A 57671-nucleotide genomic window follows, 5' to 3' on the forward strand; every position below is an offset into this window, starting at 1 on the left:
CAGCGACTTATAGTCAATATTTTGGCCATACAGTTTTTGTAAAATTGGTAAAATGATTGTATGCGTAAATATAGGTCCTAATGTCTCTAAGCAATAGTAATAAATAAGTGGGTTCGTAGACAAATCAGCTAAGCCTACCAGTTCTCCACATGCTGTAGCATAATGTGCTGGATCAATTTTTCTGCCGTCAGGAAATGGACTTTCAAGGTCCCATGAGCCAAAGAAGTAGTTTCCTGATTTCAATTCAGGTATCACATTCCAATTTTTTTCTATTTCATTTTTAGGAAATAAAAGCGAATCTATATCATCAATACCAGTGCTGTTAGGTATATGCGAACCCATATCGTAACGCACACCTTCACTATCTGAAACTGATCGAAATAAGCCTCCCACTTCTGTCGATTGCTCTATAATCGTTACTTCTTTATAGTTTTTTTAAGTAATAGTGCTGCAACTAACCCACAAATTCCACCACCAGCAACTACTGCACTTTCTTGATTCATACATCACCTCAACACCTTAGTACTACTATCAAACCATACCTAGTAATTCGTTATTTTCTAACTTGGTGATCGCTGATGCATAATCAGAAACACACTGTCCGTGCTTGTTAGCAATATCAATAGTGTTATTCTCTCCATCACTGTAGCACAACAACATTTTTATCCGATCTAATTCGTCCACCTGACTTGCCCGCTCCTCACTAAAAAAGCTAAGTGTCGGGTAAAGACCACGGCTACCTAAATTAGGTTCGCCAAATGGCTTCAAATTATTGAATGTCGCAGACTGCTCAAATGCCAGAAATAGCTTTTCTAACTTATCTATACTATCTAATAATGGTTTTATACCCATATATGCTTTATTATCTAAAGAAGTATGATATTCGCTATAGCCATCATGAAAGCTTCGGCTAACACAACACACCGGCAACTGAAAGCCAGGAGAGTTATATTGACGTTCATCAGAGCCACTTAAAGGGCTAAAAGGGATATTGTGATGATGGTGACCATAGTCGTTCAAATGGTAAAGGAGTGCATCGAGTAAACCATTATCATTGCGACTATGCTTAAAAGTTAGCTCCGATTGCGAGCCCCCCATACAATTAATAACAAGCCCAGCTTCCAAATTATTTCGGAGCTCATCTCCAATAAAATGGAGAATACCTAAACTACCAATCGTTTCTGGGTTCAATATAAAACGATAAGAGTAACGTCTACGCGGCCAATTTTTAATTCTTTTATATAAGCCTAATAAAACAAGCGGGCCACTCAGTTCATTATTCGCCATTGAAGGATGACATAAATAGGAGCTAAGAAGGACTTCTTTTTTTGACTCCCCTGATAACATTGTTTGCGCAATATCCAAGCTACCATCTTCGAAACTACTTTTAATCACAGCTCGATATTTTCCTGGCTTTAAGTTTTCTCTAGCACTATGCGCTAAACAAAAGCCCCAGCGTTTTTTATAATAACTCGTTACATAAGGGATTGCATCTGGCTGTTCAGGTAAGCTATACAAATGCTCTTGTAGTTGCGCCAAGTCCAGCTCTTTATCTACTGGTTCAGAATAATTCACAACTTCAATATTTAAACGGCTCATATCGGCAATTTTATTACCATCTGGATCTATCAAGTAAGCTTCAGAACAATGCCACTCTTGTGGAACAGTCCAATCAAATATAGTTTCTCCTGTCTTTATTGATAAGGTATCTAATGGCATATACCTAGCGAATATATCATAACTATGCCTTAGCCCAGGGCCCGTAATCGACCTCATTATAGGGAATAACTCATCAAATAATGTACTATAAAAGCACTCAGACTCTTGATACTTCAACATTAAATTTCCTTGCCTAAATCACATGTTCTATCATAATTCATAGCGTAATCATCTCTTATCTCTTCAACATACTGTTGCCAAAGCAGATTAAGTTCACTGTACTTTTCCAAGCAAAAAGCCTCATCATCGTACTGATATAAAAGCGTTATCATTGGACAATGGTAGTATAAGAGCGCCCCCTTAATTATGTGGAACAGATGCGCAAGACTCGTATCTCGTAACGAATAAATAAACCGAGCCTGTCTTCGCAATTGTTCTGATGCTACTTTCCGTGAATCGACATCTTCCCTAGAAATTGCAAGAACGTGTTCGCATACATCTTGTAACTTATCAACCGCTATAAACTTCTCTTCCACATCATCTAGTGGTAATTCTTCAAAAAAGCCTTGCTTTATGCTCTCAATCACACTGACCTTATCTAACGGCTTTTTTAAGTCTATTAAATTGTCTGTCGGGGTCGCTATTGCCCCTTGAATTTTTGCACCATGCCCAACGTTCATACAACTTGTTGCATTATAATGGCTAATTAATCTTTCAAGCTGTGCATGTGCAACAATATACAAGTCATTAGATATAACATAACTTCCTAAATTACCTTCAAGGGCTTTTCCATCAAATTTCAAGCTCAAATATCCCTCACTACCATCCTCCTCTGACTGGCTATAAATGCTGTCTTTACTATGATGGGTACCACATGGTTGAGAACCATTATCAATCCCGAATAAATACACATTCCGAAATCCCATAAATAACATAAACGACAGGGCAGCATTCGCAACGACGGGATTACAATATGGAATTAAAGGTAATCCTTGAGAAAGATGAATTTGAGATAAAAGATTTAATAAACAAGTACCTGATTCACTACCTTTAGCAGCTATCCCCGCCCATTTATATCGCTTAGTTGTATCCGGGTATAAAGTATTTAAGCCTAATAAATTTACTTTTTGATATTCTTCACTTGGGAGAATATCACCAAATATTTTGTAGTTCGAATACGGCCTCTCAACCAGAACGTGAAAGTCTGTTTGGATACCTTTGTTATGTAAAGATGCAATTGAAGTTCCTATTGCAATAATAATCGCGTTTTGTTGATTATTTTTCAAAAACTCTTCGGCACTATCGAGGGAAGGGCCATTACCGACAATAAATATTGGTGTGTCAAAATCTAACCCTGTCGGCGACTTACTCAGTATAGCCGCATTATTTCGTAAATGATGAATGCTATGTGCTAATCCCGTAACTGCATCGTTATAAAACCCATGCCCAAATTGGAAACGAAAGTAATCAGAGCACCATTTTTGAATCAATGTATTTAAAGTTTGACCTGGAGTGTGCTGATAACAGAAACTGCGGACCAATGAAAAAGCACCAACATCTTCTGATATTTTCTCTATATCATCCATAAATGATTTATGATCAATTCCTAGATGAAAAAACAGACACCCTCCTTGTTCATCAACAGTCTCTATGATTTCAAACCAATCCGTACAAAATAGACTAGCGAAGAATTGTTCAAATTCAGGTTCTATTAAATACACATAATCAAAATGGGTCCGCTTAAGTAATAAGGGCACATGATAACCAAGGCCAATACCAAAAATAATTGCCGTAGGAAATGAATCAGGTAATACTTTTATAGAACTCTTATTCTCAGTCCGCACATCACACATATGTCTTGTAAGGGCTGTCATGTAACGGCTATGTATCCTTGTATCCATATCATCTTGTGGATACCCAGTATAATCCGTCAAGCTATATACAGCATGAGTTGTTTGAACTTCAATTTGTTCTTGAGTCTGTGCAATCGGGTCGTCTGAATATATTGGTGCATCTATATTTTTTGGAAAAAAATTACCATGGCCGGTAGATGTCACGTGAATACAAAAGTCATCTCTTGTTTGATAGTCTTTTATTGCTTGGGCAATTTCTTGGTAGTATTTTTCAAAGCAAGCTAAATTTTTTGAAAACCGTTCATTTGCTTCGATAGCAAATTTATCTTCTCTTTGCTTATGTTCTAAGGTTTCTGATAGCTTTGAGCTGAGGTTACTAATTTGCTGCTCTAAGGAAGGCGTTGTCATTTTTCTACCTTAAATACCTCTGTAGGCACTTATTTTTTTACGGTTACTAACTTGCTCTAAAAGAGCTTTGGCTGTTTTTTTCTTAGCAGTTTCTAATTGAAGAATAAAATTAGAAAATCTCTCATTTAACTTTACTGCTGAGTCATATGTAAGTACTGAGTTTTGCACTAAGTCTGTAGTACAAAAAATCTTTAATTCTTTGTCTAAATCAAGCAACTGCTGTTGCGCGCTATCTAGTTTATTTTCTTTAACAAGTGCTTCCGCTTTATTAAGCATCAAGTTTATAGACGTATAACTATCCAACGCTTGCATCCGAACCATTATCGTTTAAAGTTTTTTGCCTTACATCAAATGGAATAGCATCCCACGCTGATTTAATTTCTTTAAGTAAGAGCGAAACTTCATCAATAATAGACGCTTCATTCTGCATGCTCGCGTCAAGTAACCTATCGATCATATATGAATATAACGCATATAGGTTATCAGTGACCTCTCCACCAACTTCAAAATCTAAACACCCTCTAAGCGCTTCCAAAATAGCTGACGCTTTTGAAATATGCTCTGCTTTCGCCTCAAGGTTGCGTTTTTCAATTGCAACTTTCGCAAAGACCATCTTCTCGATAGCTCCCGACATTAACATTTGAATGATTTCATAACGATCAGCACCTGCTACTTGTGTTTTAAGTGCTTCTTTTTGATAATTTTTTACTCTTGCATTGTACATATATGCACCCTAAGTTTATTTTGCTTTAACAAAGCCCGGTAAATTCGCAAGCTGCGCACCTAAGTATGTTTGCGTTTGCTTCATATTAGCCAACAATACGTCCAAACCCGCATACTGCTGTCGTAAGCCAGCTTCAAAAGATACCATTCTTTCATTATGACTAACGATATCACCTTCCAAATCTTTAAGCTGGCCGTTAAGCGTCGTTTCACGCTGCTTCATTAAACCACTAGAATCTACATAGTTGCCGAGTAATGTTTCCAGCCCCTTTGCAACACCATTATCTCCTGCAAAAGCCTTGCCAATATTATCAAAATTTTCATCCATCGCGTCATTGAGGCTCCGAACTAACGACGACTTTTGTAAATATCCCTCTTTATCGATTGTTAACCCTATATCAAAAATTGACTCAAATGGTCCAGCATCTGTTAACGCTTTACTTAAAGTATTAACGAGTTGATCGCTTAACCCCCTCATTGCCGAGTCCCCATTAAGCGGTTTACCAATTCTTGTTTGAAACCCAATATTTCCTACTAAGTTATTATAATTGGCAATTAATTCGTCAACCAAAGTGGAAATTGACTCTTTATCATAGTCAATATTCAAACGCGCAGTTTCATCATTACCCTCAGTATCTTTTTCACTCGTTTTCAACGCTTTAATCGTCATATCTTGTACAGCGTTTTTGAAGGTATTAGTATCGCTTGTTACAGCTAAGCCATCGATAGTAATTTTCGCATTCTGAGCTTGGTCATCTGCACCTATAGTCATTCCACCAGACGCATTCGTTGATGCATCATAAGTTTCAATTGCATCAAGTTCAGATCCATCACTGGTGATAACCAAATTATTGCCATCCCCACTCACATTAGAAGTAAGTACAAGCTTAGATCCAATACTCGGGTCACCTGTGTTTACAATATTTGCGGTCACACCAAAATTTTGCTCAGATGCATTTATCGCATCTCGCAGCTCTGCAAGGGTTGCACCTGCGCTCAAGGTAAGATCAAATGTTTTATCCGCGCCAGCTTTGAAGGTCAGAGTCCCTCCTGAAGCTGTAACAACATCATCGACAGATGAAAATGCATTATCAGCTGTTACTGCTCTGCTTCCCTGCGCTAATTGATTAACCGCAATATCAAAATTACCAACAGAAATATCTTTTGTTGGTGTAACGCTAATCAAATCTCCCGAGGTTGGCTGTGCAACAGTAGCCTTACGTTTACCAAAGTTTTCTGGGTCTGCAAGCTTTTCAATCGTATCATTTAATTTTGAGGCAGCCGACTTTACTTCACCAATAGCGGAAAGCTCTACTTTTAATGACTCTTGCTTTCTTCCAAACGCAGCTAGCTTTGGTGTACTTTCCGCATCCACAGACGCTCTTATAATACTTTCTAAGTCTAATCCAGACCCTACACCTGCTGAAGTAATAAGTGGCATACGTTACCTCCTAAAAATTAACAACGTTTATACTGTTTCATTCAGTAAAACGCCTTTGCTTACTAACTTATCGGCAAACTCATCTAAAGCCTTAGCTACTTCTCGAAATTCTTCTGACGGGATTTCACGGATCACCTCATCGTTATCTTTGTCAATTACTCTAATAAAAGGTGGATCCCCGTTCTCTCCGAATTCGAATGACAAATTTGTAGAGGTGACTGGTAAAAACTCATTCACTTTGTCTAAATTCTTTTGAACTGTATCGATTAACGTTTGCCGCTCTTGAGGGGTGTCAGTTTTCAGCTCCCCCTGACGATCTTCTGTCGTATTTTTTGTTTTTTCTAGTGCTCGCGTAAAGCTTGAGTCGTTTTCACCAACATCTTGTTTCAACGTCGATGTCAAAATATTGGCGATGCCATTTGAAGGGTCAATGTTGCTCATAACAGATCTCCTAATACTTAAACTAATTATAGCATACGGCAAACTAGAATGTATTACATCCAAGTTTGCCGTATGCTACTTCTTTCTTAACCCAATAATGACAACGCGACTTGTGGACGCTGATTTGCTTGGCTCAAAATAGAACTACTCGCTTGTTGTAAAATTTGCATTTTAGTTAAGCTTGCCGTTTCTTGTGCAAAGTCTGTATCTCTGATCCGAGAACGCGCAGCTGTTAGGTTTTCTGATACGTTTGATTGGTTTCTAATCGTAGATTGGAATCGGTTTTGTACCGCACCAAGCTCTGCTCGCTTTTTATCAACTACTGCGATTAATGCATCCATACCGGCAAATACTGCCTGTGCATTGGCTTGTGAAGATACTGAAATACCTGTCGCAGTAAAGACATCAGAAAATGCCGTATTATCTGCTGAAGCGCCAACTGTGGTACTAATCGTACCCGTTGTAGCACTTAACGAGGCACCTGTAACACCACTGGCGACACCTGCAATGCCTGACAATGTAAAACCACCATCTGCAGTAATTGAATTGGCTGTACCACCTATACTTTTCATACTAAAACCGATGGTTTGAACAGCATCAGCACCTACCTGAAAGTTTGCATCATAGGTACCATCTAATAAGTTCTGGCCGCCAAAAGTTGTATCTTCTGCAACTCGGTTAACTTCTGCTGATAACGAACGAATCTCTTCTTGAATCGCAAGTCTATCTTCATCCGTATTCGACCCATTCGCAGCTTGTTGCGCCAAAGTTCTAACTCGTTGAAACATTTGTGTTGTTTCGTCCAGCGCACCTTCAGCCGTTTGTGCTAATGAAATACCATCATTGGCATTTCGTATACCTTGATTTAGGCCATTTATCTGACCAGTCAGTCTGTTTGAAACCTGCATACCTGCTGCATCATCTCTGGCGCTGTTAATACGCATACCTGATGACAGGCGTTTGAACGAGGTATCCAGCGAGTTTGCTGAATTATTCAACTGTCTTTGTGCGTTCAAAGAACTCACATTAGTGTTTACATATAAAGCCATAATAGCCTCCGCTTCATCTTAGATAAGGTAAATAGCGGGATACCCCTACCCTGCTAATTACCGAATTAGAGTCCTAGATTGATAGTTCTCTAATTCCGCTATCGGCGATTGGAGCGAAAGCTTTAGCTATATTTGTAAAATAAATTAAATTATATTAATTAGCCTTGTAATAAGCTCAATGCTGCTTGAGGCCGCTGATTCGCTTGACCTAGTATTGTTTGGCTAGCTTGTTGTAATATTTGATTTTTTGTCAACTTTGCTGTTTCTAAAGCAAAGTCTGCATCTTTAATACGTGATTTTGCAGATGATAAGTTTTCTGAAATATTCGCCTGATTCCGAATCGTAGATTGGAATCGGTTTTGTACCGCACCGAGCTCAGCTCGCTTTTTATCGACAACTGCAATTAATGCATCCATACCAGCAAATACAGCTTGAGCATTTGCTTGGCTCGATACACTAATACCATCCACGGTAAAGACATCTGAAAATGCAGTGTTATCCGCTGAAGTACCAACATTTGTACTAATTGTTCCGGTTGTCGCACTTAATGATGCACCTGATACACCACTGGCTACACCTGCAACTCCTGAAAGAGTAAAACCACCATTAGCTGCTAAGCTATTTGCGGTTCCACCTACACTCTGCATACTAAACCCAATAGTCTGTACTGCATCTGCACCGACTTGGAAATTCGCTGCATACGAACCATCAAGTAAATTTTGTCCACCAAACGTCGTATCACTTGCAACCCGATTCACTTCAGATGCTAATTGACGAATTTCCTCTTGAATTGCCAATCTATCTTCATCTGTATTTGAACCATTTGCCGCCTGTTGAGACAAAGTACGAATACGCTGAAACATTTGCGTTGTTTCTTCCATGGCACCTTCAGCTGTTTGCGCTAAAGATATACCATCATTGGCATTTCGATTACCTTGCCCTAATCCCAATATTTGCGATTGAAGACGATCTGAAATTTGAAGGCCAGCAGCATCATCGGCTGCACTATTAATTCGAAGGCCAGACGACAAACGTTTAAATGATGTATCTAATTCATTACCTGAATTGGTTAATTGACGCTGAGCATTCAATGCACTGACGTTAGTATTTACAAATAAAGCCATAACTCATTCTCTCTATTTCAAGTCAAAGCTGAACATTTATCAGCTTCAATTGTCTATATACAAAGTGGCAATTTTTATCGTCAAACCTATTTTGCCGATGGGGCAAAAAACTGCCATTTGCATGGTTTTAGTACCATTCAATAGTAATAAAGCAAAAGACAGGCCAAGTATTGAATATGAAAATATAAAAACATCTGTTTGGGGTAATCTGCATCACAGCTAAACACACCTATTACTTAAAGGTGCTTTATATAGATGAGGGAGGTCGAACGATTCTCGTGCTGTAAAATCCTTTTGATTTGGGCCTAAGTAACTTAATTCTCTTATAGATTCAAAAAAACGCTAAAACTCTATTTGCCACAACTTCTGTTTTGCACCGGTAATATCTACCTCTATCAATTTTACTGGTAAAAAGTTCAAAGATAACGCGAAAGTTCTCCAATAAAACGCCGGGACGCGATTTTATTGTTCAATCATAACCTCTACCAGTATGCATATTTAGGGGAAGTTGCAATACCATCAAGTGAAATGCCCTACATCTACTAATAAGAATATCTCCATCTATATAAGAAAGTAAATTTAAGGGTATTTATATTTGATGGGCTATGGCAATAAGCTGCCACTTTCAATAAATTAATAAACTAGCTCTAAGTTTAGATACAAAAACGACGTGATTTTAAATAAAAAAAAGGAGCCTAAGGCCCCTTTTTTTAAAGTTTGAGAGTGAGTGTCAATAAATTAGCATAAACATTGGCATAGCTTATGCTTATAAATACTTGTTCATTGAATTGATGAACGCTATTGGATTTTAAGCTCCTCCGCTTTGTTATCCAATTCGGTGTCCGTGTTAATACCCCATCAAGCACGGACACCAACTTCCAAATTACCGTTCGAAATTATCCTAGTAAACTTAAAGCTGCTTGTGGACGTTGGTTTGCCTGACTCAAAATCGTTTGGCTTGCTTGTTGCAAGATCTGCATTTTAGTTAAGCTTGCAGTTTCTTGTGCAAAGTCCGTATCTTTAATACGTGATTTCGCAGCTGACAAGTTCTCTGAGATATTCGCTTGGTTTCGAATTGTAGATTGGAAACGGTTTTGTACCGCACCTAACTCTGCACGTTTCTTATCAACTACTGCGATAAGCGCATCCATTCCCGCCATTACTGCTTGTGCATTTGCTTGAGATGACACTGAAATTCCATCTGCCGTAAATACATCAGAGAATGCCGTGTTATCTGCTGAAGCGCCAACTGTTGTACTAATTGTGCCCGTTGTAGTACTTAATGATGCCCCTGTTACACCACTTGCAACACCAGCAATACCTGACATAGTAAAACCGTTGTTTCCCGCTAAACTATTCGCTGTTCCACCGACACTCTGCATACTAAAACCAATCGTTTGTATTGCATCAGCACCAACTTGGAAATTTGCAGAATATGTGCCGTCTAATAGGTTTTGACCACCAAACGTTGTATCAGCTGCAACCCGGTTTACTTCAGAAGACAATGAGCGAATTTCTTCTTGAATCGCCAGTCTATCTTCATCAGTGTTTGACCCATTTGCTGCTTGTTGTGAAAGCGTACGTACACGCTGGAACATAGATGTAACTTCATCCATCGCGCCTTCAGCTGTTTGAGCTAATGAGATACCGTCATTTGCATTTCGGTTACCTTGGTTTAAACCGTTGATTTGAGAACTCAAACGGTCTGAGATTTGAAGACCTGCTGCATCATCAGCTGCGCTGTTGATACGAAAGCCTGAAGATAAACGCTTAAATGATACATCAAGCGAGTTACCTGAATTATTTAACTGTCTTTGTGCGTTCAATGAACTTACGTTAGTATTTACATAAAGTGCCATGATATTTCTCCCGATGTAAACTTTGTGTTTACTCTCAAACTTATAACTTTAAGCCTTCGATGTTTTTTATCTCTCCAGCTTGGTTACTTAAGTTATCGGAAAGGTTAAAAAATCCTTTAGAGTTTTTTTTAAAAAAAATATAACGCAATGATTTATCATAAGAAAAAAGACTAATCGGGAAAGAGCTAAAAGTACCCTCTTTATATTTAAATATTCTTTTCGCTGAATATTTTTTATATTAATCAATACATTATCGTGTTAATTGCAGAAATACCAGCTTAGGCTAGTTGCAGGGCTAGCCTAACTAGATGATTAGATTTATCGAATATATTCTAACAATGATAAATTTGTCAGGCGGCCAAAAGTAGCTTGTGAAGCTTGCAATGCCGTTTCATGTTTAGTCAGCTCAGTTATCGCTTCTGCCATATCAAGTTCTACAAGCGTTGCTTTTGCTGCTTTGTTATTTATATCGAGGTCAGCATTGGCATCGACAATCCTCTGCGCAGTATTCAATCGTCCACCTAAACCAGATTGAGTTTGTGACACTAGGTTTTTAGCATTAGTTAAACCTACGAGCGAATCAGCTAATACTTGCTCATAATCATTTTGGCTAAGCGAGGAATCGTTAAGTGCTGCCTCTAACTTATTTAGCGTGTTAAGTACATTTTCCTTTTTTGGTTGCTCTAAGTTAAATGTGATACTTGCAGCACCATTAGGTTTAACCTCCATACCATCAATATTGGCAGTTCCATCAGCATACGTACCCGACTTAAGTGCAACCCCACCCTGCAATACATCATAGGTTGTTGGCGATGTAAAATTAACCGTAATGGTATTCGCATTCGCTGGTGCTGCAGGGCTGGCGTTATATTGTGCTTTATGGAAAGAGTCAAATTGCCCCTGCTCTTTCACATAGACACTCGCCGTACCCGGTGCAATGGTAGCCCGATCAATATCTAAACGTTTAGGTACATTTTCAAATGTGTCAAAACCATTGTCACTTGATTTAATCTCTACACCTTCAGCGACCTTTATTTTATGCTGCCCTTGGTCGCCGTTGTACTCATATTGACTCGTTGTGCTATTAAAGGAGTAGGTTTGAGTATTATCTTGATATCCGGAAAATATATATCGTCCATCTTCCGTTTTCGCATTCATCAAATCGAGGACAGTTTCCTTAATTGAAGAGATCTCTTCGGATATCCCTGCTCGGTCTTCACTAGATAAAGCACCACTACCAGCTTGGATAGTAAGTACATGCGCTCGGGTTACCGACTCTTTAATATTATCTAAAACACTTTCCTGTGTTTTAAGTCGGCTATTCAACATCGTTAAGCTTTTAGTGTATTGCTCATTGGTTTGAATTCTATCTGTATACAGTAAAGCGCGGGCTGTCGCAGATGGATCATCTGAGGCTGTTAATACCCTCTTTTGTGTATTAACCTGTTGCTGCGCTTTGTTTACCTCTTGCTGGTTATTTAAAATAGAGTTTAAATTTGTTTTGTGCATTAAGTTATTTGATAAACGCATAATTACCTCGTTGCACTTAATAATGTATCAAAAATAGTTCTAGCGGTAGAGATGATCTGTGCAGACGCTGAATAAGATTGCTGGAAACGCAATAAATTTGCGGCTTCTTCATCTAAATTAACGCCAGACATTGACTCGAACCAAGCTTCAGACTGTGCTGCTAATGCTTCAAACGCCGCACCATTTGTTTTTGCTTGATTAGCAACTACACCAACATCGGTGACTAATCCTGCATATGCTTCATTGAATGTTTGCAAATTATCGGCTGTTGTCGTCGTTATGACATTTTCACGTACTAATTCACTGGATTGCAATTGACTTAATGCTAACCCATTGCGGTTATCATCAAAGCCCCCCGTATTAAATTCCACTTGAAAGGAGTCTCCTTCTTTCACGTTTCCTTCAATATTAAAATCAAACCCATAGCCATTAAATGGCGCACCAGCTGTCGATAAGATATTTTCTGCGGGAGGAGGCGCTAAAAATGTAACGGTACCACTGCCATCGGTAACCGTGTATTGATTGGCCACCGCTGTTTTTTGCAACGTAATTGTCCCATTTGTCAAACTCGGGGGTGGCCCAGCCGTGAAATTACTACCAGTACCAGTATTTGAAACAGTTCCAACCGTAATGTTTCCATCTCCCGTATTACCCGCATCTGTTTTTGTTCTAATTGGCGCAGCTAAAGCCAGCTTTTCCGGTCTATCTGTGGCCAGTTCAATATTCGCAGCGGCATGGGCATTGAGCTTTATTAAAAAACGGTCATTTGGGTTCGTTGTGCCCGCTGAAACAGATATTTCCAATCCGAATGTATCAGGCGGGGTTGCTGGACCCGTAAACACGATATTTCCTGGGGGTGTAATGTTTCCAGTTGACGCAGTACCGATTATATTTCCTTTGCTATCAACGGCAGCCACTTCTACTGTTGTTGCCGTTAGATAATTAACTATAAAGTCAGTTGCTGGAATATCTTTACCTTTTCCCGCTTCTAATGTCGCCGTAACAACAGATGTAGTACCTGCATTATTACCTTTGTACGGAAACGCCGTAGTCGTTGGAATTTTAAATAGCTCACCGCCTAAATTACCATCTAAATCCATGCCTTTTTTGTTTTGCTCATTAAATGCGTCAGCCAATGCAATCCCTATTTGACCCAACTGGTTTTGCGCTGGCTGTAATATTTCATCTCTAAATGCCAGCAAACCACCAATTTTTCCCTTTAATGTACTCGAATTGACCTCAAGCGCTACAGCTTGGCCATCTTTAACGTCCAATTTTAAATCTCGTACATTCGGGTCAGGATCCCCTGCAAGTGAAAACGCATTAAATGTACCGTTTTCCATTACTAACGCTTGGCCGGAACCTAAAAACACGAGCTTTTCACCATTAGGACCATCTAATGTTTCAATATCCACCAGCTCCGCTAAATCACTGATTGCTTGGTCCCGCTCATTTAATACTGAACTCGACGCTTTCGTACCTGTTGGGGTATTTAACGATGCAACTTGTGCATTTAAATCGCTGACCTTCTGTATTAGGTTGTTCGCTTCATTTGCAAACAAGTCAAGCTGTTGATTAACAATATTACCTTGATCAAATACAATGCCAGACAACCTATCCATTTGCTCCGTCAAGTTCTCTGCATCGGTTAAAAATAAACCACGGGTTACTCTTGAAGATGGTTGATTCATTGCTTCTTGTAAATTATTAAACAGAGAATTAATACTCTTATTTAAGCTATTTGAGTCTTCGGCAAACAATGTATCGACACGAGAGGCCTCGGTGACAAATTGTTCATAATACGTTTTATTAGAAATATCACGATTCAACTGTTTCTGCGCAAACTCATTAATTAAACGAACCGTTTCACCACGACCGACTTGATTGCCAACCATGGTCGAATGCTCAGTACGCTCACGGATATACCCTTTGGTATTCAGGTTGGAAATATTCTTACTTGTGGTCTGTAACAGCTCAGTGCTGGCTCTAATTCCACTGGTTCCAATATTCATTAGATTGAACGACATCTTAATTCACTCCCTTTCGAACCAACGATGTAAGCATTTCTTTTAAGTCGCTACGTTGTAGTACATTCTTTATTTTGGCTGCATATTGTGGGTCAGTGGCGTAACCTGCATCTTGTAAGGCTGATAAATATTGCTCGGGTTGCGCTACTTTTTTTAATGCGTCTTGATAACGAGGGTTTCCTTGTAAGAAATCCACGTAATCATTCATGCTGTCTTTTATTGTGTCGTAGGCACGAAAACTCGCTTGTTTTTTCACTGGCAAACCATCTTCAAACTCTAAAGTCAGTTTTTTGGCACTTTGACCTTGCCACGCTTTGTCTGACTTTATATTAAATAAATTATTACTACTCGAACCATCTGCTTTAGCAATGATATGTTTCCCCCAACCAGTCTCTAATGCGGCTTGAGCAACCATTACAGCTGGATTGAGCCCTATTTTCTGAGCAGCCGTTTTTGCGTGTTCCCACATGGTTGATACGAAAGACTCTGGGTCGTTAAATGATGCACTTTCGCTTGTAGTAGATGAGGTCGCGTTCACATGCGAAGGTTGCTTATCGAGTAATTCCCCTGCAGCACGTCGGTCACTCTCAAAATCAGCACCTGTACGTAATACTGACGCCGGCGTATAACCCTGTGCGTTGGGTGATAACTGCTGAACAATTAAGTCTGCCAGCCCCAAACTGCCTTTACTGGACAAATCCATTGATAATTGCTGATCATGCATTTCTTCAAAAAATTTAACGCCGCTAGAGTTAAAAGGGCTATTTTTATCTTCCATCGCCTCATTCGCTTTGCGCATACTTTTCATCAACATTTGGGTGAAAATTGACTCAAATTGTTGTGCCGCTTTTTTTAGCGCTTCATCAGAGGCGTTTGGATCGCCACCGCTTTTCAGTGCATCTTTTCTCAAGCTATTTAAATCGCTCAAATCAAAGAAATTCTGCTTTTCTAACGGATTTGTATTCATCGGCTTAATGACACTTAACTATTCATAACATTTAACAAGCAAGATTCAAGCCAATAAAAAGCCCTAACTAATTAGGGCTAATATATTAATTAATAGTAACTTTTTAAATGACAACTAATTGACCATTTATTGCACCAGCTTCCTTTAGTGCTTCTAGAATAGCCATTAAATCGCCAGGAGCTGCACCTACTTCATTAATAGCTCGCACTAAATCATCTAGACTAATACCTGGGTCAAACACAAAAGCACGAGAATCGTCCGTATCTACGTCAATAATACTTTGCCTAGTGACAACGGTTTCCCCTTCCGCCAAAGGCTGAGGCTGATTGACATTTTGCTGTTCAGCAATTGTCACTGTCAAACCACCATGTGTAATTGCTGCTGGCTGTAATTTGACATTTTTACCTATCACTATGGTACCTGTGCGAGAGTTTACGATAATTTTTGCACTTGTATCTGCTGGTTTAAACTCCAGATTTTCTAGAGTCGATAAATAAGAAACTCGCTGAGACGGGTCTCTTGGTGCGATTACACGTATAGATGCCGCATCCATCGGTTTAGCACTATTAGGACCCACCAAATTATTGATTGTATCAGCCAGACGCTTAGCAGTTGTAAAATCAGGGCTATTCAAATTAAAAGTGATAAAATCACCTTGTGTAAATGGGCTTTTAACTTCACGTTCAACAGTTCCTCCATTTGGCACTCGACCAACGGTGGGCGTATTAATGACCACCCTGCTGCCATCTAAGCCCTCCGCACCAAGACCACCAACAATCATACTTCCCTGAGCAATAGCATATACATTACCATCCACCCCTTTTAAAAAGGTTTGTAATAACGTACCTCCCCGTAAACTGCCCGCACTGCCTATTGAAGACACAGTTACATCAATCGTTTGGCCGGGCTTAGTAAAAGGGGGCAAATCAGCATGAACTGCAACAGCCGCCACATTCTTTATTTTTGGTTTCAAAGAAGACGGCAAAGTAATGCCGAAACCACTTAACATTGCTTTAAAGCTCTGTTCGGTGAAACGACTTGATTCACCCGTACCAGGCAAACCCACAACCAAGCCATAGCCTACTAATTGGTTAGAGCGAACGCCTTGCACCATACTTATATCCTTGACCCGTTCAGCCTTCGCTATTGGTACTAGCGTTATCAATAATACAGATAAGAATAGATGACATAGTTTCATAATATTTGTGCCCTAAAATGGTAGCAACGTACTCATAAAGAATTGAGTTAACCAGCCTGAACTTTGTGCTTCTTGGCCTTGCCCTTTCCCTGAATATTGAATACGGGCATTCGCAATGCGATTTGACTCAACCGTATTGTCCGCAGCAACATCTGCTGCTCGAACGAGACCTTCGAGGCGGATAAACTCCTCCCCTGTATTTAAAGTAAGCCACTTTTCTCCTCGGATCACCAAATTACCATTGGGTAACACCCGCATCACATTGACAGAAATGTTACCAAACAAACTGTTTGATTGATTTGCTTTGCTGTCACCTTTAAAAGATGACTCGGACCCTAAACCAAATTGAATATTGTCTCCGCCAATATTTACCGGCGTACCATTAAAGCCTAATACAGGATCTAGTTTTAAATCCGTTTCTTTATCGGTTTCACTGTTCGCTGCTTTAGATGCTTGTGTTGACTCTCTTAGTACAACAGTAATAATATCGCCTGTGCGTAGCGCTTTCTTATCTGCATATAAATCATTCGAACGATTTGGATTAAATAATGACCCTGTCGCAACGACTTGCTCTAAATCTTGTTCTGGATACATAGGTGCATAATAAGGGTCATCACGCACAACCTCACTATTTTGTGTCGACACGCAACCAGAAAGCAAAATCAATGCCGCCACAATCATACATAAAGCACGCATACAACCTCCTAAAATTTATAACTGCTGATTGATATAACTCAGCATCTCATCCACTGAAGAAATCACTTTTGAGTTCATTTCATAGACTCGCTGGGTTTCAATTAAGTTGACCAACTCTTCAGTCACATTGACATTTGATGTCTCCAATGCTCCTTGCACAATAGAACCTAATCCATCTGCACTCGGATTCCCTTGCACTGGTGCTCCACTCACCGCTGTTTCCGTATATAAATTCTGACCCATTGGCTCTAAACCTGATGGGTTAATAAAGTCACTTATAACTAATTGCCCGATAACCGTATTTTGTGCTTGCCCTGCGACTCTCACAGATACTTCGCCGTCTTGTGAAATTGTGATCGACTTAGCATCATCTGGCACATTCATTTCTGGTTGCACAGGGAAACCTGCACCTGAAGTAACCACTCTACCATTCTCATCGGTCGTAAATTGGCCATTACGGCTATACCCAATGGTGCCATCTGGCATTTGAATTTCAAAAAAACCAGGACCTTGGATCATCCAATCTAATGAGTTTTCAGTACTAAGCATATTACCTTGGGAGAAATTCTTTTGGTTTGCAACAACCTTGGCCCCCGCACCGAGCATTAGTCCTGAGGGTAACTCTGTATCTTGTGACGAACGACCACCAGGCTGATTAATATTTTGATAAAGTAAATCTTCAAAAATTGCTCTGCTCTTCTTGTAACCTACAGTACTAGCATTCGCGAGGTTATTCGAAATTACCGATATATCAGTTTGCTGGGCATCTAGGCCGGTTTTACTGATCCATAACGCTGGATTCATAACATATACCTCACTTCGTTAGACTATACGCAGCAGTGATACATGACGTTCGTCAATTTCTTCTGCTGTTTTCATTAGTTTCATTTGCATTTCAAACTGCCGCTGATGATTAATCATATCGACCATCTCATGCACAGGATTTACATTAGACATTTCTAAGGCTCCGCTCATTACTTTTGCTGTGGGTGATACATCACAAAAACCACATAAACCATCATCTAGCGAGCCTTCTTTTGGCCTGAATAAACCATCATTTCCTTTTTCTAATTTGGTGTTATCTGCTTCAATGATCTTTAAACGATCTACCACTTCCAAAAAGTTTGCAGGTGCCCCCTGAGGGCGCACTTGAATCGACCCGTCATCGCTGAATGTCACCTTCTCTACCGGAATAGGTAAAATAATAGGACCACTTTCACCAACAACTTGACGCCCATGACTAGTTACCAGCGCTCCATCAGCAGTAATATTCAGCGTCCCAACTTTGGTATAAGCTTCTTTGCCACTTTTATCCATGACACTTATCCAAGACTTATCAGACACCGCGATATCTAGATCTCGCCCGGTTTCAACAATCGCGCCGCTAGTCATATTCGTACCAGGCCGCTCTTGCATAGCAAACACCCGAGTCGGTAACCCTTCACCAAATGCCTGCATGGAACGTGCTTGAGCAAAATCTGACTTAAACCCGGTCGTATTTGCATTGGCTAAATTATTTGCTTTAATAGCCACACCATGCAGGTTTTGTTTCGCACCAGACATAGCGATATAGAGCATTTTATCCATTGCATTGACCTAAAAATTCATCATATAAAGAATAATGCAATTATAATGCCAGTTAAATTTTGACGGTAGATTGTAGGTGAGTAAGGTAAATAGAGTTAATGGCGGACCAAGGAGGGAAACATAAAAAGGCCGCATATGCGGCCTTTAGAATTAGTTCGTTATCGAATCTGTAATATTGCTTGTTGTAATGTTGAATTCACTTCTAACGCTCGGGAGTTCGCCTGAAAGTTTCTCTGCGCACTTATCAAATCAACAAGCTCATTCGTCAAGTTTACATTTGATTGTTCCAACGCCGAAGAATTAATTGACCCGAGCGTTCCGGAGTTTGGCTCTCCCGCAATTGGCTCTCCTGAGGTTAAGCTCTTTTTCCAAGAAGTGCCTCCCACTTGTTGAAGCCCTTGGGAGTTAGAAAAGCGAACCATAGCCACTTGGCCTAAAAATGTTGAATCACCGTTACTATATGAGGCAACAATTTTACCATCTGCACCAATATCGACCCCAGCTAAACGCCCTACTGTTGCGCCATCTTGCTCTAGTGCTTTCACTTCAAAGCGACTCGCATATTGAGTCGGTAATTTGTTGGTGGTATTCGCTTCATCGCGCCAATTCATATTCAATGGAGCTGGAAACGTAGCACCATTAGTTAACAATGTTGAAAGGCCTGTACCTGCGCCACTAGGTAAGGGCAGTGCACCAAACGTCCCACCAGCAACGACCGGTACCGCTGTACCAGCGACCCCTGCAGCAGAGTATGGGATCGTCGAACTAGGTAAGCCTGTTGCATCGAATGTAAACCCTGCAATAGGATGTGGCCCACCAGTACCCGCTGTACCATCAGACGTGAAAGGCTTATTATCTATGGTACCAAATACCTCCCAATTATTTGCTGTGGCTGTTTTTCTGAAGTAAAGCTGTACCGTATGAGGTTCACCTAACGAGTCATACACCGTAGTAGATGTTGAACTATTGAACGATGCACCAACTGTTGGATCAAAAGCAATTGTTGGTTGCGACGCTCTTGAATCAAGGTTAAACGAAGAATATACATTAGTTGTCGCTCTCGGAGCTCCTGATGCATCAGGGATTTGCATTGCCGATGCAGTACTTAAACTCACCGATGTAGTTGCACCAGTGCTTGGGTCTACAGGAAAGCCTTGTAAGAAATTACCTTGCGCATCTGAGATAAAGTTATCCTTATTTAACTTAAATGCACCAGCTCGCGTATAACTATAATCCTGCGAGCCTAATTCAGAGCTCGTAGCAAAATAACCTTCACCAGTGATTGCCAAATCTAACGAATTGGCTGTAAATTGCAATGAACCTTGGTGAAATTGCTGTGCAACCATTGTCGTTTGCGCACCATCACCATTTTTAGTTTTTCCTGAACTAAATACTGATGATGCATAAACATCAGCAAATTCAGCTCGAGACTCTTTAAAGCCTGTGGTATTTACGTTTGCGATGTTATTTGCGGTGGTGTCCAGATCTTTTTGAGCAGCCGCTAAACCTGTTAATGCAATATTAAAACTCATACTCTTACCTCTTGTACGTAAGGCCTATTCTATAAACTTTGAATTAAGCGATTTCAGCGACGTCAGTAAGTCTTACTGCGCCTGCTTTTGTGTTGATGATTATTCCGTTAGCGCCATTAACATTGACACTATCGATATTTTTAAAGGTTGCTGTCGGTAAACTGGTAAATTCACCGTTAATACTTGCTTCTGCCTTTATCTCATAATCCCCTTCAGGCATTGGTTCACCATCCCCATTCTTACCATCCCACTCGAACCTAATTGCACCTGCTTTTTGTTCCCCCATATCAATAGAGCGAACTAACTGGTTTGATTCATCGTAGATATTTACGACCAATTTCTCCGCCGGCTTAGCTGAAATAATAGAGCCTCTCGCTGAACCACTAGCACTTAACTCCAAAGTATCCGATTCAAGTAACGCTTTCTTACCAACTAGGGTTGATGCTTGTAACGCAGAATTGGATGTCATTGATGCAGACAAAGACTCAAATTTTGTATTCAAATTTGAAATACCTTCCGCCATTGTAAAGCTCGTCATTTGTGCGATCATTTGGTCATTATCAGCAGGTTTACTCGGATCTTGATAAGATAACTGCTGGGTAAGCAAGGCAAAGAAATCCTCTTGCTTTAACGTATCATCTTTTTCTACTGGCTTTTGTTTATCTGGCCACCGTAACGAATCAATATGACTGGACGTTTGACTTACTTCGCTATTCATTGGCTAGTGCCCCCGTTAACGCTGACCAAGTAGCAGAGTTTTACTCAGCATTTGTTTTGCTGCATCTGCCACCTGAACATTTGTTTGATACGAACGTGAAGCGGAAATCATATTTGTCATCTCCTCAACTACATTCACATTTGGTTTATAGATATACCCATCTTTGTCGGCACTTGGATGATTGGGACTATATTCGACCTGAAGTGGTTTATCACTTTCAACGATCCCCAATACCTTAACTCCCACTGATGCGCCTGCTGAGTTTGCATTTTGTAATTCATTTGCTTTAGTAAGTTCAGCTGCAAATACAGGGTGCCTTGCTCGATACACATCATTTTGGCTTGAACTAATGCTATTTGCGTTAGAAATATTACTCGCAGTGGTATTTAGGCGTATGTTTTGCGCACTCATTCCTGAACCCGCTATGTCAAATACATTATATAAACTCATAATTAAGCTCCTTGACCGCCTAGGGCTTTTTTCAACCCTTTAAATTTACCTGTGAGAAATTGCAAACTTGCTTGATACTCTAATGCATTCTGTACATACAAGTTTCGTTCCACTTGTATATCAACTGAATTACCATCGCCCGTATCTGTTTGATTTGGATTACGAAATAGCTCTACACCGCTGTTTAATTTAGTACCACCGGAGAGATGTTTGTCATTGGTGCGCAGCATTGTATTGCCACTTTGCTGGTTAGATTTTGCCGCTTTAAATGCTCGTGCAAAATCAATATCTTTTGCTTTGTAACCAGGGGTATCCGCATTAGCAATGTTACTTGCTAATATTTCTGCTCGCTGAGAGCGGATGGCTATTGTCTGGGGGTGAACACCTAAGGCTTTATCAAAACTAATCGCCATAACGTAACTCCAAAAATTTGACTATATGGAGTTAAAGCAATTCTTAGGCCAAAATAAAAAGGCGGCAAAAACCGCCTTAAGTTATTGTTTTTTCTGGTATATAATTCCAGGGTTACAACGGATCATATCAAACTCATCACTCAAGCCCGCCATTGATTCCGATGCACCAAGAAACAAATACCCTTTGGGATTTAGAGCTTGGGCAAATTGAGCTATGATTTTTGCTTTCACTTCTGGGGAAAAGTAAATCAGCACATTACGGCAAAATATAACATCAAACTTACCCATCAAAGCATACGAGTCAAGTAAGTTTAGATGTCTAAAATTGACCATTTTCTTTACAGGCTCTACCACCTGTGCCATGCCGTTACCACTGTCTTTAAAAAACTTTTGCCGACGTTCGGATGATAACCCTCGAGCAAGAGCCAGTGCATCATATTCAGCATGTTTGCACATATCAAGCATGGTGTTTGAAATATCAGTACCTACAACCTGTACACCCATTTTCAAAGCGCCAGGGCTTTTAGATTGATATTCACTTGCTGACATACCTATTGAGTACGGCTCTTGTCCTGACGAGCTCGCTGCTGACCATATTTTCACCGACCGTCGTAATTCACTAAATTCTGGGAAAATCTTGGTTTTAAGAAGTTCGAATGGGTAAGAATCTCTAAACCACAACGTCTCGTTTGTTGTCATTGCATCAACAACGGCGGCACGCAATTGCCGCTCATGTGGGCTCAATGTTTTTGCAACCAACTCCGACAATGACTGAACACTAAAACGCACCATGAGTGGTGCTAAGCGACTCTTTACCAAATACAGCTTGTTATCGCCAAGCACAATACCACATTGCTGCTCTAAAAAGGTTCTAAATTGATCGTACTCGTTTTGCTGAAGATGCTTATTTTCCAAAGTATTACCGCCATTCATTAATCACAGTGAACCCATTTTTTAACCGCAGTCGCCAATTCATCCGGGTTAAACTTCGCGATAAAATCATCAGCACCCACTTTCTCTATCATGGCCTGATTAAATACACCGCTCAAAGAAGTATGTAAGATAACATGTAAAGGCGCCAACTTAGGGTCCGCTTTTATTTCCGCGGTTAACGTATATCCATCCATTTCAGGCATTTCCACATCTGAAATCAATAATCCGACCCTTTCGGTTATGTCATTTTGACAATCATCTTTAGCAATTTCTCGCAGCCTAATTAATGCTTCTTTGCCATTCTTAGCTAATTCAGTTTGAACGCCCAATGGTTCAAGTGCACGTTTAACCTGATTTCTAGCTACCGCAGAGTCATCAGCAATAAATACGATACGCTCGCCAAGGTCTTTCTGCATCTCGCCATCTGATACAATATCTTGGCTCACTTCGGTATTCACCGGACAAATTTCATTGAGTATTTTCTCAACATCGAGTATTTCTACGAGCTCATTTTCTATTTCAGTTACCGCTGTCAAATATGAATATCTACCGGCCCCTGAAGGTGGCGGCATTATTTTTTCCCAATTCATATTTACAATACGTTCAACTGCGCCAACTAAGAAGCCTTGAACAGAGCGGTTGTACTCAGCAATAATTATAAAACAATTCGCTATGTCTTCGATCGGTGGACCACCAACCGCTAGCGACATATCTATCACAGAGATAGTCTGTCCGCGAATATGTGCTACACCTCTTACATAAGAGTTAGACTTGGGCATATTAGTAAGTGGAGGACACTGCAGTACCTCCCGTACCTTAAATACGTTTATGCCAAAACGTTGACGCCCCTTCAACCTGAACAGCAATAATTCTAGGCGGTTTTGCCCTACCAACTGTGTTCGTTGGTTGACCGAGTCTAAAATACCAGCCATTTCAATCTCCTACATATAAAACTGCTTGCCGGAACGATATTTGCTTACACTACTAAGGATAAGATTTACCTTGAAGAGGTGTCACAATTAACGCAAAATCTTTATACCTTGTTTCCCCTGATAAGCATAGTCGAAACATCATGAGTTTGTTAAAAAAAACCAAAACCTGCGGGTTTTTTTGCGCGATGGTCTATATTCTAGTCAGTTACCAAGTATCTGCGAACGACTATAGCACTAAAGAACTAGAAGAATTAGCACAAAATTTTGTTGCGTCACAAACAATAACTAAAGCCGATGTAAAAACCAAGTTTTCAACACTGCCATTAGATACTCGGATCACGTCAAAATTCTGTGTACAAGATTTGCAATTAAGTACCGCAGCTAAACCACCCTTTAATCGTCAAGTTACTGTTCAGATCCGTTGTACCCGAGCGCCAACATGGACCCAATATGTTCACGTACGGATCAATGAAATGTACCCTATTATTGTCAGTACCCAACTAATATCTAAAGGAGAGTTGCTCACAAAAGGACACTTAAAAATTGAGTACAAACCAAAACAATTCGTTCGAGCTGCGTATATTGAAGATTTATCTCTACTCATTGGAAGTAAAAGTAAACGAACTTTGCGAGAAGGTATGCCTATCGGTACGCACCAAGTATGTATGGTTTGTAAAGGCGATATGGTTACTATTTTCGCGAAAACGCGTACTTTGACAATAAAAACTTCAGGTGTAGCACTACAAGATGGTAATCTTGGTGAGCAGATTCGCGTTAAAAATCAGAAGTCTGGAAAAACAGTTTCTGCTCGAGTAAAAGATGTTGAATCTGTAGAGGTTAATATCTAAAAAATTTGCTAAAGTTAAAGGTATATTAGTCGATAACCTAAACATGGTGTTTAGTAACCTTGGGTCAATAAATTATGGTTAATAATATTAAAGGTCAGGCACAGCCAAATAGTGTGCTCAATAATGTTAAGCAACAAAAAGCTGAATTGCAAAAAAATGAGGCTCAAAATGCCGCATCGAATATTAAAACGCCGCAAAAAGCAGCAACTGATTCTGTAAGTTTAACACCACAGGCACAACAATTGAAAAGCATGCAAGATAAAGCACAAGACGCTCCTGCATTCGATAGTAAGAAAGTGGAAGAGCTTAAGAAAGCTATCAGTGAGGGCAAATATCAAATTGATGCACAAAAGCTGGCAAAAAATATAGCGGCATTTGAGTTCGATATGTATGGCTGATCACGTTAAACTATGTATGCATAAACTCGAAGTTCAAATCTCAAATCTAACCACTTTGACCCAGTTGTTAGACTCGGAGCTTGATATTTTGGCATCCAAAACGGGTGATGGCCTCAAAGATGCTGCACGTGAAAAACTAACACTCCTCACTGCAATCCAGAAACTTGATAAAGAACTATCTACCTTTCCTTCAGAGATTTACCTAGAAGATCCAATAACAGAGTTAACCGGAAAAATTCAAACACTATTAATAGAGTGTAAAAATAAGAATGATGTGAATGCAAAAGCTGCGCATCATGCGCAACTAAGTGTACGACAACTAAAAGAAATTTTGATTGGTACTCCAGGCTCAATCACCTATGGACAAGATGGCAGTGTTATTTCTGGTAATAGTGAATTAGTGAAAGATATTAAGGCATAGTTAATTTAATTACGCCTTTGTCTATTTTTCGAGTCAAGTTCAGTACCATTAACTTTTATTAGTAGTAAGTAACTCTTTTCACTTTTCTTGGTTTAACTTGTGTAATATATAAATCATGCACGCGCTTCATGTCTAGCTCAAGTTCCGTTGTATAAGTATCCCCAACGGCGTAAGACTTGACCACCCGGGCTCCTCTAATCACACCTTTGACCTGGCTCTTTAGCCCATCGTTTTGTGCAATTGCTCCTTTAACTGTCATTTCTGAAGACAAATTCTGTCCATATACCTGCTCTGTAAGCTCTCGGTAAGCTTCCAATTTGGACACCTTAAGCGCCATCAGCATTTTTTGTGCATCATTCATACCTGGCTGTGCGCTGAGCGGCGCATAACCGATTGCTTTAATGACTGGATAACTATCTGGCTCGACATAACTATATTCAATATGCTTATCGAACATCGAACTACAACCTGCTAACCAAAATAGTATCACTATCAAAATAATCGATTTTGAGTTCACTATCGAATAAGAAGGTATTTTCATTATTAATTGCCTCTAGAACTTAGTTACTAATTCTTAATGCACATTTCTTGCCAATAAATATGGCATATCTATTGCTGTATTAATTTATAAGCGTTCTAATGGAGATCAATCATGAATCAGTTAACCATTTTTTTGAGTATATTATTATATAGTATGGCGGCAAAAGCTGAGTGGTACGAAGTAACAGGCTATGCAAATATATTAGATAGCAACGTTGCCGATGCTCGAAAAAGCGCAGTTCAAGATGCGATTACACAAGCATTAATTTTTTCCGGCGCAACAGTATCCAGCGTACAAACGGTTGCTGATGGCTTGCTAAGCCAAGATCAATTGAAAGTCAAAGCACATGCAGAAATACAACAAGCCACTTTGATCAGTGAAGAACAAAATAATAACGATTACATGGTGACTTTACATTTAGATATATATGCAACCCAAGAACATTGCACCCATCAACAATTTAATAAGCAAGTTACCGTCACCCAGAGCCAACTTATACAACCACATCAAGCTCGTCTTGGTCAAATATTTGACATCGCAAAGGCAAGCTCCCAAAGACTGTACAACACAATGATGGAACGTGCTACAGCAATTAAAGCTGTGCCATATATCAACAGCGCTATAAATGTTCGCCCTTTTTTTTCTCAAAGGTTTGACTACGACCCAGCACTTATCGAAACCTTAAGTAACAATAGCAACAGTCAATATGTACTATTTAGTCAAATCACCGATATTGCGCAAGGTAAAAAGCTAAACAATGACTATGCGTTTTGGGAAGATGACCAATATGTACGTAGCTTTAAGGTAGATTTTGCGCTTTATGACGCGATGACCCGAGACAGACTATGGCAAAAACACTATGCTGTTCAGGGGATCTGGCCATTCGAAAAAACAACTCTTATTGATGTATATAGTGATGAATTCTGGCAATCAAATTACGGTGACCAAATACAAAGCATTTTTAATAAGGTTTCCCAAGACTTGAATAGCGCGATTGGCTGTATGCCAACTAAAGGGAAAATACTACATATTGATGGTGAACGTTTAGCTATCAATTTAGGTCGAGTTCATGGCATTAAGCCTGGGCAAACTCTTGCTATTATGCAAAAAAACAATTTCACAACCCAACAAGGGATGATACTCAATAACCACAGACAAACAATAGATCAGTTGAAGGTGCTTCAGGTTAACGACCAAACAGCAATTACGACTAACGTAAATATGAGACCACTAAGTAATATCCAGCTGAACGACATTGTCAAAGTGATTATCAAAGAAGATGACACCTTTTCCCTCAACTAGTCTAAACTCTGAGTGTTAAATGCTTATCAAAAAAACAGATTGCATTAATTCATTCAATCTATTTTACTGAGAAGTAAGATGTTGCCATACTGACAACATCAAATTTAAGGAGCGTACTATGTTAGAGAATATCGAAGGCAAAAAAATACCACAGGTCACTTTTTCAACTCGTAACAATGAACAATGGCAAAAGATCACGAGTGAAGAAATTTTTAAAAATAAAACCGTGGTCGTTTTTTCGCTTCCAGGGGCTTTCACCCCTACGTGCTCATCTACACATTTACCACGTTACAATGAACTTGCCAGTACCTTCGCTAAAAATGGCGTTGATGAAATAGTATGTCTATCTGTCAATGATACATTTGTTATGAATGCATGGGCACAACACCAAGAAGCGGATAAAATTCGCTTACTTCCCGATGGAAACGGTGAGTTTACGGATGGAATGGGCATGCTTGTTGACAAGAATGACTTAGGCTTTGGTAAACGAAGCTGGCGTTATTCCATGCTTGTCAAAGATGGTGTAATTGAAAAAATGTTCATTGAACCAGATGTACCTGGCGACCCATTCGAGGTCTCTGATGCAGACACCATGTTGGATTACATAAATCCGAGTCAAATTAAGCCCCAAGCTATTAGTTTATTTACTAAGCCTGGCTGTCCTTTTTGCGAAAAAGCGAAACGTTTGCTAAAAGAACATGACTTTAATTTTGAAGAGATCACTCTTGGCCAAGGCATAACCTCTACCAGCCTCAAAGCAATGAGTGGCAGAGATACCGTTCCTCAAGTGTTCATTGCTGGCGAACACATTGGTGGGTCTGATGATTTAGAATTATATTTAAAGAAATAACATACTGGCGTCCCCGGCAAGAATCGAACTTGCATCTAAAACTTAGGAGGTTCTTGTTTTATCCATTAAACTACGGGGACTCCTAAAACATCTTAAGTATAACAATTTCCAATTAAAATTGAATATCTTACCGTAAAATTTTGATAGAACATTAGGGGCTGTTGATCTTTGCTGTTCTATTTTTGTTCTCTTTGAGCATGCTTTTATCGCGGCACTTAATATGTGGCCTAGTAATCTAAGCGAATATTAAGCAACAAAGAGACACGGAGTACTCAAAAGAGCCGGTAAGCAGTGCTTGAGTGGCTTCTCTACTATGTTATCGGCAGACTCACATGGAATAACTATGCTACGCAGCCTCCACCCTGTATTAAATTTAGTCATACTGCTGAAAAAATGAACCAAAAAGATCAACAGCCCCTCGTATATCCCATGATTTCATTCCTGTTTTTATCACGAACACATGTTATTCTGCTGTAAAATATCCAGCAGCATCTCAGCGTCTGAAAAGCCAACTAAGTGGGTAACAACCTGCCATTTTGAGTCAATCACAATAACACGGGGAACAGATAAATTAGGCAATGCAGCAACCAGCCCCTGAGGGGCTACGATCGCAGGAAGTGTGTTAGACATACGTCGCAAAGTTTGTTTGTAGCCTACCTTATTCCCATTAATTCCTACCATTACAGGGTTAAGCTCTCGACAAATCACTGCAAGTTCGGTTAACACACGATGCTGTTTTTTACACCAAGTACATTCTGGTGTGAAAAAGCTCAGAGTTAATCCTGGTCCATGCAAGTTGTACAAAGAGCTATCACTTCCATCATCCAACCGCCTGGTAAGCTGCTCAACATACCCATATCCAGCCCCGCTTATCATCAATATCAAAACACATAGAACGCTTCTGACTAATTTAGAAATCCCAATCAAATCCAGCATATACCATTCTTCCTCGCATAGGAGCGTAAATATATGTCACGTCATATCCACCTTCGGCATCAAATAATAACGGGGAACTCCCTGTACGGGCTTGGCTATAATTCAGTACATTATTGGCACCAATATATAAGGTAAGCTCACGCGTCCAATTAAATTGATATTTGAAATCAACGGTCGAAAATGCTGGTACATCCGTTGGTTTTAGTTTTTTGTTTTTAACATCATTATATCCAAAGTAATTATAATCTTTAAGGTTACGACTGGTTACATAAACTAAAGTCAGATCTAAGGTATGATGGATATACTGCCAATTAAAAGAAACGGTTCCCCGCTTTTCTATGGGGGCAATTGCAAAAGATGCCCTAAAGGGATCATTGTATTTATATGCTTCTGCTGATAGAGCAATATTGAACATTTTATTTAGTTGATACGAAAGCGCAAAGTCTATAGCTAACACACTAGCCGTTTGAATTAATTGGCTCAAAACCGGTATGCCGGCATCATTACTCTCTAAACTAGCTAACCCTTTTACTTGTGTATATGCAATAGATGCGGTGTTTATCCATGTTTCGTTCTCAAAGTTAAGCGAATAACTGATACTTTTAGACCGTTCAAGTTGAGACACATCAATTAGGTACCCTTTTTGCGCATCTAGAATTCCATGATCACTTTCAAAAAATGACAAAGGCGCACGGTAACCTTGTCCAATAGACAAGCGTGACGTCAACTCCTCCGAGTGAAAAACCCTACTATCAACTCTTGGAGAGAGTAATGTTTTATCTATCTCGATTCCCACTTTCATCGGGTCAACAAAATCAGCTTTGACATGATCTAATCGCATGGCTGTCGATACTTCTAACCACGTATTTACCGTCCATGAATCTTGTAAATAGATACCTTGCACCAAATAATCAAAACTATCCGATACATAGTTATTCAGTGTTGCAAGTGCACGAGAGTGAGAGCGCATTTGCTCATTCCGATAATCTACGCCAAATGTCATTAAGTGGTCTGAATTAAAATCCCAATTTAGCCTTAGGTCGACATAATCCATATTATCTTTCGCATCATAATCAACCCCCTCATAAAATGATACTTGTTTATGATTAACACGGGCTACACTCAATATTCCATTAAAAGACGATCCAAACTCTCTTAATACTGACCCTAGTACTTCATTTCTTTGTGTTTTTACCCACTCAGCCGTCTCCCACGGATGCCCTATATAGCGGTCATTGACATGTCCTTGAGCAAATAATGCAGGAGCTTCTCCTAATGACACACTCGCTAGCACATCTTTTATAGTACCTGAATCATCCCCTAAAATAGGACCACCAAATACCTCTGACTTAGTATGATTAAAGCGAATTCGAATATCAGTATCCCGATCAAAGTCATATGATAGTAATGTCGTAAATGATTGATTTTCTAACTGCGGACTTTCGCTCACGCCATTATTATCTCCATCATACTGCTTACGTTCATCTAATTGAACAATCATACTGGTACTGATACCATGTTCTTTTGGCACCACGGACCCCATGAAGGCAAACTTTCGATACCCTAAATTCCCTAAAGAAGCATCAAGCTCACCGCCACTTTCAGTCGGTGTTTGAGTGACTAAGTTTATAGTTCCACCTATCGCCTCTGGTGCAATGAGAGAAGCACCAGCCCCTCTTGCAACTTCGATTTTTCCAATACCTGACATTGCAACTGCATCTAGCCCATAAAACCCAGACAACATTGTGTGAAGTGGAATACCATCGACTAAAACATTTGTATGTTCACCTTTAAGACCATTTATCATCACCCGCTTTGCACCGCACATTGAACATTCATTAGAAACTCTAATCCCTATAGAGTTGGAAATGGCCTCGCTTAAATTTGCGGCCTGAGTTGCTTTAATTTGCTGTTCTGAAATGAGTTCTGTTTTGACTATGCTGTCTTTTAATAGCCCTTTTTCATAGAGGCGCTTACGCACCCCAACGACTTCAATACGTTCAGGGTTATTTGAAACAGACAGTAATTTTGGATCTTGAGCCTTACCGATATTAGCTGAGGCACCAGCAGATAGGCATAAGAAAAAACCATAAATAAAAGTTAAAATAAAGTGTAGCAACAGTAAATCCAACCAAAATGAAAATGATTATCATTTAAATTCCAGTATCTGTAAACCTTTTAAAGAAAAAGTGTAACCTTCATATCCTCAGCGGTTTAAGACTCTATCGATGAGCCGTGAATTACATAAGTTGGTACTAACTTAGTGCTGCTGGCAATAACACGCTTCGACTCAATATCAATCACACGCGCATTCACTTCTACCCCATTCACTCTGTACAGCAAGGTGCCTGATAATACATGACTTGCAATTCTATCACCTGTTAGTTGCTTTATATCACGCGAAAAAACAAAATCACCATACCCCGTAACAGCGACTTGGTTGGTCGTTTTAAAATCAACGACACCGTACCCAAACTTTTGCAATTGATGAATAAAAGTTTCTGAAAGCTGATTACCTAACTGAGTACTGACCTGCAAAGAACGATCTAAATTTACAAAAGACGCAACTGCAATATTAATTGCTTGCTCTGACACCATCGTATCGACCAAGTCTAACGCCATTTGCTCTACATAACTTTCTAGTTTCACATGGTGACTTTGTGGATAATATACGGTCGTTGAGTTCAGTACTTCAGCTTCTCCTGCCTCTAGTTTATCATTCATAGTACTTGGTTCTTTGTAGCTAACGGGCTGTTTAATTGCATACCATTCTGTCATCGTACATCCAGAAAACACCAACAGAATACAGCCAATAGCTAAGCCTCTAATACTTATTAATAACATAATTACCTCACCGATCCGCTTTCTTCATCATAATCCCATCTGTTCGATAACTGCTGCCTAATGCATCCACAACCGTTTGCGGAATAAACCCTTGAGCAGAGCCAACTACCGCTTTACTCATTAATCCAATAATTCGAGCATTAACAAGTACTCCCCCTTGATGATTTACCAAAGTACCCGCCAACACATACTGAAAGTTTTGATCCTCATTTAATTCCAAATAATCACGGCTGAATACAAAGTCTCCTTGAGGTGTCACTCGCATATAGTCTGTCGTTTTGAAGTCGATCACAGAAACGCCAAAGTGATGTAGCTCATGCATAAAGCTTTCCGATAGTTGATTGCCTAATAATGATGAATCATCATATTCATCATCTAGAAAAACAAAGCTCGATACTGCCAATGGGGTCTTTTGATTAACATACTGCAAATTTTCAGCCATATCTTGCATCATACCTCGGACATAGTGGTTTATATTTTTCCGACTAATAGAGGTCATTTGAGAAGCAGTATTGGGCACCGCCTTTTTGGATTGAAATAAATGCGCACTCGCCATTGGAGCTGCCACAGTTCGAGAATCATTTGCGATTGTATCTTCAGCTTGGCTACTCGTCATTTTTGCATTAAACATCGAGCAACCAGCTGTACATAGAAAAATTGACGCGACAAATAGAAATTTCATGATGATTCCTCGTTAGTATTCAGTTCGGTAAATTAAACCATTTCGTTGTTGGACCTTTTCATCCGTCCACATCGTATTTATCGGTATCTCAGCTGTAGCTGCTGAAACAATACGTCCATCTTGCATATTTATCAGCCTAGCATTAACTATGTAAGCATGCTGTTGCTGTGTCAGTGTTCCAGTGACGATAAAGTCAATATTTTGGCGCAATCGTAATGACTCTGCATTTCGGCTCAAAATGCTTTCTGCGTTACTCATAAGAGTCATTTGTGTGTCAAGTCGGTGCTCTATAGTATGATAACCAAGTTGAGTAAACTGGGTGAGTAGGCTTTCTTGAATCTGCTGACTAAGGCCTACAACTTGCTGATTTGCGAGCCCACTACTTAACGCGTCAGCTTTAAAAAAGCTTGTAATAGCGATACGTGCGTTATTCTTACGCATACCTGTTATATTGCTTAATTGCACAGTCAAACTACTGACATACTCATGCACCGTATAAGGTGCCATGCTTTTTGCAGGCGCAATATATGCCACATGCTTAGGTGCAGGTTCTTCAACGAGTTGACACCCGCCCAATAGCGCTATCAGTATTACGAGTAAATATTGCATTGTGCGTGTCCTAATATCATTTGCTTATCAAATGCAAAAAGCATACCTAAATTTGGTTACACGCACTCATGACGTATCTTAGGCCTGTCATTACAATACAATATTGCTGTTTCGTTACTCATTCAACACTGCTTGCTCGTTCTACAAAAAAGCAATGAATATTTCTATCACTTACCTACCTTCTTGCGTGTAATGTATTTTTTGTGATTTCACAGCCCAAATTGAGTACCTATTAACTTAAATAACCATTACAAACGCTGCATGATTTTAGTTTCTAAAAACTGACTCATTTATCGAGGCTTCGCAACAGCGATACAAACCCATAATAAAAAAATATCCTCAGCAGACCCATGTGCGTATTTACCCGATATACTTTAACCCATGTATGCATGGCAAAGCCTTGCCGCAACAAGTCACTTCACAAAAAAGAATTGTTACTAACCTTGTGGTTTCTGTATTAGGTAATTAGAGAAGTAAGAGTCTTTATGTAACTCATACTTGTATATTTATGAGAAGGAATAGAGCGACCATACGTCAGTTTTGATTAAACATAATGGTCGCCTAATTAGACATGTAGGTTAATTCAAAAAATCGATTATAAAAGTGACTTAATGTGTTCTTTTAAGTCACTAGCAAACTCACTTCTACGTAAAGCATATTCTATATTAGCTTGTAAATACCCTAACTTACTTCCACAGTCATGGCTTCTCCCTTTTATTGCGTACGCTTGCACAGCATCTTCATTCATAAGCATAGCAATTGCGTCTGTTAACTGTATTTCATCACCTGCACCCAGTGGAGTTTTTGCTAACAGAGGCCAAATATTTTTACTCAGTACATATCGACCCACCACAGCCAAATTTGAAGGAGCATCTTCAATGCTTGGCTTTTCTACTAATAGATTTAAGTCACAACTAGCGCCCGCATCAAGTACAACATCGCCAATATCTGCGATGCCAAACTTATCAACATTCTCATGCGCGACAGGCTCTACCATTATCTGGCTTTTCCCTGTTTCTTTAAATCGACTCAGCATTTCTGCTAAGTTATCCTTCGTTAAATCACTCGACGCATCGTCTATAAGCACATCTGGTAACATCACCACAAAAGGGGAGTCTCCAATAATCGGGGCTGCACAGTTAATGGCGTGCCCTAGCCCTTTAGCCTCACCTTGTCTTACGTGAATAATTGTTACATCTTTCGGGCATATTAACTGTATTTCGGCGAGCAACTGTCGCTTAACTCGTTTCTCTAATGTTGCTTCAAGTTCAAAACTCGTATCAAAGTGATTCTCAATCGAGTTTTTACTAGAGTGAGTAACAAGTACAATCTCTTTAATGCCAGCGGACACCGCTTCACTAACAACATATTGAATAAGCGGCCTATCAACAATGGGTAGCATTTCTTTTGGGATTGCTTTCGTTGCTGGCAACATGCGAGTACCAAGTCCCGCAACAGGAATAACGGCTTTCATTTTCTCTCCTAAATAGCCACAGGTGCTTTAATATGTGGGTGAGCCTGGTAGTTCTCCAGTTCAAAATCTTCATATTTAAAAGCAAAAATATCTTTTACTTCTGTGTTAATTTTCATTGTGGGTTTTGCATACGGAACTCTAGATAATTGTTCGTCCACTTGCTCCATATGATTAGAGTATAAATGCGCATCACCGAACGTATGAATAAAATCTCCAGGCTGTAAATCGCATACTTGAGCAATCATCATCGTTAATAATGCATAACTTGCAATGTTAAATGGTACACCTAAGAAAATATCGGCACTTCGCTGATAAAGCTGACAAGAAAGCTTCCCATCTAATACATAAAACTGAAATAAAGTATGACACGGAGGGAGTGCTTGCTTTCCCATTTGCGCATTTTCTTTTGGCGAATAATTTGTATCCGGCAATAATGCAGGATTCCAAGCGCTCACTATAAGTCTGCGCGAGTCTGGGTTGTTTTGAATTTGTTCAATAACATCTTGAATTTGATCTACAACTTCACCATTGGGACCACTCCATGAGCGCCACTGCTTACCGTACACAGGCCCTAACTCACCATCATTAGTTGCCCAGCCATCCCAAATACTCACGCCATTCTCTTTTAAATAGGCAATGTTAGTTTCGCCCTTTAAAAACCATAACAATTCGTGAATAATTGAGCGCATATGGCATTTTTTAGTCGTAACTAAAGGGAAACCTTCCTGCAAATTAAAGCGCATTTGGTATCCAAAAACACTAACGGTCCCTGTACCAGTTCGGTCTTCTTTTTTTGTGCCCTGCTCTTTTACATGGCGCATTAACTCTAAATATTGCTTCATAACTTAACTTAATTTAACTATTTGATTGCGACTGTTCTAAAGACTGCCTCTTATACGCCCAAGCCATGAGTACTGCACCGGCAATAACCATTGGCAATGATAAAATCTGCCCTTGTGATATCACACCACCATACAATCCAATATGTGCATCTGGTTCTCTGAAGTATTCAATACAAAACCTAAATATACCGTAGCCTAACAAAAATAAACCAGCAACACTGCCCGCTGGTCTTGGTCGCTTTGCAAACCAAATCAGCATAATAAATAAAACTAACCCTTCAAATAATGCTTCATATAACTGTGAAGGGTGCCTTGGCAAAGGTCCACCAGTAGGAAATACAAAAGCCCAAGGAACATCTGTAGTTCGCCCCCAGAGCTCGCCATTGATAAAATTACCAATTCGCCCGGCTAATAACCCGACTGGGACCAATGGCACAACAAAATCTCCCACACAGAGAATCGACTTATTAGTACGAATAGCAAAAATAACAATCGCCGCAATAACGCCTAAAGCCCCACCATGAAAAGACATACCACCTTGATCAATTCTTAATAGGTATAGCGGGTTTTCTAAAAAATGGGAGAATTGATAAAATAATACATAGCCAATCCGGCCTCCAAGTATAACCCCCAACATACCATAAAACAGCATGTCACTCACTTGCTCTTTCGTCCATCCAGAGTTTGGCTTCTCTGCTTGCCGATTCGCTAGCCACATAGCAAATGTAAAACCAATTAAGTACATTACGCCATACCAACGTACGCTCAATGGTCCAATTGAAAAAATAATTGGGTCTATTTCAGGAAACTGTAAAGCCATAGCCGTCCTTTAGTTCATTATCATACTGACAGCAATAAAAAGTAATAAAGCTGCAAATATCTTTTTAATCATTGAAGTGGGTAAATACTGCGTTGCTTTAGCACCAATAGGGGCCGTAAACCAAGACGTCAGAACAATACCAAAAAGTGCTGGCAAATATACAAAACCAGCAAAACCTTGTGCCCATGTGTGATGAATGCTACCCGAAGTTACATACCCCACAGAGCCAAAAAGCGCGATGACAATACCACTTGTAGAAGCACAACCAATCGCTTTTTTCATGTCAACAGCAAAATAAGTCAAAAGTGGAACTAGCAACGCCCCACCTCCAATACCAATCATTGCTGATAGCCCTCCCATCATAGCGGTTAAACCACTTAAAACAAGATGATTGGGTAAAGGCCGTTTTTTTTGCTGAACTTTTGTACTGCTATACAGCATTTTTAATGCTATCAACACCACACTGACAGAGAAAATAACTCGTATCGCTGCTTCTGGCAATAAACCTGCAATAAAACCACTCACTAACGCACCGAATGCAACCCCCCCCATAATCCATGGCGTAATATCCCATGGCACATTTTTTTTCTTATGATGAGCAAGCGCTGATGAAGTAGACGTAAATAAAATTGAAGCCAATGACGTTGCAATTGCCACTACTAAGATGTGAGGTGAATCCACCACTTCAAAGTATAGTAAAATACTGCTTAAAGCAGGTACAATGATAAGCCCTCCACCAATCCCTAATAACCCAGCCAAGAAACCAACACCACAGCCAAGCAAGGCACAACAAACTATCAATAGAAGGGTTTCGGTCATGAATTGTTTCTCTTCTGCTTTTTCGCGGCTATGGTAGCCTATTCTAACTATTGACGCACTAAGGAAAGTGCTATTTTGACTGGTATAACAACTCACTAAAATCATGTTCAATCATAAAACTACGTAAGAGCCTATGCACTTGCTTAACAGAAGATTGCGCCAAGCACTCATTCAAAAGCATTTCCATATCCTCAACCCGTAACCGGCGTAACACCCATTTCACCTTATTGAGTGCCGAAATATTCATACTCAAGCGGCGGTAGCCCATTGCAACCAATAAAATGGCCCCTTCAGGTTCGCCGCCCAGTTCCCCACATAAACTAAATGATAATTCAACCTCTTGGCATGTTATTGCGATATGGTTCAACACTCTCAATACACTTGGGTGATAAGGGTCAAATAACTCTGCAACTTGAGAGTTATTACGATCAACAGCCAATAAGTATTGCGTCAAATCATTGCTGCCAACGGAGCAAAAGTCTACTTTATCGGCCCAATCACTTAATAAGTATACGCTCGAAGGTACTTCCAACATAACGCCTATTTCAGGTTTATCCATTAACAAAAACGGATCTGCCCAATCATCTTGCAATTCAAAATATGCTTGCTCAATCAATTGTAAAGCTTCATCAACTTCTTCTGTACGGCTTACCATCGGCAGCATGATCCGCAAATTGCCGAGGCCAACATTCGCTTTGATCATAGCCTTAATTTGATCGAGAAATATTTCAGGATGGTCAAGCGATACCCTGATCCCTCGCCAACCGAGAAACGGGTTTTCTTCTTTAATATCAAAATAATCTAGAACTTTGTCACCACCGATATCCAATGTTCTCATCACAACAGGGCCTGGGTGATATCGACTAAGTACTTCCCTATACCACTTTTCCTGTTCACTTTGAGTGGGAAACTGACCTTTTTGCATAAACCATGATTCAGTTCGATACAAGCCCACACCATCACAATAGTTAGCACTTACTTGCTCTGTAGATAAATTGAGTCCAGCATTTAACAATAGACTTATTTTCTCACCATCTAACGTTTCGGGTTCTAATGCGTGCTCTGCTTCGAACTTATCATGCAGTGCACTATCATGATGTCTCAACTGTTCATATTCATGACGCAGGCTATTCGATGGGGAAATATATAACCGCCCAGCATAGGCATCTAAAATTAGATCTTTAGCTTCAAATTGTAATAATGGAATATCTTCGACGCCCCAAATGGCAGGTACACCCATCGCACGAGTTAAAATAGAAGCATGCGAGTTGGCTGCGCCTTGAACACTGACTACGCCCTTGAGCCTTTCTTTCGGGATATCGGCCAACATCATAGGTACTAACGTATGAGTAACCAATATGGTATTTTCAGGATAAACTTTTACAGTCTGCTCAGTCGCCATCAAATGATGTAAGACTCGAAGCCCAATATCTTTCACGTCAATCGCACGCTCTTTGATATAAGGGTCTTGCATCGCATTAAATTGTGATACTAGCGAGTCTATTACATGCTTTAATGCACTTTTTGCGCACCAACCATCAACTAACTGCTGCTCGACTTGTAAACCTAAACTTTGAGCATCAAGCAACTGCTGATATACCTCAAATACAGCCAATGCTTCTTTTGGAATACTATCACTCAAAGTATTAGCCAATACTTTAAACTCTTGCCTTGTTGCTGTAACAGCTTGTAAGAAAAGCGCTCGCTGCTGCTCTACATTATTTACTTTTTGTGATTCAACACTCGTAAAATCTAGCTTGGGCAGTAAAACAAATGCTTCGCCAATTGCTATTCCAGGCATACTTGGTACGCCTTTTAACACGGATGTTTGATGAGAGAAGGCGTCCTGAGCAAGTGATGATTGAATTTCAGCATGAGCCAATTGAGAAGCCAACTGTGCAGATAAGGTGATTAAAAATGATTCTTCATCATGACTAAATACCCTCGCAATCTTTTGCTGCACCACAATAACACCCAATACTTTACGTTGGTGTACAACTGGCACAGATAAAAATGCGTTATAGCCCTCTTCGCAGACTTCAGGGGAGTGCTTAAAGCGTGGATGGGATTGTGCATGTGCAATATTGATCGGCTCTTCACGTTGTGCGACTAGCCCAACAAGCCCTTCCGTAAAACCAATAACAAAATGACCGATGGCATCAGGGTTTAACCCGTCGCTTGCCATCAGTACAAAATTATCTTGACTATAATCAGCAAAATAAATCGAGCAACACTCAGTATTCATAGCGTCTTTAACTAAAGATACAAACTGACTTAATGCATCATTTAAAGTTGGCTGTTGTGCAACCGATTCTACAATACTTCGTAATGTCGCTAACACATGGCCTCACTATTTATTTTCTATTACGCCACGGCTGGTCACGGTGGCTATGCTCTCTCTTATGAAAAGGCATTGCAAATGGCGCAAACTCCTTCATCACCCTTCTATATACATCTCGTTTAAATGATACAACTTGCCTGACAGGATACCAATAACTAACCCAGCGCCAATCATCGAACTCAGGGTGGTGAGTATGAAGTAAGTCAACATCCTCATCTTTACATCGTAATTTTAGCAAAAACCATTTTTGTTTCTGACCTATACAAACTGGGCTTGAGTCTCTACGGATCAAACGCTTTGGCAGTTTATACCGTAACCAATGCTTGGAACTTGCTACAATCTCAACATCTTCCGGTTTCAAACCAACTTCTTCGTTGAGTTCACGATACATTGTTTGTTCAGGGGTTTCACCTTCATCAACACCACCTTGGGGGAATTGCCAGGAGTGCTGCCCATATCTACGTGCCCAAAACACCTGTCCTTGATTGTTACAGATAACAATTCCGACATTGGCACGAAAACCTTCGGCATCAATCACCTTAGTGCCTCTTTTATAAGTCGATTTTTAATGATTGTTCCACAACTCATGCCACACAGCAAACATTATTCACGCTTTCACTCATGTTATCCACAGCTTGCCAAATTAAAAGAAGGAAAAAGGCTAATATACAAACAAATCCACAATTTACATATAATTACCCCACCTTTTCCACAGTTTCTGTGGATAATTATGTTTATATAGTTGTATTTATCCAAAATCTAATGCTGTGTGCAATATTAGCTCTTGTCACAAAGCTTCTCTTTTCATTTAGTATCAATAACTTAATCAAAAACACTGTATAAATATGTGGTTTTTATTTAGACAAAAAACACTTAGTACAAAAAACAACCACGCATTTTGTCTGATCAGAACTCTTTAAAGTGACGTTGAAAGCAGGCTGGGAGAGTTTGAACCTTTATACTACACACCGAACTCAGCCTTTATGCTTTAATACAACAAGGAAAAGCATAACTTTCCAACTCTAGTTAAAAGTTAGCAAGGCTGCTAACTACTAGGATTTATCTACTCACTTATTATTTTAACTCAGCAGCTTTTGTGTATTTATCAACGATTATGTTGGCAATTTCATTTAACTTATCCTGCGTGTTGTCAGCCGCTATATTTGTGACGAGAAATATACCCACCCCCAGTTCAGGATATAGGGCTAACCAACTAGAAGTCCCTATTGACCCTCCACTGTGATAAAGCATTGGCGTACTTGAATCATATTTATATGTGTTCCAAAAAAATGCATGTCCATGTGTGTTTGCACTTCCTGCAAGTAGCGTTTGCGATAGGGTGACATCTGCAGAGTTGGAGGTAAGTAAATAATGCATATAGCGTGTTATTGAGTCAGTAGTTGATGTTAAGCCTCCTTCTGAAAAAGAATATGGGCTAAGCAATGGTGCGCTCTCACCTTCCTCATCTACCCCTTTGGTGATCTTATTGATTTCGTCGCTGGTAATGCGAAATTTTGTATCTTCCTCACCAGATTTTTCAGTAATAAACTCTGTAACAAGCATCGAAAATGGCTTGTTATATACATTTTCAAGAGTATAACCAATGAGCTCCGTACCAACATTTGAATATTGATATTCACTCCCTGGTCGTGAAGTCAGTTGGTATTGGCTCAGATCTTCAAACAGTTGCGATTTAGAGTAATTTAATATCAGCTCAAAAGCTCTGCCATTTTTGAGATCTTCTCGAGTAAAGGCAAAGTCTTGAGGAAGCGCGCTTCTATGTGTTGCTAGATGGCGCAAAGTGATTGGCTGATTTAAGTATTGTAGATTTTGATAACCGTCAGGTCCTAAGTACGCTCTAATATCGTCATCTAATTTTACCTTTTTATCCGTTACTGCTTTAGCGAGGAGTAATCCTGTATATGTTTTAGTGATCGATGCAATTTCATATATAGTTTCATGACCGGGTTTCGTTCCATTTGGAAATTGGCCAAAATGGTTTTGGTAATTGTGCTGCCCACTAACTATGGCAATAGAAACCACCTGGGCATCTTCGTCGATTAAAAACTGCGTAAGCGCTTTCTCAACAAATGACTCAAAACCTAATTTACTATCGTTAGTGCAAGCAGCTAAAAAAATAAATGAAAGTGGTGTGAGCCTTTTTATTAGATGTATAAACACATTTTTCCTTTATGAATTTAGTACTTTGTTTATATTGATGAAACCATTTAATTGTAACAACCTATTTTATCAAGAAGTAAGTTATATTTGCATAAAAAACACACCTCGAAATGAACTGTATAACAGGCTCTTAACATCATTTTTTACTCTAACAATAAGCCCTTGACCTTGTCTGAATTCTTTACATTCAATGGCGTTAACCACTCATGTAATTGAAATATTTAGGTTACAATGTTGGCATAATTACTTTGATCACTAACTAGAGAGTATCGTGCAAAGACCATCCCCACCAGCAACAATAAATGAGCTCATGCAACGCGTAAACGACATAGCAGGGGTTACTTTGGGAGAGCTCGCGGCTCAGTATCAATTTAAGACACCAGAACATTTACTCAAAGAAAAAGGCTGGCCAGGACAGTTATTAGAATATGTACTTGGCGCAAGTGCTGGCTCAAAACCGGTTCCCGATTTCGAGCTACTGGGAATTGAATTAAAATCTTTGCCTATTGGATTTAATGGTAAGCCTCTTGAAACCACCTACGTAACAACGGTTCCATTAACTGGACTTACAGGCGCAACATTTCATGATAGCAACGTTAAAAAAAAGTTAGCCCATGTGCTTTGGTTGCCCGTTTTAGCCGAAAGAGCGTTACAGCCGATTGACAGAATAATTGGCTCTGGATTTTTATGGCAACCCAACACATATCAAATTAACCAATTACAAAGAGATTGGGAAGAGCAAATTGAGTTGATCGCACTCGGGAAAATAGAACAAATATCTGGTCACCTAGGTGAAGTTATGCAAATAAGGCCTAAGGCAGCAAACAGTAAAGCCTTAACTGACGTCATTGGACCGCATGGGAAACTCACCAAAACTTTACCGAGAGGGTTTTATTTAAAAACAAAATTTACTCAACAAATATTAACAGAACATTTTCAAGGATAATTACATTTCCTTTTAAGCTGTACTTACTGGTATTTGGCTACAAAAAAGCCGCCAATACAGCGGCTTTTTTAAGGCGGATTATTTACTGACCTTTTATCTCACTTCGACCTTTATATGTTGCTTTATCACCTAGAGCTTCTTCAATACGAAGTAGTTGATTATATTTAGCAACACGATCTGAACGACATAATGAACCCGTTTTAATTTGACCAGCAGCAGTACCAACAGCAAGGTCTGCAATAGTTGCATCTTCAGTTTCACCTGAACGGTGAGAAATCACAGCAGTAAAGCCTGCATCTTGCGCCATTTTTATAGCGTCAAGTGTTTCTGATAATGTACCAATTTGGTTGAACTTGATCAAAATCGAGTTACCAATTTTCTCTTCAATACCGCGTGTTAGAATTTTCGTATTCGTTACGAATAAATCATCACCTACTAATTGTACTTTGTCACCAATTTTATCAGTTAAGATTTTCCAACCCGTCCAATCACTTTCGTCTAAGCCATCTTCGATAGAAATAATCGGGTAACGTGCCGCTAAATCAGCTAAGAAACCTGCAAAACCTTCTGAGTCGAATACTTTACCTTCACCTTTTAGGTCATACTTACCATCAACGTAAAATTCTGATGCAGCACAATCTAATGCCAGTGTTACATCTTTATTCATTTCATAGCCAGCTGCATTAACGGCTTCAGTGATCACTTCTAGCGCTTCTTCATTTGACTTCAAGTTTGGCGCAAAACCGCCTTCATCACCTACAGCCGTATTTAAGCCACGAGCACTCAAAACTTTTTTAAGGCTATGGAATATCTCAGCACCAATACGCAATGCTTCACGGAAACTAGACGCACCAACCGGCTGCACCATGAACTCTTGAATATCCACATTATTATCAGCGTGCTCACCGCCATTAATGATATTCATCATTGGTACCGGCATTGAATACTGACCAGATGTGCCATTGATATCGGCAATGTGTTCATATAATGCAACCCCTTTTTCTTGGGCTGCAGCTTTCGCGGTTGCCAAAGACACTGCTAGGATTGCATTTGCACCAAATTTTTCTTTGTTCTCTGTGCCATCTAAGTCAATCATAATTTGATCAACATCGCGTTGTGCTAAGGCATCTTTACCCTCTAACGCTTGTGCTAAGTCAGTATTGATGAAATTAACGGCCGTTAATACACCCTTACCTAAATAGCGTGACTTATCACCATCTCGTAACTCAAGTGCTTCTCTGGTGCCAGTCGATGCGCCAGATGGTGCACATGCACGCCCCCATGCACCTGTATCTAGGTGAACATCAGCTTCAACTGTTGGGTTACCGCGTGAGTCCATAACTTCACGGCCAATCACTTTTACGATTTTTGACATCTTGATTCCTCTTATTCCCAAAATGGTGAGTTTATTGTTAAGTGCTTACTATCCTGTTATTACCAAATAAGCATTGCATTAAATACTGGTAGTGATTCACTGCGATACATACTTTTTCACACAATAAAAAAGCCGTGCGATTGCACGGCTTTTCTGAATTATGACTCTGCTTTTTGGAAGCGATGTGCAGCTGCAACAAAGCCTTCAAATAATGGATGTCCATCTCGCGGCGTTGAAGTAAACTCCGGGTGGAACTGCGCGGCTACAAACCAAGGGTGATCTTTATTTTCAATGATCTCCACTAGCTTCTTGTCTTCTGACAAACCAGTAAACTGCAAACCAGCTTGCTCAAGGCGCTCAACATAGTTGTTATTTACTTCATAACGATGACGATGACGCTCGAAGATCTCGTTGCTACCATAAGCTTCGAATACTTTTGAGTTGTCTTTCACATGACACTTCTGAGAACCAAGACGCATTGTGCCACCCAAATCCGATGCTTCATCACGGGTTTCAACTTTACCTTCTGCATCTAGCCATTCCGTGATTAACCCCACAACTGGATGTGGTGATTCTGCATCAAACTCTGTGGAGTTTGCACCTTCAAGACCAGCAACATTTCGTGCATATTCAATCAGTGCAACTTGCATACCCAAACAAATACCTAAATATGGTACTTTATTTTCACGCGCATATTTGGCAGCAAGTATCTTACCTTCAACACCTCGGCTACCAAAACCGCCCGGTACCAAAATAGCATCAAGATGCGATAATAATTCAACACCTTTGCTTTCAACATTTTGTGAATCAACATACTCTATATTCACGGTCACTCGGTTTTTCAAACCCGCATGTTTTAGTGCTTCATTCACGGATTTGTATGCGTCAGGTAATTCAATGTACTTACCAACCATACCAATCGTGACTTCGCCTGTCGGATTTGATTCTTGGTACAGCACTTGTTCCCACTCAACAAGATCCGCTTCAGGCACATCTAAATGGAAACGACGACACACTAAGTTGTCTAAATCTTGAGATTTAAGCAATGCAGGGATCTTATAAATGCTATCAACATCTTGCAAAGAAATAACCGCTTTTTCTTCAACATTCGTAAACAACGCAATCTTCGCTCGTTCATTTGCTGGCAGTTTACAATTTGAACGACAAACCAGAATATCAGGTTGAATACCGATTGAACGTAATTCTTTTACTGAATGCTGAGTTGGCTTAGTTTTTACTTCACCCGCCGCACCAAGGAATGGCACAAGGGTTAGGTGCATGAATAATACACTTTCACGGCCAAGTTCTGTACCCAACTGACGAATCGCTTCTAAAAACGGTTGCGACTCAATGTCACCAACCGTACCACCAATCTCAACAATGGCGATATCATGACCTTCCGCGCCTTCTAATACTCGGCGTTTGATGTCATTGGTAATATGTGGGATCACTTGAATTGTAGCGCCTAAGTAACCACCTTTACGCTCTTTGCGTAATACATCTTCAAATACACGACCTTGTGTGAAGTTGTTACGGCTGGTCATTTTGGTGCGAATAAAGCGCTCGTAATGACCTAAATCAAGGTCAGTTTCAGCACCATCTTCAGTTACGAATACCTCACCATGTTGAATCGGGCTCATTGTGCCTGGGTCAACATTAATATAGGGATCCAGCTTAAGAATAGTTACATTCAAGCCACGTGCTTCTAAAATAGCGGCTAATGATGCAGCTGCAATACCTTTACCCAAGGAGGAAACTACTCCGCCCGTTACGAAGATAAATTTTGTACTCATGCGAACCCTAGAATATCAGGAAAAATGGAATTTAAATAAGAATCAAGACGGGGCGATAGTGTAGCAAAGTTGCTCGTATCAATCCAGTTAAAATATAACTTGAATCTTAAATAATTATAAAGTCATTGGTCCCTATGTTGCTTTTTAACATATTCCCACGCGTCATCCATTTCCTGCAAACTTGCTTTTTTCAGGTTTACACCTCGCTTGCGCAAAACCGTGTCTACATCGGCAAATCGCGCGACAAACTTATCGCTGGCTTGACGGAGTATTTGCTCTGGGTCGTGCTTCGCGTGTCTTGCTACATTAACTGTCGCAAATAACAAGTCTCCAATTTCTTCCGCACTATGCGTCGAATGCGGATCACGCTCTAACGCTTCACTGACCTCTTCAACTTCTTCGACTACTTTTTCAAGTGCTCCATGATAGTCTGGCCAATCAAAGCCCAATGCTGAAGCTCTCTTTTGTATTTTTTGGGCTCGGGACAATGCAGGCAACATACGAGGTATATCATCCCAGAGTACTTTCGACTTATGAGCCTGTTCTGCTCGTTCGTGTAACTTAATGTCTTGCCATTGTTGTTCTAGCTCTGATTCAGACAAAGTGACTTGTTGCTTAAACACATGAGGATGGCGTCGTTCTAACTTTTCATTTAACGTATCCACCACATCATCAAAATCAAATAAATTTTGTTCCTGTGCTAATTGTGCATAAAAAACTACCTGAAACAACAAGTCACCTAACTCGCCTTTTAATGCAGGCATATCATTTGTTTCTATTGCCCCTGCAACTTCATAAGCTTCCTCAATCGTATGCGGCACAATTGAGTGAAGTGTTTGTGCTTTATCCCAATCACAACCAGTTTTAGGATCACGTAAAGTGGCCATAATTTTTAATAGTGTCGCTACATTTTCGGACATTTTTTCTTCACTCAATGTTGACGCTTAGCGTCAAACACGCCCTCTATTTGATGGAGTTTAGTTAACAGTCTATTCATTGCTGATAAATCAGATACTTCAATTTTCATCTCAAATATCGCCACATCACGTGCATCATCTGTTTGCACGTTCATATTGAGGACATTCACTTTTTCGTTGGCCAGTACTGAGCTAATATCTCGAATTAAGCCCTGTCTATCATTTGCTTCAATTCGAACCGTTATCGTATAAGCTGCTTGTATTTCTGATGACCAACTTACAGCAATCTCACGTTCAGGCTTTTGCTTACAAATATGCATAAACGAATCACAGTCACTGCGATGTACAGCAATACCTCGACCTTGTGTAATATATCCAACAATGTCGTCTCCAGGCACTGGTTGACAACATTTGGCCACGTGACTCATCAAACTACCGACACCATCTACTACAATGCCATTTTTATCTCCTCGATGTTTACGTGGAGACGAAATTTTTACGGTCGCTTCTTCTTCAGGCTTATCAATAATGTAATTAAGAAATTGATTTATGCGTACATCGCCAGCCCCAATAGCAACCATCAAATCGTCAAGCTCTTTGAAATTAAACCGTGAAATTGCCGGCTCTAAGTGCTTATACGTCAAACCCAGCTTATGCAATTGCACGTCTAATATCTCTTTTCCTGCTATCAAGTTCTTATCGCGGTCTTGTTGCTTAAACCAGTGATGTATTTTACTGCGAGCTCGAGAAGAATGAATATAACCAAGAGAGGGGTTTAACCAATCTCGACTGGGCGAAGGATTTTTTTGCGTTAATATCTCTATTTGATCGCCAGTTACGAGTTTATGTGTGAAAGGCACTATTTTACCAAAAATCTTTGCGCCAATGCATCGGTGTCCAACATTAGAGTGAATGTAATACGCGAAATCCAGTGGCGTTGCCCCCAAAGGTAAATCAAAAATATCCCCTTTTGGCGTAAAAACGTAAACCCGGTCTTCAACGACTTGATTCTTCAGTTCGTCAGCTAAGTCGCTGCCATCAACCACTTCTTCTTGCCACTGAAGTAGCTTCCTTAACCAACTAATTTTCTGCTCATAGCCCGAACCTCTGCCTGGCAACGCACCTTCTTTATACATCCAGTGTGCAGCAACACCTAGCTCGGCATCTTGATGCATCTCTTCTGTGCGAATTTGGATTTCAATGGTTTTACCTTCTGGTCCAAAAACCACCGTATGAATTGATTGGTAGCCATTTTGTTTTGGCGTTGCAACATAATCATCAAACTCTTTCGGTAAATGACGCCAGTTCGTATGTACAATTCCTAACGCGGCATAACAATCTTGAAGCTCATCAACCACAACGCGCATTGCACGAATATCAAAAAGTTGATCAAATTCGTAGCTTTTCTGAGACATTTTCTTATAAATACTAAAAATATGCTTCGGACGGCCATAAACTTGCGCTTTTACTCCCGCTTCAGCTAACTTGGTTGTTACTGAATGCACCATATTTTCCATATACGCTTCGCGATCTAAGCGCTTATCTGCAAGTTGTTTTGCAATCGATTTGTATGTTTTTGGGTGTAAATAACGAAAAGAAAGGTCTTCCAGTTCCCACTTTAACTGTCCAATCCCCAAGCGGTTTGCTAAAGGTGCAAAAATATTAGCTGTCGCTTTTGCTGCAATTACTCGCTCTTCCTCATCTGAATTCTTAACAGCCCGCAAATGACAAATTTGTTCTGCGAGCTTAATGACAACAGCACGCACATCTTCGACCATGGCTAACAACATCCGTCGCACATTATCAATTTGCACATTCCCTTTGCCTTGGTGCGCCAATGTACTGATAGTAGCCATTTGCTCTACACCACTTAGCAACAAAGTCACGTTGTCACCAAATTCTGCTTGCACGTTTTCAAGGTCAATTTGCTTATTTAAAAAGTATGGGGTTAAATAGGCGGTTGCTAATGACTCCGAATCAAAATTCAACTCAGCCAAAATCTCCACCATTTCAATGGCGTTATGTAACCTTGTAGCATCAAGTTCAGCCGGACATAAATCATGTGCTCGCTGCAAATAAGCCAGTTTGTCTGCAGATAAACTGAGTTGCGATAGTCGAGTTGAAAAGTCATCCGACTGCTGCTGTTGATGTGATTGACGGGTGGCAACCATCTGTACTATCTCCTTTGGAATAACGCCATTGTTTCGATATGCCCTGTATGTGGGAACATATTCATCAACCCTACTTTCACAAGTGAAAGTCCACTATCTAGCAATAATTTGCTATCTCTGGCTAATGTTACTGGATCACATGATACATAAAGTACTTTATTGAATTGCGTTAATGGCATTTGCTGCAATATGCCAAATGCTCCCGTACGTGAAGGGTCTAACACCAATACCTTTGCACTTTGGTCAAACCATGGCGCTTGCGCCATATCCTGTGTTAAGTCAAAACAATGGAACTCTGCATTTTCTATTTGATTAGTTTGCGCATTTTGTTTAGCCATTGCAACAGATGAAGCTGAGCCTTCAACACCAGTGACACTGTTTGCTCGTTTTGCGAGCAATAATGAGAAATTACCAATACCACAAAATAGATCTAATACCCTATCGCTATGAGATACCTCTAGCCACACCAATGCTTGCATCAACATTGCCGCATTTACTTCAGCATTAACCTGTACAAAATTATCCAATGTGAAATTAAAACGCACATCATCTGCAATATAATATGGCAGTTCGTTAAGCTCTGACACTTTTTCACCATTATCCCATACTATTTTCCAGCCCAAAGCGTGACTTTTCTCTTGCAGATAATCTTTATCGCGGGCCGTAATACTTTTTGTATGCCTTAGCAGTACGAATTGGCCATTATCGGCATCGCATAATTGAACATGACTAACAGAGCAATACCCATCTCGGCTATTTAATAACGCTCTCAAGTCTTCAAAGATATTATCAAAATGGCCGGTTAGAACCTGACAGTTTTTTACTTCAACGATTTTTTTACTCTTAAAACCACGAAAGCCTAATTTCAGAAGCTTATTCCCTTTATCATAGAAACACGCAATACGTGCACTGCGTCTGTAATACTTAGGTTTACTTTCAATCGCGGGTTGCCAACATTCTACATCATATTGTGCAAATTTTTGAAAAAGCTTATCAACCGCCTGTTGTTTATGAAAAAGCTGTGAAGAAAGTGCCAAGTGTTGTGTCTGACATCCTCCACATATGTCATTGTCGCGGCAGAACGGCGTGACACGTTCATTGCTCGGCTCAATTACTTGAAGTGTTTTAGCTTCAATTAATTTAGACTTATCCTGCAAAACTTGCGCTTTTACTCGTTCATTTACCAAGGCTCCCTCGACAAAACACACTTTGCCTTTATGATTAGCAACACCACGACCTTGGTGGTCTAGTGAATGTATTTTTACTTCAATAGCTTGCTTATCTACTGCCCGCTTTTTTGGACGAAAAATCTGTGCCATAACATTGCCCCTTAAACATTGCTTATCAGCGCTGAAATCGATAACCTAAAGTCAAAATAATTACTGTGACTAACTGCCTCAGATGACCAAATTTAGCCTGCGTGATAGCATTCTTATTCTGACTTTAATTCCGACGGTACTGATCGGCTTAATCTTAGGAGGCTATTTTACCGTAAATCGCTATGTTGAGCTTGAACAAATTCTCAATCAACAAGGTAGCAGTATTTCAGAACCTCTCGCGATTGCGACAGAACACAGTATTGTTTCTCAAGATCGCATTAACTTACATCGCGTTTTAAGCACGGCGCATAACAAACATGCGCCTTTAGTTAAAAGTATCTCCGTATTCGATCAGGACAATCAATTGTTGCTGACGAGCAATTTTCATGAAAAATTTAATAAATTGTATTATTTAGGGGACGCAAGTCAGCTACATCAAACGGAAATGGTAAAACTCGCTGATACCTTCGTCTTTTACACACCTATAAAACACTATGCCAAGCACACTAATGATTGGAGCGAAGCTCACCCTGACACGCTTGCTATTTTGGCAGTAGAGATCAGTCAAGACCAAGCATTAATCTCTCAGCAACATGCTCTTATTTTAAGCAGTAGCATTATACTCATTGCTATCTTGCTCAGTGCATTACTGTCATTACGAGTCAGCCGAATGTTCACTATGCCACTTTCAAGGTTACTATTAGCAACGGATAAACTTGTTGAAGGTAAACGTGATATCGGTATACAAGGTCACATGCAAGGTGAATTTGAACTACTTAGACAAGGCTTGAACACAATAAATAATAAAATGACAGGTCAACGTGACGAAATGCAAAAACACATTGATCAGGCCACCAGTGATTATCGTGAAACATTAGAACAATATGAAACACAAAATATCCAGTTAAATATTGCCAAGAAAGAGGCTCAAGATGCCAACCGCGTAAAATCTGACTTTTTAGCAAAAATGAGCCATGAGTTGCGCACGCCTCTCAACGGTGTCATCGGTTTTACCCGACAGTTATATAAAACTCCCCTTAATAAACACCAAAAAGACTACTTAGATACCATTGAATTATCTGCAAATAGTCTACTGACTATTATCAGTGATATCTTAGACTTCTCAAAACTCGAAGCGGGTGCTATGGATTTGGAAAACATTCAATTTCAGCTACGTGATGCTGTCAATGAAGTGATGACCCTACTTGCGCCGAGTGCACATGATAAACAACTAGAGTTATCTATTTCGATAAATAGACAAGTACCCGATAACTTGGTAGGTGATCCAACTAGATTAAAACAAATCCTAATTAATTTGATCAGTAATGCCATTAAGTTTACCGAGCAAGGTTCCGTGAAGGTCGATATTAGTCATCGGTTGCTTAACGAAACGCACGCATCTCTTTTAGTGTCGGTCAGTGATACCGGTGTGGGCATTGCGATGGATAAACAAGATGCCTTATTTACTCCATTTGGGCAAGCTGACTCTAGTATCACTCGAAAGTTTGGCGGAACGGGCTTAGGGCTTATCATAACCAAACACATCGTTGAAGCGATGAAAGGTAGGATCACGCTCAACTCAGCATCTGGAAGCGGCACATGCTTTACATTCAACTCTGTTTTTGAATTACCCAACCGCCTCTATAACGACGATTTACCTTGCGGTTCACTCCATAATAAGAGGGTGCTGTACTTTGAACCACAAGAACATACCCATTATTCTGTTGTAGCACAACTTCATGAATGGGAAATGCAAGTTACTGCCTGTCAAACTGAAGATGAATTTTTAGCTGCTCTGACACAGGATTTTAATTTTGATGTTTGTCTCATTGGCAACATGGCAAGCGTTGAGCATATGCAAACCGTAAAGGGCTATATTAGTAAAGCCCGAGAATCTGCCGATTACCTATACCTCATGCTCAATACTATATCGCATAATATGCGTGAATCCCTTATCGGCAGTGGCGCCGATGCTTGCTTGAGTAAACCACTCAATCACAGAAAACTATGCGAGATTCTCGCAGCCCCCTATCGCCTTGATCACCCTAGTATTGGGATTGAAGAAAACCGAGAGCAAATACTGCCCTTGAAAGCGCTTATCGCGGATGATAATGATGCCAACTTAAAGCTGCTTTCTACCTTACTCTCTGAGCAAATTGAAGCCATCGATACGGCGCACAATGGCTCCCAAGCCGTTAGCCTATGTAAAATGCATAAATACGATTTAGTTTTTATGGATATACAGATGCCGATAATGGACGGTATCACTGCGTGTAAAACGATTAAGGAAGCATCACTCAATGAAGAAACTCCCATTATTGCAGTAACTGCCCATGCCCTCCCAGGTGAAAAAAACCAACTATTAAAAGACGGGTTCAGTGGCTATCTGACCAAACCTATTGACGAGGATATGCTTAAACAAACCATTTGTGACTATGGCCAAACGACACCATCGTCTGTACCCAGAAATAAGTCTCAACCCACAGTAAGTCGCCCTCCTTTTATCAGTGACTTGCTGGATTGGCCGTTGGCATTGCAACATGCGGGAGGAAAACCAGATTTAGCAATTGAAATGTTAAATATGCTACTAAAGAGTATTACTGAAACAAAAACAAATATTCACCAAGCACAAGAGCAAAACGATAGTGAACAGCTATTAAGTGTGATTCATAAATTCCACGGAGCATGCTGTTATACAGGTGTACCTAAGCTTAAAAAATTAGCAGAAGCTTTAGAAACAGGTTTGAAAAAGCAAGTAGCAGTTAGTGACATTGAACCTGAGCTTTTTGAACTGCTAGATGAATTGGATAACTTAGAACGCGACTCACAAATTGCCACCAATACCTCAGACATGTAACGCGCACTAACTTTACATTATTTAAGTCTATAGTGCTGATAAGAAACTTATCAGCACTAAGTATCTGCTCCTCTTCAAAGCATTCTTCCATAACAACAACGAACAAAAATTAATAACTCAGCTACAATTATTAGTGCTTTCTAACTATAAACACAAAGAGAAACCTATATGATGGACTTTTCCCAAATAGATGTCGAACACCTTCTAAACACCGTTATTGAAATGGCAATTTTGTATGCCCCAAAAATCGTGTTAGCAATATTAACACTCATTATTGGCCTCTGGGTCATCTCGCTTATTGGCAAGGGCGTTGACTTCTTGCTACAAAAGAAAGAATTTAACGTATCTTTACGTAAATGGTTATGCAGTATGGCTACAGTACTCTTAAAAGCCTGCTTGTTCATTTCTGTTATCTCTATGATCGGCGTACAAACGACTTCTTTCATTGCAATTTTAGGTGCTGCGGGGTTAGCAATAGGCTTAGCCTTACAAGGTAGTCTGTCCAATTTTGCAGGAGGTGTGCTCATTCTAATTTTTAAGCCTTTTCAAGTCGGTGACTATATCGTGGCTCAAGGGGAAGAAGGCGTTGTTGAAGCTATCGATGTATTTTGTACATTTTTAACCACATTGGATAACCGTCGTGTAATTTTGCCTAACGGACCTTTAGCAAGTGAGAAAATTAAAAACATCACCCATGAGTCAATTAGACGTGTTGACCTCAGTGTTGGCATAAGTTACTCAGCATCGGTTGATGGTGCTGAGAAAGCTCTCACAAATATGGCGTTAGAAAATAATTCAGTACTCAAAACCCCAGAGCCTTTTGTCGGTGTCACAGGGTATGGAGACAGTTCTATTGATTTAACCCTACGAGTATGGTGTAAAACAGAGGACTATTGGGATGTATATTTTGATATTAATCGAGCGATAAAACCAGCATTAGATCAAGCTGACATTGCTATTCCATTTCCACAAAGAGATGTGCATATTATTGATAAGTCATCTTAGAAAGCGACCATTGTTTGTAGCCGTTGGTGCTCACTAGCGGCTTTACAAGCTATAATTGAAACCGACTTAAACTCAAAAAACTCTCGTTTTTTTAAGTCAATTACTTCGAATACTCTCCACTGATGTGTCGTACAAGGTTGGTTTTTCACCTCACTCATTAATATTTGACCCTTTTAATATGAAATCCGTATCCTAATAAACAAGAGACTTACTGAGTAATTTATATGAAGAAGGTAATTTGAGCGCACATAACACTGCAAATACTATTTGCATAGGGTTAGCTCAGCCAACCTCGGGAGCGACTGTTAGCAGTGATCCACGATCAATAAATGTAGCCTGGTCGTTAGAACTCGACCAAACTACATGTGATAAACTTACATAATGCGAGATAATAATCGCGGCTTTGCAGATTTCCGGTTTCGTCGCATCGTCGCACGCAGTTGCGAGCGAGTACCTTCAAGCCAGCTTTCTCTATCTACTTTTGCTTCGTCGCCTCGACGCGCTTCTTCTGTTGCCCTAAAGCTACAAAATTCTCTGTAAGCTCTGAGATCCAGCGATAAATCTTGTAACACTAATTCAATCATTATTGCGTCATCAATATAACCCAAACCTGGAATGTGATCTGGCACTACGTCTTCAGGTTCACTGAAATATGCCAAAGATAGAATAATGGCTTTCTTCTCTTCTTCTGGTACTTGCCATTCAACGTCTTGCACTGCATCAATCAACAATGCCAGTGATGTCATTCGAGTTCGAACAAATTCTGGTAACTCAGCTTGCTCCATTTCTAATATGAGTTTTCGGGCTTTACTAATTATTTCTTCTTCATTGGTATGATTGCTCTTAGCAATAACATTTTGCATCATTGTTTTAAAATGCGCTAAGTCTGCATCTGATAATTCGAAATTGATTTCTATTGGCATAATATTCCCCAGAGTCCTTTATCTTCTATAATATTTAACAACATATGTCGTTACTTAAACTATGCCATTAAACAATACAATATGAAATCATAGCAAAGCATTATCTCCTCCTAGTAGTCATAAAAAAGGGCATCAAATCGATGCCCTTTTTAAAATAGTTGACCCTAGTCCAGTTAATTTTGCTCTGATACCTGAATTTGTGGACGTGTCACATCCGCTTTAGCTTCAAGCGCGTTAACAAACGCTAAGTAATTTTTGTTAATCTGAGTATTTGTGATGCTTTGCTTTTGTTGTTCATCAATTTCCACTGAAAGCTCAACCTCGTTAACCTTTTTCAATTGTACTAACGCCGCATCTCCATTATTCAAGGCAACAACAGCCATTTCAAACTTTTCATCCGCCGGATGAGGAAGCTTAAATACCTCTGTCACAATGGCGGGCGCAACCGAGTAAGTTTGACGTGCTAAGGCAGCTTCTGAGTTCAATTCAACACCTTCTTCCGTAGCAATATCAGATAATAGCTTACCGCCTTGCAATGCACTGAATAAAGTTTTAGCTCGCTCATTGATCAGCTCTGATGCTTTTTCGTTAACAAGCGTTGTTTCGATTTCCGCTTTAACCCCATCAAACGGTTTTGTTGCAGCAGCGGCATAATCTAACACTCGAACAACAATAATATGCTCTGCACCAATTTCCAAGACTTCCGAGTTCACTCGATCTTCTAGTAGCTCTGGAGTAAATAGCGTACGTGTTACTGCTGGCGTATTTAATGGTGCTGGTAGTACTGAGCGATTAATCAACGCCGTTGATTTAAGTTCAACACCCGCAGCCAACGCCGCATCTTCAAGTGAGTCAGACATTTCAAACGCCAACTCAGCAATTTCAGTTTGCTTTTGATAAAATGCGTCAACTTTTGCGTTCTTTTCTAACTCAGCTCGTAAGTCTGCCTTAACGTCATCGAACGGTTGAATTTCTTCACGCTCAATATCCGTCAATTGAATAATATGATAACCAAATTCTGATGTTACAACTTCTGAGATATCACCAACATTTTCTAGTGCAAATGCTGCAGTTTCAAACTCAGGATCCATCATATCACGTTCGATCCAATCCAAATCACCGCCTAACTCTGCGCTGACAATGTCATCTGACTGCGTACTTGCTAATTCAGAAAACTCTGTGCCTGAGCGTAACTGTGACAACAAGTCTTGTGCTTTAGCATTGGCCGTCGCATCATCTTCACTATTATCGATTAATATATGTGAAACACGACGTTTTTCAGGCTCTAAGTATTGTGTTTTACTTTCTTCATAATACGCAAGCACATCTGCATCAGTAATGGCCGTTTCAGGCTCAACATTATCGGCCTTAAGCTCTAAATATTGTACTGAAACTTGTTCTGCTGATTGATATTTATCTTGATTTAACTCGTAGTAATTCGATACTGCATCTTCTTCAATTGATACTTGGTCTTTAACTTTGTCTTTACTTAAGACAATATAATCAAGTGCGCGCGTTTGTTGCTGCAGAGCAACCGTACTTTTTAGCTCATTTGATAAAACAAACTCAGTACCTGCAACTGCCGAAACCAATTGAGAGCGAGTCATTTCTTCACGTAAATATTCACGAAAAGTATCTGGTTGGAAGTTCATTTGACGTATTACTTGTAAATAGCGCTCATTACTAAACTCACCACCCAATTGGAAGTAAGGCATTTCAACAATGGCTTGCTTCACTTGTTCATCACTTACTCGTAGGCCAAGCTCAATGGCGAGTTGATTTTGTAATTCTTGTTGAACCAGTCTATCAACTACCCCTTTACGAATTTGTGCCATATAAGTCGGATCTGACGAAATTTGTGCAAAGTATTCTCCAAACTGCTGCTCTAATCGAGCCCGTTCATTTTGGTATGCCCTTGCAAAATCTGTTTGACTAATTTTTATTCCATTGACTTCTGCAACAGGTTGCTCTGTGGTTTGACCTAGGTAACCACCGATCCCTGCTAGAGCAAAAGACAAGATTACTGCACCAAGAATAATTTTGGCTACTGGGCCTTGAGAGCCCTCTCTGATCTTTTCAAGCATTTGTTCTTTCTCTTATCTAAGCCAAAGCACATACGCGCTTTAGAAGTTTCTTGCTAATGTAAAAAAAGCGTATCTTATCAGATACGCTTTTTTTCTTGAAGCAACACACGGCTTTGAAATGCAAATAGTGTGAAACAGTGTAAAACCGCGCTAAAAATCCAAGTGGATTAGTTTACTGCATCTTTTAACGCTTTACCCGCTTTGAAAGAAGGGATATTAGCCGCTGCAATTTGAATTGTCTCACCAGTTTGCGGATTACGACCAGAGCGTGCTGCGCGTTCACGCACGGAAAAAGTACCAAAACCAACCAGAGCTACAGAATCACCATCTTTTAACGCACCAGTTACAGATTCAATGAACGAATCTAGCGCACGACCTGCGGCCGCTTTAGAAATATCAGCATCAGCTGCGATTTGATCGATTAATTGAGATTTATTCACAATATCATCCTCTTACATTGTTATTATCAAAAGCGAGAGCTTGTTTTGATAACTACCACTTTTATTATTCATACTAGAGACATCACAGCGACTCTCTAATGCGTAATCTTGCTCAAGCCTAGGCTACATAAGGGCTAGGCTTGAACCAGTGCCTAAGTTAACATACCTTTTAGATTTGAAAACCCTTTTGCAGCACTTTTTTCGATTTTTTCTTATTTTTTTGAGTTTTCAACAGAAAAACTCTCAACTGGGTTAGCTAACGCAAGTGATAATACATCATCAATCCAAGTTACTGGGTGGATTTCTAAGCCTTCTCTCACATTCTCTGGAATTTCTTTTAAGTCACGCTCATTAATCTTTGGAATAATAACCGTCTTAATTCCTCCCCGATGT

Annotated in this window: 52 protein-coding genes, 1 tRNA gene and 1 pseudogene (1 of these 54 running past the window's edge); 8 read left to right on the forward strand and 46 right to left on the reverse strand. The window is 39.9% G+C overall.

Annotated features, from left to right (window positions below; translation table 11 throughout):
• The 23 genes and pseudogenes from J8L97_RS00845 to J8L97_RS00955 form a co-directional block, all read right to left on the reverse strand.
• Positions 1 to 342, reverse strand: a pseudogene (locus tag J8L97_RS00845) (FAD-dependent oxidoreductase); the annotation flags it as partial.
• Between the two features lie 189 nt (positions 343 to 531).
• On the reverse strand, positions 532 to 1839 hold the full coding sequence (locus tag J8L97_RS00850; RefSeq protein ID WP_247688488.1) for a DUF4910 domain-containing protein: 1308 nt from the start codon (positions 1837 to 1839) through the stop codon (positions 532 to 534).
• Entirely contained in the window at positions 1839 to 3920 is a 2082-nt protein-coding gene (locus J8L97_RS00855; protein ID WP_211047540.1) for a 6-hydroxymethylpterin diphosphokinase MptE-like protein, read from the reverse strand. The genes J8L97_RS00850 and J8L97_RS00855 overlap by 1 nt, the downstream gene beginning before the upstream one ends.
• A 9-nt stretch (positions 3921 to 3929) precedes the next feature.
• Positions 3930 to 4223, reverse strand: coding sequence for a hypothetical protein (locus J8L97_RS00860; protein ID WP_211047541.1), 294 nt, complete (start codon positions 4221 to 4223; stop codon positions 3930 to 3932).
• Positions 4216 to 4644, reverse strand: a complete 429-nt coding sequence (gene fliS, locus J8L97_RS00865; protein ID WP_211047542.1) for a flagellar export chaperone FliS — start codon at positions 4642 to 4644, stop codon at positions 4216 to 4218. The genes J8L97_RS00860 and fliS overlap by 8 nt, the downstream gene beginning before the upstream one ends.
• Positions 4645 to 4659: 15 nt before the next feature.
• Positions 4660 to 6084, reverse strand: a complete 1425-nt coding sequence (gene fliD, locus J8L97_RS00870; RefSeq protein ID WP_211047543.1) for a flagellar filament capping protein FliD — start codon at positions 6082 to 6084, stop codon at positions 4660 to 4662.
• Positions 6085 to 6111: 27 nt separating this feature from the next.
• Complete coding sequence (locus J8L97_RS00875) at positions 6112 to 6525, reverse strand: flagellar protein FlaG (RefSeq protein WP_211047544.1); 414 nt, start codon at positions 6523 to 6525, stop codon at positions 6112 to 6114.
• A gap of 86 nt (positions 6526 to 6611) precedes the next feature.
• Positions 6612 to 7574, reverse strand: coding sequence for a flagellin (locus tag J8L97_RS00880; RefSeq protein WP_211047545.1), 963 nt, complete (start codon positions 7572 to 7574; stop codon positions 6612 to 6614).
• 158 nt (positions 7575 to 7732) lie between these two features.
• The gene (locus J8L97_RS00885) at positions 7733 to 8698 is read right to left on the reverse strand and encodes a flagellin (protein WP_211047546.1); all 966 of its coding nucleotides are present in this window, start codon (positions 8696 to 8698) and stop codon (positions 7733 to 7735) included.
• 896 nt (positions 8699 to 9594) lie between these two features.
• Positions 9595 to 10557, reverse strand: coding sequence for a flagellin (locus J8L97_RS00890; protein WP_211047547.1), 963 nt, complete (start codon positions 10555 to 10557; stop codon positions 9595 to 9597).
• A 318-nt stretch (positions 10558 to 10875) separates the two neighbouring features.
• Entirely contained in the window at positions 10876 to 12087 is a 1212-nt protein-coding gene (gene flgL / locus J8L97_RS00895; RefSeq protein WP_211047548.1) for a flagellar hook-associated protein FlgL, read from the reverse strand.
• Between the two features lie 2 nt (positions 12088 to 12089).
• Positions 12090 to 14114, reverse strand: coding sequence for a flagellar hook-associated protein FlgK (flgK, locus tag J8L97_RS00900; protein WP_211047549.1), 2025 nt, complete (start codon positions 14112 to 14114; stop codon positions 12090 to 12092).
• Position 14115: 1 nt separating this feature from the next.
• On the reverse strand, positions 14116 to 15081 hold the full coding sequence (gene flgJ / locus J8L97_RS00905) for a flagellar assembly peptidoglycan hydrolase FlgJ (RefSeq protein ID WP_211047550.1): 966 nt from the start codon (positions 15079 to 15081) through the stop codon (positions 14116 to 14118).
• A gap of 103 nt (positions 15082 to 15184) precedes the next feature.
• Positions 15185 to 16279 carry a flagellar basal body P-ring protein FlgI gene (locus J8L97_RS00910; RefSeq protein WP_211047551.1) on the reverse strand — a complete coding sequence of 365 codons (1095 nt, stop codon included), beginning with the start codon at positions 16277 to 16279 and terminating at the stop codon, positions 15185 to 15187.
• 12 nt (positions 16280 to 16291) lie between these two features.
• On the reverse strand, positions 16292 to 16975 hold the full coding sequence (flgH, locus tag J8L97_RS00915) for a flagellar basal body L-ring protein FlgH (protein WP_211047552.1): 684 nt from the start codon (positions 16973 to 16975) through the stop codon (positions 16292 to 16294).
• A gap of 15 nt (positions 16976 to 16990) precedes the next feature.
• Positions 16991 to 17779, reverse strand: coding sequence for a flagellar basal-body rod protein FlgG (flgG, locus tag J8L97_RS00920; protein WP_211047553.1), 789 nt, complete (start codon positions 17777 to 17779; stop codon positions 16991 to 16993).
• An 18-nt stretch (positions 17780 to 17797) separates the two neighbouring features.
• The gene (locus J8L97_RS00925) at positions 17798 to 18562 is read right to left on the reverse strand and encodes a flagellar basal body rod protein FlgF (protein WP_211047554.1); all 765 of its coding nucleotides are present in this window, start codon (positions 18560 to 18562) and stop codon (positions 17798 to 17800) included.
• Between the two features lie 158 nt (positions 18563 to 18720).
• Positions 18721 to 20094: a flagellar hook protein FlgE gene (gene flgE, locus J8L97_RS00930; RefSeq protein ID WP_211047555.1), complete on the reverse strand. Its 1374-nt coding sequence runs from the start codon at positions 20092 to 20094 to the stop codon at positions 18721 to 18723.
• Between the two features lie 43 nt (positions 20095 to 20137).
• A complete protein-coding gene (locus J8L97_RS00935) occupies positions 20138 to 20812 on the reverse strand; it encodes a flagellar hook assembly protein FlgD (RefSeq protein WP_211047556.1) in 675 nt (224 codons plus the stop codon).
• Positions 20813 to 20827: 15 nt separating this feature from the next.
• Positions 20828 to 21262, reverse strand: a complete 435-nt coding sequence (flgC, locus tag J8L97_RS00940; RefSeq protein ID WP_211047557.1) for a flagellar basal body rod protein FlgC — start codon at positions 21260 to 21262, stop codon at positions 20828 to 20830.
• A 2-nt stretch (positions 21263 to 21264) separates the two neighbouring features.
• Entirely contained in the window at positions 21265 to 21675 is a 411-nt protein-coding gene (flgB, locus tag J8L97_RS00945; RefSeq protein WP_192506807.1) for a flagellar basal body rod protein FlgB, read from the reverse strand.
• An 81-nt stretch (positions 21676 to 21756) separates the two neighbouring features.
• A complete protein-coding gene (locus tag J8L97_RS00950; protein WP_210996288.1) occupies positions 21757 to 22590 on the reverse strand; it encodes a protein-glutamate O-methyltransferase CheR in 834 nt (277 codons plus the stop codon).
• A 17-nt stretch (positions 22591 to 22607) separates the two neighbouring features.
• Positions 22608 to 23540 carry a chemotaxis protein CheV gene (locus J8L97_RS00955; RefSeq protein WP_192506805.1) on the reverse strand — a complete coding sequence of 311 codons (933 nt, stop codon included), beginning with the start codon at positions 23538 to 23540 and terminating at the stop codon, positions 22608 to 22610.
• Positions 23541 to 23680: 140 nt separating this feature from the next.
• Here J8L97_RS00955 and flgA point away from each other — a divergent pair, with 140 nt between their 5' ends.
• The 3 genes from flgA to flgN all read left to right on the forward strand — a co-directional run bounded on the left by flgA (position 23681) and on the right by flgN (position 25207).
• Complete coding sequence (flgA, locus tag J8L97_RS00960) at positions 23681 to 24388, forward strand: flagellar basal body P-ring formation chaperone FlgA (RefSeq protein ID WP_211047558.1); 708 nt, start codon at positions 23681 to 23683, stop codon at positions 24386 to 24388.
• A gap of 74 nt (positions 24389 to 24462) precedes the next feature.
• On the forward strand, positions 24463 to 24786 hold the full coding sequence (gene flgM / locus J8L97_RS00965) for a flagellar biosynthesis anti-sigma factor FlgM (protein ID WP_192506803.1): 324 nt from the start codon (positions 24463 to 24465) through the stop codon (positions 24784 to 24786).
• Complete coding sequence (gene flgN, locus J8L97_RS00970; protein WP_211047559.1) at positions 24779 to 25207, forward strand: flagellar export chaperone FlgN; 429 nt, start codon at positions 24779 to 24781, stop codon at positions 25205 to 25207. Before flgM ends, flgN begins: the two co-directional genes overlap by 8 nt.
• A gap of 58 nt (positions 25208 to 25265) precedes the next feature.
• Here flgN and J8L97_RS00975 read toward each other — a convergent pair whose 3' ends face one another.
• A complete protein-coding gene (locus J8L97_RS00975; RefSeq protein WP_211047560.1) occupies positions 25266 to 25748 on the reverse strand; it encodes an LPP20 family lipoprotein in 483 nt (160 codons plus the stop codon).
• 111 nt (positions 25749 to 25859) lie between these two features.
• Between J8L97_RS00975 and J8L97_RS00980 the strand changes: the two genes are divergently transcribed.
• Both J8L97_RS00980 and J8L97_RS00985 read left to right on the forward strand, forming a co-directional pair.
• On the forward strand, positions 25860 to 27050 hold the full coding sequence (locus J8L97_RS00980) for a flagella assembly protein FlgT (protein WP_211047561.1): 1191 nt from the start codon (positions 25860 to 25862) through the stop codon (positions 27048 to 27050).
• Positions 27051 to 27168: 118 nt separating this feature from the next.
• Positions 27169 to 27900, forward strand: a complete 732-nt coding sequence (locus tag J8L97_RS00985) for a glutathione peroxidase (protein WP_192506799.1) — start codon at positions 27169 to 27171, stop codon at positions 27898 to 27900.
• Positions 27901 to 27905: 5 nt separating this feature from the next.
• Here J8L97_RS00985 and J8L97_RS00990 read toward each other — a convergent pair.
• The 13 genes from J8L97_RS00990 to J8L97_RS01050 all read right to left on the reverse strand — a co-directional run bounded on the left by J8L97_RS00990 (position 27906) and on the right by J8L97_RS01050 (position 41448).
• A tRNA-Arg gene (locus J8L97_RS00990) sits at positions 27906 to 27980 on the reverse strand.
• A gap of 370 nt (positions 27981 to 28350) precedes the next feature.
• Positions 28351 to 28836 carry a hypothetical protein gene (locus J8L97_RS00995; RefSeq protein ID WP_211047562.1) on the reverse strand — a complete coding sequence of 162 codons (486 nt, stop codon included), beginning with the start codon at positions 28834 to 28836 and terminating at the stop codon, positions 28351 to 28353.
• Entirely contained in the window at positions 28811 to 30955 is a 2145-nt protein-coding gene (locus J8L97_RS01000) for a TonB-dependent siderophore receptor (protein WP_211047563.1), read from the reverse strand. Before J8L97_RS01000 ends, J8L97_RS00995 begins: the two co-directional genes overlap by 26 nt.
• 95 nt (positions 30956 to 31050) lie before the next feature.
• A complete protein-coding gene (locus J8L97_RS01005) occupies positions 31051 to 31680 on the reverse strand; it encodes a FlgO family outer membrane protein (RefSeq protein ID WP_211047564.1) in 630 nt (209 codons plus the stop codon).
• A 7-nt stretch (positions 31681 to 31687) separates the two neighbouring features.
• The gene (locus J8L97_RS01010) at positions 31688 to 32362 is read right to left on the reverse strand and encodes a FlgO family outer membrane protein (protein ID WP_404821675.1); all 675 of its coding nucleotides are present in this window, start codon (positions 32360 to 32362) and stop codon (positions 31688 to 31690) included.
• A 12-nt stretch (positions 32363 to 32374) separates the two neighbouring features.
• Positions 32375 to 32971, reverse strand: a complete 597-nt coding sequence (locus J8L97_RS01015; RefSeq protein WP_211047565.1) for a FlgO family outer membrane protein — start codon at positions 32969 to 32971, stop codon at positions 32375 to 32377.
• Between the two features lie 595 nt (positions 32972 to 33566).
• A complete protein-coding gene (gene galU / locus J8L97_RS01020; protein WP_211047566.1) occupies positions 33567 to 34445 on the reverse strand; it encodes a UTP--glucose-1-phosphate uridylyltransferase GalU in 879 nt (292 codons plus the stop codon).
• An 8-nt stretch (positions 34446 to 34453) separates the two neighbouring features.
• Positions 34454 to 35287, reverse strand: coding sequence for a thymidylate synthase (locus J8L97_RS01025; RefSeq protein ID WP_211047567.1), 834 nt, complete (start codon positions 35285 to 35287; stop codon positions 34454 to 34456).
• A 13-nt stretch (positions 35288 to 35300) separates the two neighbouring features.
• On the reverse strand, positions 35301 to 36107 hold the full coding sequence (gene lgt / locus J8L97_RS01030) for a prolipoprotein diacylglyceryl transferase (protein ID WP_211047568.1): 807 nt from the start codon (positions 36105 to 36107) through the stop codon (positions 35301 to 35303).
• Between the two features lie 9 nt (positions 36108 to 36116).
• A complete protein-coding gene (locus tag J8L97_RS01035; RefSeq protein ID WP_211047569.1) occupies positions 36117 to 36926 on the reverse strand; it encodes a sulfite exporter TauE/SafE family protein in 810 nt (269 codons plus the stop codon).
• A 70-nt stretch (positions 36927 to 36996) separates the two neighbouring features.
• A complete protein-coding gene (gene ptsP, locus J8L97_RS01040) occupies positions 36997 to 39267 on the reverse strand; it encodes a phosphoenolpyruvate--protein phosphotransferase (protein WP_211047570.1) in 2271 nt (756 codons plus the stop codon).
• A gap of 13 nt (positions 39268 to 39280) precedes the next feature.
• On the reverse strand, positions 39281 to 39805 hold the full coding sequence (rppH, locus tag J8L97_RS01045) for an RNA pyrophosphohydrolase (RefSeq protein WP_192506789.1): 525 nt from the start codon (positions 39803 to 39805) through the stop codon (positions 39281 to 39283).
• A gap of 536 nt (positions 39806 to 40341) precedes the next feature.
• A complete protein-coding gene (locus J8L97_RS01050) occupies positions 40342 to 41448 on the reverse strand; it encodes a serine hydrolase (RefSeq protein WP_211047571.1) in 1107 nt (368 codons plus the stop codon).
• 271 nt (positions 41449 to 41719) lie between these two features.
• Here J8L97_RS01050 and mutH point away from each other — a divergent pair, with 271 nt between their 5' ends.
• Positions 41720 to 42394 (forward strand): DNA mismatch repair endonuclease MutH, encoded by a 675-nt coding sequence (gene mutH, locus J8L97_RS01055; protein WP_211047572.1) that lies wholly within the window; start codon positions 41720 to 41722, stop codon positions 42392 to 42394.
• Between the two features lie 82 nt (positions 42395 to 42476).
• Here the strand turns inward: mutH and eno are convergent, their stop codons facing one another.
• The 5 genes from eno to rlmD all read right to left on the reverse strand — a co-directional run bounded on the left by eno (position 42477) and on the right by rlmD (position 49969).
• The gene (eno, locus tag J8L97_RS01060) at positions 42477 to 43769 is read right to left on the reverse strand and encodes a phosphopyruvate hydratase (RefSeq protein WP_192506786.1); all 1293 of its coding nucleotides are present in this window, start codon (positions 43767 to 43769) and stop codon (positions 42477 to 42479) included.
• Between the two features lie 158 nt (positions 43770 to 43927).
• Complete coding sequence (locus J8L97_RS01065; protein WP_211047573.1) at positions 43928 to 45562, reverse strand: CTP synthase; 1635 nt, start codon at positions 45560 to 45562, stop codon at positions 43928 to 43930.
• Positions 45563 to 45684: 122 nt separating this feature from the next.
• Positions 45685 to 46482 carry a nucleoside triphosphate pyrophosphohydrolase gene (mazG, locus tag J8L97_RS01070; RefSeq protein WP_211047574.1) on the reverse strand — a complete coding sequence of 266 codons (798 nt, stop codon included), beginning with the start codon at positions 46480 to 46482 and terminating at the stop codon, positions 45685 to 45687.
• A gap of 11 nt (positions 46483 to 46493) precedes the next feature.
• The gene (relA, locus tag J8L97_RS01075; protein WP_192506783.1) at positions 46494 to 48650 is read right to left on the reverse strand and encodes a GTP diphosphokinase; all 2157 of its coding nucleotides are present in this window, start codon (positions 48648 to 48650) and stop codon (positions 46494 to 46496) included.
• Positions 48651 to 48655: 5 nt separating this feature from the next.
• Positions 48656 to 49969: a 23S rRNA (uracil(1939)-C(5))-methyltransferase RlmD gene (rlmD, locus tag J8L97_RS01080; RefSeq protein ID WP_211047575.1), complete on the reverse strand. Its 1314-nt coding sequence runs from the start codon at positions 49967 to 49969 to the stop codon at positions 48656 to 48658.
• A gap of 82 nt (positions 49970 to 50051) precedes the next feature.
• Here rlmD and barA point away from each other — a divergent pair, with 82 nt between their 5' ends.
• Both barA and J8L97_RS01090 read left to right on the forward strand, forming a co-directional pair.
• Complete coding sequence (gene barA, locus J8L97_RS01085) at positions 50052 to 52826, forward strand: two-component sensor histidine kinase BarA (RefSeq protein ID WP_211047576.1); 2775 nt, start codon at positions 50052 to 50054, stop codon at positions 52824 to 52826.
• Positions 52827 to 52994: 168 nt separating this feature from the next.
• Positions 52995 to 53831: a mechanosensitive ion channel family protein gene (locus J8L97_RS01090; protein ID WP_211047577.1), complete on the forward strand. Its 837-nt coding sequence runs from the start codon at positions 52995 to 52997 to the stop codon at positions 53829 to 53831.
• A gap of 374 nt (positions 53832 to 54205) precedes the next feature.
• Here J8L97_RS01090 and J8L97_RS01095 read toward each other — a convergent pair whose 3' ends face one another.
• The 4 genes from J8L97_RS01095 to lon form a co-directional block, all read right to left on the reverse strand.
• A complete protein-coding gene (locus tag J8L97_RS01095; protein WP_192506779.1) occupies positions 54206 to 54754 on the reverse strand; it encodes a YkvA family protein in 549 nt (182 codons plus the stop codon).
• A 173-nt stretch (positions 54755 to 54927) separates the two neighbouring features.
• Positions 54928 to 56838, reverse strand: a complete 1911-nt coding sequence (locus J8L97_RS01100) for a SurA N-terminal domain-containing protein (RefSeq protein WP_211047578.1) — start codon at positions 56836 to 56838, stop codon at positions 54928 to 54930.
• A 167-nt stretch (positions 56839 to 57005) separates the two neighbouring features.
• Positions 57006 to 57278 carry a nucleoid-associated protein HU-beta gene (gene hupB / locus J8L97_RS01105; RefSeq protein ID WP_010371157.1) on the reverse strand — a complete coding sequence of 91 codons (273 nt, stop codon included), beginning with the start codon at positions 57276 to 57278 and terminating at the stop codon, positions 57006 to 57008.
• Between the two features lie 212 nt (positions 57279 to 57490).
• On the reverse strand, positions 57491 to 57671 hold the final stretch of the coding sequence (lon, locus tag J8L97_RS01110; protein ID WP_192506777.1) for an endopeptidase La. 2177 nt of this gene lie beyond the right edge of the window; only the last 181 of its 2358 coding nucleotides appear in the window; its start codon lies off the right edge, out of view — the gene reads right to left on this strand; its stop codon occupies positions 57491 to 57493.

Source organism: Pseudoalteromonas sp. MMG012 (assembly GCF_018100875.1).
Lineage (GTDB): Bacteria > Pseudomonadota > Gammaproteobacteria > Enterobacterales > Alteromonadaceae > Pseudoalteromonas > Pseudoalteromonas aurantia.

What these genes read in the sequence shown, in the direction of transcription:
- eno (WP_192506786.1), bottom strand. Translation starts at nt 43,769, where the DNA reads ATGTCAAAAATCGTAAAAGTGATTGGCCGTGAAGTTATGGACTCACGC.
- J8L97_RS00850 (WP_247688488.1), bottom strand. Translation starts at nt 1,839, where the DNA reads ATGTTGAAGTATCAAGAGTCTGAGTGCTTTTATAGTACATTATTTGAT.
- J8L97_RS00885 (WP_211047546.1), bottom strand. Translation starts at nt 8,698, where the DNA reads ATGGCTTTATTTGTAAATACTAACGTCAGTGCATTGAATGCTCAGCGT.
- fliS (WP_211047542.1), bottom strand. Translation starts at nt 4,644, where the DNA reads ATGTACAATGCAAGAGTAAAAAATTATCAAAAAGAAGCACTTAAAACA.
- J8L97_RS00955 (WP_192506805.1), bottom strand. Translation starts at nt 23,540, where the DNA reads ATGGCTGGTATTTTAGACTCGGTCAACCAACGAACACAGTTGGTAGGG.
- flgL (WP_211047548.1), bottom strand. Translation starts at nt 12,087, where the DNA reads ATGCGTTTATCAAATAACTTAATGCACAAAACAAATTTAAACTCTATT.
- flgG (WP_211047553.1), bottom strand. Translation starts at nt 17,779, where the DNA reads ATGAATCCAGCGTTATGGATCAGTAAAACCGGCCTAGATGCCCAGCAA.
- flgB (WP_192506807.1), bottom strand. Translation starts at nt 21,675, where the DNA reads ATGGCGATTAGTTTTGATAAAGCCTTAGGTGTTCACCCCCAGACAATA.
- galU (WP_211047566.1), bottom strand. Translation starts at nt 34,445, where the DNA reads ATGAAAGCCGTTATTCCTGTTGCGGGACTTGGTACTCGCATGTTGCCA.
- flgA (WP_211047558.1), top strand. Translation starts at nt 23,681, where the DNA reads ATGAGTTTGTTAAAAAAAACCAAAACCTGCGGGTTTTTTTGCGCGATG.
- mazG (WP_211047574.1), bottom strand. Translation starts at nt 46,482, where the DNA reads ATGTCCGAAAATGTAGCGACACTATTAAAAATTATGGCCACTTTACGT.
- J8L97_RS01065 (WP_211047573.1), bottom strand. Translation starts at nt 45,562, where the DNA reads ATGAGTACAAAATTTATCTTCGTAACGGGCGGAGTAGTTTCCTCCTTG.
- flgN (WP_211047559.1), top strand. Translation starts at nt 24,779, where the DNA reads ATGGCTGATCACGTTAAACTATGTATGCATAAACTCGAAGTTCAAATC.
- J8L97_RS01100 (WP_211047578.1), bottom strand. Translation starts at nt 56,838, where the DNA reads ATGCTTGAAAAGATCAGAGAGGGCTCTCAAGGCCCAGTAGCCAAAATT.
- J8L97_RS01090 (WP_211047577.1), top strand. Translation starts at nt 52,995, where the DNA reads ATGATGGACTTTTCCCAAATAGATGTCGAACACCTTCTAAACACCGTT.
- J8L97_RS00880 (WP_211047545.1), bottom strand. Translation starts at nt 7,574, where the DNA reads ATGGCTTTATATGTAAACACTAATGTGAGTTCTTTGAACGCACAAAGA.
- J8L97_RS00985 (WP_192506799.1), top strand. Translation starts at nt 27,169, where the DNA reads ATGTTAGAGAATATCGAAGGCAAAAAAATACCACAGGTCACTTTTTCA.
- relA (WP_192506783.1), bottom strand. Translation starts at nt 48,650, where the DNA reads ATGGTTGCCACCCGTCAATCACATCAACAGCAGCAGTCGGATGACTTT.
- J8L97_RS01025 (WP_211047567.1), bottom strand. Translation starts at nt 35,287, where the DNA reads ATGAAGCAATATTTAGAGTTAATGCGCCATGTAAAAGAGCAGGGCACA.
- J8L97_RS00980 (WP_211047561.1), top strand. Translation starts at nt 25,860, where the DNA reads ATGAATCAGTTAACCATTTTTTTGAGTATATTATTATATAGTATGGCG.
- J8L97_RS00855 (WP_211047540.1), bottom strand. Translation starts at nt 3,920, where the DNA reads ATGACAACGCCTTCCTTAGAGCAGCAAATTAGTAACCTCAGCTCAAAG.
- flgC (WP_211047557.1), bottom strand. Translation starts at nt 21,262, where the DNA reads ATGAGTTTATATAATGTATTTGACATAGCGGGTTCAGGAATGAGTGCG.
- flgH (WP_211047552.1), bottom strand. Translation starts at nt 16,975, where the DNA reads ATGCGTGCTTTATGTATGATTGTGGCGGCATTGATTTTGCTTTCTGGT.
- J8L97_RS00910 (WP_211047551.1), bottom strand. Translation starts at nt 16,279, where the DNA reads ATGAAACTATGTCATCTATTCTTATCTGTATTATTGATAACGCTAGTA.
- flgJ (WP_211047550.1), bottom strand. Translation starts at nt 15,081, where the DNA reads ATGAATACAAATCCGTTAGAAAAGCAGAATTTCTTTGATTTGAGCGAT.
- flgE (WP_211047555.1), bottom strand. Translation starts at nt 20,094, where the DNA reads ATGAGTTTTAATATTGCATTAACAGGTTTAGCGGCTGCTCAAAAAGAT.
- J8L97_RS00935 (WP_211047556.1), bottom strand. Translation starts at nt 20,812, where the DNA reads ATGAATAGCGAAGTAAGTCAAACGTCCAGTCATATTGATTCGTTACGG.
- J8L97_RS00975 (WP_211047560.1), bottom strand. Translation starts at nt 25,748, where the DNA reads ATGAAAATACCTTCTTATTCGATAGTGAACTCAAAATCGATTATTTTG.
- J8L97_RS01005 (WP_211047564.1), bottom strand. Translation starts at nt 31,680, where the DNA reads ATGTTATTAATAAGTATTAGAGGCTTAGCTATTGGCTGTATTCTGTTG.
- J8L97_RS01010 (WP_404821675.1), bottom strand. Translation starts at nt 32,362, where the DNA reads ATGAAATTTCTATTTGTCGCGTCAATTTTTCTATGTACAGCTGGTTGC.
- J8L97_RS00925 (WP_211047554.1), bottom strand. Translation starts at nt 18,562, where the DNA reads ATGGATAAAATGCTCTATATCGCTATGTCTGGTGCGAAACAAAACCTG.
- J8L97_RS00890 (WP_211047547.1), bottom strand. Translation starts at nt 10,557, where the DNA reads ATGGCACTTTATGTAAATACTAACGTAAGTTCATTGAACGCACAAAGA.
- flgK (WP_211047549.1), bottom strand. Translation starts at nt 14,114, where the DNA reads ATGTCGTTCAATCTAATGAATATTGGAACCAGTGGAATTAGAGCCAGC.
- barA (WP_211047576.1), top strand. Translation starts at nt 50,052, where the DNA reads ATGACCAAATTTAGCCTGCGTGATAGCATTCTTATTCTGACTTTAATT.
- rlmD (WP_211047575.1), bottom strand. Translation starts at nt 49,969, where the DNA reads ATGGCACAGATTTTTCGTCCAAAAAAGCGGGCAGTAGATAAGCAAGCT.
- flgM (WP_192506803.1), top strand. Translation starts at nt 24,463, where the DNA reads ATGGTTAATAATATTAAAGGTCAGGCACAGCCAAATAGTGTGCTCAAT.
- J8L97_RS00995 (WP_211047562.1), bottom strand. Translation starts at nt 28,836, where the DNA reads ATGCTGGATTTGATTGGGATTTCTAAATTAGTCAGAAGCGTTCTATGT.
- J8L97_RS01035 (WP_211047569.1), bottom strand. Translation starts at nt 36,926, where the DNA reads ATGACCGAAACCCTTCTATTGATAGTTTGTTGTGCCTTGCTTGGCTGT.
- fliD (WP_211047543.1), bottom strand. Translation starts at nt 6,084, where the DNA reads ATGCCACTTATTACTTCAGCAGGTGTAGGGTCTGGATTAGACTTAGAA.
- J8L97_RS01095 (WP_192506779.1), bottom strand. Translation starts at nt 54,754, where the DNA reads ATGCCAATAGAAATCAATTTCGAATTATCAGATGCAGACTTAGCGCAT.
- J8L97_RS00875 (WP_211047544.1), bottom strand. Translation starts at nt 6,525, where the DNA reads ATGAGCAACATTGACCCTTCAAATGGCATCGCCAATATTTTGACATCG.
- J8L97_RS01015 (WP_211047565.1), bottom strand. Translation starts at nt 32,971, where the DNA reads ATGCAATATTTACTCGTAATACTGATAGCGCTATTGGGCGGGTGTCAA.
- lgt (WP_211047568.1), bottom strand. Translation starts at nt 36,107, where the DNA reads ATGGCTTTACAGTTTCCTGAAATAGACCCAATTATTTTTTCAATTGGA.